The 41,044-nt window shown below is 65.2% G+C and carries 31 protein-coding genes, 1 tRNA gene and 2 pseudogenes; 14 read left to right on the top strand and 20 right to left on the bottom strand.

Going from position 1 to position 41,044, the window contains the following annotated elements; translation table 11 throughout:
* The 4 genes and pseudogenes from AP428_RS04770 to AP428_RS04755 form a co-directional block, all read left to right on the top strand.
* Positions 1 to 400: pseudogene (locus tag AP428_RS04770) on the top strand (collagen-like triple helix repeat-containing lipoprotein); the annotation flags it as partial.
* 40 nt (positions 401 to 440) lie between these two features.
* Positions 441 to 1,865, top strand: a complete 1,425-nt coding sequence (locus AP428_RS04765; protein WP_054927683.1) for a collagen-like triple helix repeat-containing protein — start codon at positions 441 to 443, stop codon at positions 1,863 to 1,865.
* Positions 1,866 to 2,009: 144 nt separating this feature from the next.
* The gene (locus AP428_RS04760) at positions 2,010 to 3,695 is read left to right on the top strand and encodes a ShlB/FhaC/HecB family hemolysin secretion/activation protein (RefSeq protein WP_006476152.1); all 1,686 of its coding nucleotides are present in this window, start codon (positions 2,010 to 2,012) and stop codon (positions 3,693 to 3,695) included.
* A gap of 174 nt (positions 3,696 to 3,869) precedes the next feature.
* A complete protein-coding gene (locus AP428_RS04755; RefSeq protein ID WP_011545269.1) occupies positions 3,870 to 4,331 on the top strand; it encodes a DUF2147 domain-containing protein in 462 nt (153 codons plus the stop codon).
* Positions 4,332 to 4,430: 99 nt separating this feature from the next.
* Here the strand turns inward: AP428_RS04755 and AP428_RS04750 are convergent, their stop codons facing one another.
* The 6 genes from AP428_RS04750 to typA form a co-directional block, all read right to left on the bottom strand.
* Entirely contained in the window at positions 4,431 to 4,841 is a 411-nt protein-coding gene (locus AP428_RS04750; RefSeq protein WP_006476154.1) for a transposase, read from the bottom strand.
* Positions 4,842 to 4,989: 148 nt separating this feature from the next.
* A complete protein-coding gene (zapE, locus tag AP428_RS04745; RefSeq protein ID WP_011545268.1) occupies positions 4,990 to 6,087 on the bottom strand; it encodes a cell division protein ZapE in 1,098 nt (365 codons plus the stop codon).
* 100 nt (positions 6,088 to 6,187) lie between these two features.
* Positions 6,188 to 7,618 carry a dihydrolipoyl dehydrogenase gene (gene lpdA, locus AP428_RS04740; protein ID WP_054927682.1) on the bottom strand — a complete coding sequence of 477 codons (1,431 nt, stop codon included), beginning with the start codon at positions 7,616 to 7,618 and terminating at the stop codon, positions 6,188 to 6,190.
* Positions 7,619 to 7,699: 81 nt separating this feature from the next.
* Positions 7,700 to 8,980 (bottom strand): 2-oxoglutarate dehydrogenase complex dihydrolipoyllysine-residue succinyltransferase, encoded by a 1,281-nt coding sequence (gene odhB / locus AP428_RS04735; protein WP_011545266.1) that lies wholly within the window; start codon positions 8,978 to 8,980, stop codon positions 7,700 to 7,702.
* 135 nt (positions 8,981 to 9,115) lie between these two features.
* A complete protein-coding gene (locus AP428_RS04730; RefSeq protein ID WP_006476158.1) occupies positions 9,116 to 11,980 on the bottom strand; it encodes a 2-oxoglutarate dehydrogenase E1 component in 2,865 nt (954 codons plus the stop codon).
* A 317-nt stretch (positions 11,981 to 12,297) separates the two neighbouring features.
* Positions 12,298 to 14,124, bottom strand: a complete 1,827-nt coding sequence (gene typA / locus AP428_RS04725) for a translational GTPase TypA (protein WP_006476159.1) — start codon at positions 14,122 to 14,124, stop codon at positions 12,298 to 12,300.
* A gap of 330 nt (positions 14,125 to 14,454) precedes the next feature.
* Here typA and AP428_RS04720 point away from each other — a divergent pair, with 330 nt between their 5' ends.
* The 4 genes from AP428_RS04720 (at position 14,455) to AP428_RS04705 (ending at position 19,385) form a co-directional block, all read left to right on the top strand.
* A complete protein-coding gene (locus AP428_RS04720) occupies positions 14,455 to 14,946 on the top strand; it encodes a MarR family winged helix-turn-helix transcriptional regulator (protein WP_011545265.1) in 492 nt (163 codons plus the stop codon).
* An 87-nt stretch (positions 14,947 to 15,033) separates the two neighbouring features.
* A complete protein-coding gene (locus tag AP428_RS04715) occupies positions 15,034 to 16,530 on the top strand; it encodes an efflux transporter outer membrane subunit (RefSeq protein ID WP_011694271.1) in 1,497 nt (498 codons plus the stop codon).
* A 52-nt stretch (positions 16,531 to 16,582) separates the two neighbouring features.
* Positions 16,583 to 17,797 (top strand): HlyD family secretion protein, encoded by a 1,215-nt coding sequence (locus AP428_RS04710; RefSeq protein ID WP_006476162.1) that lies wholly within the window; start codon positions 16,583 to 16,585, stop codon positions 17,795 to 17,797.
* A gap of 28 nt (positions 17,798 to 17,825) precedes the next feature.
* Entirely contained in the window at positions 17,826 to 19,385 is a 1,560-nt protein-coding gene (locus AP428_RS04705) for a DHA2 family efflux MFS transporter permease subunit (RefSeq protein WP_011545264.1), read from the top strand.
* Positions 19,386 to 19,481: 96 nt separating this feature from the next.
* Here AP428_RS04705 and truB read toward each other — a convergent pair whose 3' ends face one another.
* From truB to AP428_RS04660, 9 genes are all read right to left on the bottom strand, one after another.
* Positions 19,482 to 20,414: a tRNA pseudouridine(55) synthase TruB gene (gene truB, locus AP428_RS04700; protein WP_054927681.1), complete on the bottom strand. Its 933-nt coding sequence runs from the start codon at positions 20,412 to 20,414 to the stop codon at positions 19,482 to 19,484.
* 13 nt (positions 20,415 to 20,427) lie between these two features.
* Positions 20,428 to 20,826: a 30S ribosome-binding factor RbfA gene (gene rbfA / locus AP428_RS04695; RefSeq protein ID WP_011545262.1), complete on the bottom strand. Its 399-nt coding sequence runs from the start codon at positions 20,824 to 20,826 to the stop codon at positions 20,428 to 20,430.
* A 114-nt stretch (positions 20,827 to 20,940) separates the two neighbouring features.
* Complete coding sequence (infB, locus tag AP428_RS04690; protein WP_054927680.1) at positions 20,941 to 23,856, bottom strand: translation initiation factor IF-2; 2,916 nt, start codon at positions 23,854 to 23,856, stop codon at positions 20,941 to 20,943.
* A 91-nt stretch (positions 23,857 to 23,947) separates the two neighbouring features.
* The gene (gene nusA, locus AP428_RS04685; protein ID WP_006476166.1) at positions 23,948 to 25,423 is read right to left on the bottom strand and encodes a transcription termination factor NusA; all 1,476 of its coding nucleotides are present in this window, start codon (positions 25,421 to 25,423) and stop codon (positions 23,948 to 23,950) included.
* The gene (gene rimP / locus AP428_RS04680) at positions 25,423 to 25,881 is read right to left on the bottom strand and encodes a ribosome maturation factor RimP (protein WP_006476167.1); all 459 of its coding nucleotides are present in this window, start codon (positions 25,879 to 25,881) and stop codon (positions 25,423 to 25,425) included. Before rimP ends, nusA begins: the two co-directional genes overlap by 1 nt.
* 448 nt (positions 25,882 to 26,329) lie before the next feature.
* The gene (rluB, locus tag AP428_RS04675; protein ID WP_054927679.1) at positions 26,330 to 28,090 is read right to left on the bottom strand and encodes a 23S rRNA pseudouridine(2605) synthase RluB; all 1,761 of its coding nucleotides are present in this window, start codon (positions 28,088 to 28,090) and stop codon (positions 26,330 to 26,332) included.
* Positions 28,091 to 28,150: 60 nt separating this feature from the next.
* A complete protein-coding gene (gene scpB / locus AP428_RS04670) occupies positions 28,151 to 29,188 on the bottom strand; it encodes an SMC-Scp complex subunit ScpB (RefSeq protein WP_054927678.1) in 1,038 nt (345 codons plus the stop codon).
* A gap of 272 nt (positions 29,189 to 29,460) precedes the next feature.
* On the bottom strand, positions 29,461 to 30,663 hold the full coding sequence (locus AP428_RS04665) for a pyridoxal phosphate-dependent aminotransferase (protein WP_054927677.1): 1,203 nt from the start codon (positions 30,661 to 30,663) through the stop codon (positions 29,461 to 29,463).
* Positions 30,664 to 30,739: 76 nt separating this feature from the next.
* Entirely contained in the window at positions 30,740 to 31,642 is a 903-nt protein-coding gene (locus AP428_RS04660) for a LysR family transcriptional regulator (RefSeq protein WP_012328377.1), read from the bottom strand.
* Positions 31,643 to 32,072: 430 nt separating this feature from the next.
* Between AP428_RS04660 and AP428_RS04655 the strand changes: the two are divergent.
* Positions 32,073 to 32,468 (top strand): annotated as a pseudogene (locus AP428_RS04655) (transposase); the annotation flags it as partial.
* A gap of 201 nt (positions 32,469 to 32,669) precedes the next feature.
* The gene (locus AP428_RS34675) at positions 32,670 to 32,921 is read left to right on the top strand and encodes a hypothetical protein (RefSeq protein WP_027813379.1); all 252 of its coding nucleotides are present in this window, start codon (positions 32,670 to 32,672) and stop codon (positions 32,919 to 32,921) included.
* A gap of 197 nt (positions 32,922 to 33,118) precedes the next feature.
* On the opposite strand, the gene AP428_RS04650 is transcribed toward AP428_RS34675, so the two are convergent.
* Positions 33,119 to 33,436, bottom strand: coding sequence for a hypothetical protein (locus AP428_RS04650; RefSeq protein WP_011545254.1), 318 nt, complete (start codon positions 33,434 to 33,436; stop codon positions 33,119 to 33,121).
* Positions 33,437 to 33,596: 160 nt separating this feature from the next.
* Here AP428_RS04650 and AP428_RS04645 point away from each other — a divergent pair, with 160 nt between their 5' ends.
* From AP428_RS04645 to AP428_RS04635, 3 genes are all read left to right on the top strand, one after another.
* A complete protein-coding gene (locus AP428_RS04645) occupies positions 33,597 to 34,313 on the top strand; it encodes a YdcF family protein (RefSeq protein WP_027810281.1) in 717 nt (238 codons plus the stop codon).
* A gap of 221 nt (positions 34,314 to 34,534) precedes the next feature.
* Positions 34,535 to 34,810 carry a hypothetical protein gene (locus tag AP428_RS04640; RefSeq protein ID WP_006486101.1) on the top strand — a complete coding sequence of 92 codons (276 nt, stop codon included), beginning with the start codon at positions 34,535 to 34,537 and terminating at the stop codon, positions 34,808 to 34,810.
* Between the two features lie 136 nt (positions 34,811 to 34,946).
* Positions 34,947 to 35,204: a hypothetical protein gene (locus tag AP428_RS04635; RefSeq protein WP_006476176.1), complete on the top strand. Its 258-nt coding sequence runs from the start codon at positions 34,947 to 34,949 to the stop codon at positions 35,202 to 35,204.
* A 47-nt stretch (positions 35,205 to 35,251) separates the two neighbouring features.
* Here the strand turns inward: AP428_RS04635 and AP428_RS04630 are convergent, their stop codons facing one another.
* From AP428_RS04630 to AP428_RS04615, 4 genes are all read right to left on the bottom strand, one after another.
* Positions 35,252 to 35,542, bottom strand: coding sequence for a putative quinol monooxygenase (locus AP428_RS04630; RefSeq protein WP_027810280.1), 291 nt, complete (start codon positions 35,540 to 35,542; stop codon positions 35,252 to 35,254).
* A gap of 534 nt (positions 35,543 to 36,076) precedes the next feature.
* A complete protein-coding gene (gene bamC, locus AP428_RS04625) occupies positions 36,077 to 37,285 on the bottom strand; it encodes an outer membrane protein assembly factor BamC (protein WP_054927676.1) in 1,209 nt (402 codons plus the stop codon).
* A gap of 140 nt (positions 37,286 to 37,425) precedes the next feature.
* A tRNA-Pro gene (locus AP428_RS04620) sits at positions 37,426 to 37,502 on the bottom strand.
* A 131-nt stretch (positions 37,503 to 37,633) separates the two neighbouring features.
* Positions 37,634 to 38,347, bottom strand: a complete 714-nt coding sequence (locus tag AP428_RS04615) for a bifunctional 2-polyprenyl-6-hydroxyphenol methylase/3-demethylubiquinol 3-O-methyltransferase UbiG (protein ID WP_054927675.1) — start codon at positions 38,345 to 38,347, stop codon at positions 37,634 to 37,636.
* A 392-nt stretch (positions 38,348 to 38,739) separates the two neighbouring features.
* On the opposite strand from AP428_RS04615, the gene AP428_RS04610 reads away from it, so the two are divergent.
* The gene (locus AP428_RS04610) at positions 38,740 to 40,950 is read left to right on the top strand and encodes a hypothetical protein (protein WP_054927684.1); all 2,211 of its coding nucleotides are present in this window, start codon (positions 38,740 to 38,742) and stop codon (positions 40,948 to 40,950) included.
* Positions 40,951 to 41,044 lie beyond the last annotated feature (94 nt).

Genomic DNA, 41,044 nt, shown 5'->3' with positions numbered 1-41,044 from the left:
GCTCGCACCGGTCACGGGCCTCGTCTCCACGGTCACCGGCGCACTCGGCGGCGCAGCAGGCGGCGGCGGCAGCCCGCTCGCACCGGTCACGGGCCTCGTCTCCACGGTCACCGGCGCGCTCGGCGGCGCAACGGGCGGTACCAGCGGCGGCCCGCTCGCGCCGGTCACGGGTCTCCTCGGCGCAGTCACGGGCGCCCTCGGCGGCGCAACGGGTGGCGCAGGCGGCAGCAGCCCGCTCGCCCCGGTGACGAACGCCGTCTCCACGGTGACGAGCACGGTCGGCGTACCGGCACTGAGCGGCGGCACGGGTGCCGTCACGAACTCGGGCGCGTCGTCGAATCCGCTTGCGCCCGTCACGTCGCTGATCGGCGGCCTGCTCGGCGGCACGCACGGCAAGTAATCCGACATCCATTCATCGAAAAGACAGCGAGGAGTCCATCATGTCCCAGCAACGTTCCATCCCGACGGTCGCCCTGCGCCAGTGGCGCGCGCCCCTCACCGCCTTCGCCGCGGCGTGCCTGCTGGCCGCCTGCGGCGGTGGCGGCGTCAGCTCGCCGCCGACCAGCAGCAACGACAACAACAACCCGAGCACGAGCGGCACGTCCGGCACGAGCGGTACCAGCGGCTCGTCGACCGGCACCAAGGGTGTCATCAGCACGGTCGGCCAGACGGCCACCGACCTCGGCAGCACGGTCGGCAACATCAGCCTGCCGGGCCTCGGCGACGGCGTGACGAAGGGCGTCGGCAGCACGCTGTCCAGCACCGGCACGATCGTCGGCGCGGCAGCCGATGCGGTGAGCAACGGGCTGGGACAGATCGGCTCGACGAAGGACCCGGTCGGCACCACGGTTGCCGGTCTCGGCAACGTCGTCGGCGCAACCAGCAACACGGTGTCCGGCCTGAGCTCGACGATCAAGGCGCTGGGCACGGGCCCGCTGGCACCGCTCGCGCCGGTCACGACGCCGGTCGGCACCGTGCTCGACACGGTCGCCAACGGCCTGACGGCCGCCGGCACGACGATCGGCTCGACGCTGTCGTCGGGCGCCGTGCAGCAGGTCACGCAACCGATCAGCTCGGCGATCACGCCGCTCGTGATCACCGCCGGCCAGGTCACGCAGCAGGTCGGCACGACGACCGGCCTCGGCCAACCCGTCTCGGGGCTGCTCGGCCAGATCGGCGGCGCCATCAGCTCGGCCGGCAAGCAGGTCGGCGGCACGTCGAGCCAGCCGCTCGTCGGCGACGTCGGCCAGCTCGTGACCGCGGTCGGCAACACCGTGACCAACGCGGGCGGCCTCGTCAACCCGAACGGCCCGAATGGCGCGGCACCGATCCCCGGCCTGATCACGAGCCTCGTCGGCGGTTCGACGGCAACCGTCCAGAACGGCTCGTCGTCGGGCTCCGGTTCGACGAACCCGCTCGGCGGCCTGCTGTCGGGTCTCGGCTCGACGCCGCTCGGCTCGCTCACGGGCGCCCTCGGCGGCGCAACGGGCGGCTCGGGCAGCGGCCCGCTCGCGCCGGTGACCGGCCTCGTCTCCACGGTGACCGGCGCACTGGGTGGCGCGGCAGGCGGCAGCAGCGGTCCGCTGGCACCCGTCACGAATCTCGTGTCGACGGTGACGGGCACGCTCGGCGGCGCAACAGGTGGCGCAGGCAGTGCAAACCCTCTCGCGCCCGTCACCGGTTTGCTGAATACTGTCACCGGAGCTGTTGGCGGTGCAGCGGGGTCCGGGGGTTCGAGCCCGCTGGCGCCGGTCACGTCGCTGGTCGGCAGCGTGTCGGGTACGGCATCGTCGGGCAGCGGTTCGACGGGCCTGCTGGCACCGGTCACGGGGTTGCTGGGTACGCTGGGTAGCGTTGGCAAGTAAGGAGGACGGTCGCGTCATCGCAGCCGGAGCGAATGGCGCGGCCGTACAAACACAACCGGCATGGCGGCACGCGGCGCGCGACATCCAGGTGTCGCGCGCCGGCATTACAAAGAAGATGAAAAGCAAGGCCTACGAGGAAGAACAATGAAATCCAGACTCGACAGATGGATGATGCTGCTCGCCATCGCGGCGGCAGGCACGGCACAGGCACAAACGCGCGTCGGCGGTAACCCGCTCGACTCCCTTCCCCAGATCAACGCACCGAAGACGGGCCCGAACGTCACCGTTCAGGTCGCGCCGCAGGCGCCGCAATTGCAGGAGCTTCTGTCGCGGCACCTGACGCCGAAGACGTTCCAGGTCGAAGGTGTGAAGTCGGTACCGTTCGAGGAAATCACACGCCGCTTCACGCCGCTCGTCGGCAAGGACATCACGATCGGCGAGCTGATCGAAACCGCCAACGGCGTGACGAAGCTGTACCAGGAGCGCGGCTACGCGCTGTCGTTCGCGTTCGTTCCCGCGCAGACGTTCGAGGACGGCGTCGTGCGCATCACGGTGGTCGAAGGCTATGTGTCGGACGTCAAGGTCACCGGCAAACCCGGCGCGATGGAACCGAAGATTCGCGCGATTGCCGCGCACATCACGGCCGACCGACCGCTGCGCCGCGCGACGTTCGAGCGCTACGTGAACACGTTCGGCCTGCTGCCCGGCCTCACGGTGAAGGCGAATGTCCCGCCGCCGCAAACCACCGACGGCGCGACGACGCTCGAGCTCGCGGTCGATCGCAAGCCGTTCAACGTCAGCACGGGTATCGACTTCAACCACCCGGGCGTCCAGGGCCTCATCACCGCGACCGAAAACGGCCTGACGCGATTCGGCGAGCAACTGAGCATCTCGGCGCTCGCGCCGCCGGGACGCGACAAGCAAACCTACTTCGCGTTCAGCGGCGCCCTGCCCGTCGGCAGCAGCGGCCTGATCACGCGACTCGACGCCAGCACGTATCGCGGCAAGCCGACCGACAACCCGGGGTTGCCGTCGTACGTCGAGCGGACGGTCAAGAACGAAAAACTCGGTCTTTCGGCCTCCTATCCGATCCTGTTGAACAATCAGCGCAGCCTGCTCGGCACCGTATCGGGCTATGCGTCGCACAACGAGGATCGCTACCAGAACCAGATCAACGGTGCGAGCCTCGATACGCGTTCTCAGGTTCGCGTGCTGCAGATGCAGCTCGACTACACGAGCGTCCAGCCGAAACAGGTACAGAAGCTGAGCGTCAACGTCGCGAAGGGGTTCAATATCCTCGGCGCGTCGAAAGCGCAGGACATTACCGTCGGTACGACGACGACCTCGGTGGACAGCCCGATCTCGCTGACCTTCGTTCGCACCGGCGCGACCTTCACGCAGACGAACGAATGGCCGTTCCGGATCGGCACGTCGGTTTCGGTGACCGGGCAATACAGTCCCGACTCGCTGCCGACGTCCGAACAGATCTCGTTCGGCTCGACCCGTTACGCGCTCGGCTACCAGCCGGGCGAAACGTCGGGCGACTCGGGCTGGGGGATGTCGCTGGAAGTCAACCGCGGCTTCACGCCGGGCTGGACGTATCTGAAATCGATCACGCCGTACATCGCATACGACATGGCGCGCGTGTATCTGCACTCGGGCACGCCGTCACCGAATCGCATGTCGTCGGTCGGCATCGGCGTGCGGCTCACGGACAGCCGCTACTACAGTCTCGACCTGAACGTCGCCAAACCGGTAGGCGATGCACCGGTCGAAAGCGCGTCACGCAGCCCACGCATCAACGCCGCGTTCTCCTATCAGCTCAACTGATCGGTCACCAAAGCCTCGAAACAGCCCGCATCACGCGGGCTGTTTCGATTAGAGTCCCCTCTATCAAACGTGGCGCACGGTTTCACGTATTCTGGCGAAGCTCGCAACATGCCCGCCCCATGCAGACGGGCGTGCGGGCGAATCGAACCGACATGCAAAACAAGGAGGATGACAATGATTCAACTGACTCGCCCGTTGCGTGCAATCGCCATTGCCGGCGCCCTGCTCGCGTGCGCAGCGCCCACCTTCGCGCAAGCCGACAGCCCCATCGGCATGTGGCAAACGATCGACGACAACACTCATCAACCGAAGGCACTCGTGCAGATCGCCGAGGACGGCGACGGCGCGCTGACCGGCAAGGTCGTCAAGGGCCTCGGCGCGAACGATACGCCCGATCGCCGCTGCACCGCGTGCACGGACGAGCGCAAGGATCAGCTCATCAAGGGCATGACGATCATCAAGGCGATGAAGAAGGACGGCGACCACTGGGACGGCGGCAACATTCTCGACCCGGAGAACGGCAAGGTCTACAAGTGCAAGATGACGCTTGAAGACGGTGGCCAGAAGCTCGTGGTGCGCGGCTACATCGGCGTGTCGCTGCTCGGTCGCTCACAGACCTGGGTTCGCCAGCAATAACGCACCACGCGCCAAAACGCGCGGCTCAATAAAAATCGGCCTGCGACAACGTCGTCAGGCCGATTTCTTTTGGTGCGCGCACAACGAAAAGCGATGGAATCACGCTGCGTGCTTCATTGCACCCGATGCATAGCTGCCTGGTGCACGATACGCGGGTGCTGCGTTGCTACGCGCCTCCGCCGCTTTCGATTGCGTGTGCTTGCGCATCCGCGCGGAGAGTTCATTGCACAGATTCATACCGGCTTCGCCATAAAGCTCACGCATCACATTCATCAGCGTGCCCGTTTCGTGCCACACCTTGAAGCGGCGATGGCATGTTTGATACGACGGGTAACGGCGCGGCATGGCCGACCAGGTTGCGCCGCTGTAGATCACCCAGAGCACCCCGTTCAGCACGGCCCGCGTATTGGCTAACGGCCGGCCGCGCAACTCGGTGCGCGGCTGCATTTCGGGCAGAAGCGGCGCGACGCAGCGCCATTCGTGGTCGGTCAAATCGCGATACGGTGTCATGGACATCTCCAGCCTTAATAACCATGACACCACAATATCGGCTCACCTCACCGATGAATATAAGACAAATCCGAAAATACCCGTAGATCGACTTAATTTAACCGAAATTGACGTTTAAATCCCGCCAATTACCCGAGCCCGCATCCACTCAGGTCAACGACGTATCGACGATGCGGCGCGGCGTTTCGAGATACTCCTTCGACTGCATCTCGACGATGCGCGAGACCGTACGCGCGAATTCGTTGGCCATCGGGCCTTCGACGTACAGGTCCTCGGCCGGCACCGCCGCGGACATCAGCAGCTTGACCTTGTGGTCGTACAGCACGTCGATGAGCCACGTGAAGCGGCGCGCTTCGGACGCCATCCGCGGCGACATCTGCGGCACCTCGGACAGCACGATCGCATGGAAGCGGCTCGCCAGTTCGAGGTAGTCGTTCTGCGAACGCGGGCCGCCGCACAGCGTCGCGAAATCGAACCACACGACGCCGTCCGCCTTGCGCAGCGCCTTCAGTTCGCGCTTCTCGATATGCAGGATCGGGCTCTCGTCGGGCACGGCCGCGAGCTTGCCGAATGCATGACGCAGTTCGCGATCGGCATCCGCGCCGAGCGGCGTGTGATACATCTTCACCTGCGCGAGCGTGCGCTGGCGATAATCGACCCCCGCATCGACGTTGAGCACGTCGAGCTTGTCCTTGATCAGCGCGATCGCCGGCAGCATGCGGTCGCGATGCAGGCCGTCCGGATACAGATCGTCGGGATCGTAATTCGACGTCATCACGAACTGCACGCCGTTGTTGAACAGACGATCGAGCAGGCGGTACAGGATCATCGCGTCGGCGATGTCCGACACGTGGAACTCGTCGAAACAGATCAGCCGGTAACGCTTCGCGATGCGTCGCGCGAGTTCGTCGAGCGGATCGGCCTGCCCTTTCAGTTCCTCGAGTTCGCGGTGCACTTCACGCATGAATTCGTGGAAATGCAGGCGCGTCTTGCGCTGCACGGGCACGACTGCGTAGAAGCTGTCCATCAGGAAGCTCTTGCCGCGACCGACACCGCCCCACATGTAGACGCCGCGCGGCAGGTCCGGGTGATTGATGAGCTTCTTGAACGCGTTCGAGCGGCGCGCCTTGTAGTCGACCCATTCGTCGAAGCAGCGCTGCAGGCGATCGACGGCCGCGCGCTGGGCGGGATCGGACTGATAGCCGCGCGTGGTCAGTTCGCGCGTGTAGTATTCGGTGACGTTCATCGGGGCAAACCGGAAAAAACAAAGGCGAGCGGGAAAAACCCGCCCGCCTTCGTCATGAGACGGTTGCGCCAGCCGATGGCCGGCCGGCGCTATACCGCGCTCAGCTGTTCAGCGAGCGCTTGTCGACCGCGAGCGCCGCTTCGCGCATCACTTCCGACATCGACGGGTGCGGATGGCAGATGCGGGCGATGTCTTCCGACGCCGCCTTGAATTCCATCGCGACCACGGCTTCCGCGATCAGGTCCGACGCGTTCGCGGCGATCACGTGCACGCCGAGCAGCTCGTCGGTCTTCGCATCCGCGATCATCTTCACGAAGCCGTCCGGCGCGTTCATGCCGAGCGCGCGGCCGTTGATCGAGAACGGGAACTTGCCCGTCTTGATCTCGCGGCCTTCCGCCTTCAGCTGCTGCTCCGTCTTGCCGACCCATGCGATTTCCGGGTACGTGTAGATCACCCACGGAATGCAGTTGTAGTCGATGTGCGGCTTCTGGCCGTCGATCACTTCCGCGACCAGCACGCCTTCGTCTTCCGCCTTGTGCGCGAGCATCGGGCCACGCACCACGTCGCCGATCGCGTACACGTTCGGCACCGCCGTGCGGCAGTGGTCGTCCACGTCGATGAAGCCACGCTCGTTCGCCTTCAGGCCGATGGCCTCGAGGCCGAGGTTGTCGGTGTTCGGCACGCGGCCGACCGACACGATCAGGCGGTCGGCGTCGAGCGTCTGCGCGTTGCCGTCCTTGTCCGTGTAGGCGATCGACACGCCGTCGGCGGTCGTCTTCACGTCGCCGATCTTCACGCCGAGATGGATGTCGAGGCCCTGCTTCTTGAACAGCTTGGCCGCTTCCTTCGCGAGCGCTTCGTCGGCTGCGCCGAGGAAGGCCGGCAGCGCTTCGAGCACCGTCACGTCGGCACCGAGGCGACGCCACACCGAGCCGAGCTCGAGGCCGATCACGCCCGCGCCGATCACGGCGAGCTTCTTCGGCACCGAGTCGAACGTCAGCGCACCTTCGTTGTCCGACACGATCTTGTTGTCGACCGGAATGTTCGGCAGGTGACGCGCCTTCGAGCCCGTCGCGATGATCACGTTCTTCGCGGTGACGACTTCGGTTTCACCCTCGCCGCTCACTTCGATCTGCACGCCGGCATCGGTCTTGCCGGTGAACTTGCCATGGCCCTTCAGCCAGGTGATCTTGTTCTTCTTGAACAGGAACTCGATCCCGCTCGTCATCTTCTCGACGATCGCATCCTTGCGGCCGAGCATCTTCGCGACGTCGATCTTCACGCCGTCGACCGTGATGCCGTGGTCGGCCAGGTGGTGCGACGTGTTCTCGAACTCTTCCGACGACGCGAGCAGCGCCTTCGACGGGATGCAACCGACGTTCAGGCAGGTGCCGCCGAGCTTCAGCGCGCCGGCCGGGTTCTTCCACTTCTCGATACAGGCAACGGTCTTGCCGAGCTGCGCGGCGCGAATCGCGGCGATGTAGCCGCCGGGGCCGGCGCCGATCACGACGACGTCAAATTCCTTGGACATGACAATCCTTTCTACTTGTACGCCCGCAGGTTCGCACGTGGGCGCGAACCTGCGGAACGGGTCGATGCGGTGAGACTCGGCTTACAGGTCGAGCAGCAGGCGGGCCGGATCTTCCAGCGCATCCTTCATCGCGACGAGCGACAGCACGGCTTCGCGGCCGTCGATGATGCGGTGGTCGTACGACAGCGCGAGGTAGTTGATCGGGCGGATCACGATCTGGCCGTTCTCGACGACCGGGCGCTCCTTCGTCGCGTGCACGCCGAGGATGGCCGACTGCGGCGGGTTGATGATCGGGGTCGACAGCATCGAGCCGAACACGCCGCCGTTCGAGATCGAGAACGTACCGCCCGTCATTTCCTCGATCGACAGCTTGCCGTCCTTCGCCTTCTGGCCGAATTCGGCGATCTTCTTCTCGATCTCGGCGAGGCTCAGTTGATCCGCGTTGCGCAGGATCGGCACGACCAGGCCGCGCGGCGAACCGACCGCGATACCGATGTCGAAGTAGCCGTGGTAGACGATGTCGTTACCGTCGATCGACGCGTTCACGAGCGGGAACTTCTTCAGCGCATGGACGGCCGCCTTCACGAAGAACGACATGAAGCCGAGCTTCACGCCGTGTTCCTTCTCGAACTTGTCCTTGTACTTGTTGCGCAGTTCCATGACCGGAGCCATGTTCACTTCGTTGAACGTCGTCAGGATCGCGTTGGTCTGCTGCGACTCGAGCAGACGCTCGGCGATACGCGCACGCAGGCGCGACATCGGCACGCGCTGTTCCGGACGGTCGTTCAGCCAGGTCGCTGCCGACGCCGGCACCTTCACTTCCGGCAGCGCCGGCTTCGCGGCGGCGGTCTTCGCCGGTGCGGCGGCCGGAGCGGCCTTCGGTGCGCTGCCCGCGGCCAGCGCGTCGCCCTTCGTGACGCGGCCATCGCGACCCGAACCTGCGACGTCGCCCGTCGACAGGCCCTTCTCGGCCAGCAGCTTCGCTGCGGCCGGCGATGCGGCGGCCGAGCTCGATGCCGTTGCGGCTGCCGGCTGAGCGGCCGGTGCGGCGGCGGCTGCAGGCGCGGCTGCCGGCTTGACTTCGGCGGCGCCTGCCGCTGCTTCGGCGGCACCTGCCTTCGCTTCGGTGTCGATCGTCGCGATGATCTGGTCGGCCACGACCGTGTCACCGTCGTTCTGCAGCACTTGCGCGAGCACGCCCGCTGCCGGCGCCGGCACTTCGAGGACGACCTTGTCGGTCTCGAGTTCGATCAGGATTTCGTCCTGCGCGACTGCTTCGCCCGGCTTCTTCTTCCACTGCAGCATGGTGGCTTCCGACACCGACTCCGACAACTGGGGGACTTTGACTTCTACGATAGCCATGTGATTTTCCTGGATGCTTAATCTGGGGTATGACGAGGTTCGTGCGATTCCTTCGGCCGGTGCGGCGCGCGACGCGCCCGGCGGGCCAAAAGGAACGGGAAAGCGCCGCGCGCCTTCCCGTTTCGCTTCCGTCGGTTATTTCGCGATCGATGCGCTCTTCAGGCGGCCGAATGCCCCTTCGATCAGGGCCTTCTGCTGCTCGTAGTGCTTCGCGTAGTAGCCAACCGCCGGCGAGGCCGAAGCCGGACGGCCGCTGTATGCCAGCTTCTGCCCTTCCTTCATGCCTTCCTTCAGGTGGTGCTCGACGTAGAACCAGGGACCCTGGTTCTGCGGCTCGTCCTGCACCCAGACCACTTCAGTCGCGTTCTCGTACTTCTTCATTTCGGCTTCGAACTGCTTGTGCGCGAACGGATACAGCTGCTCGATACGGATGATCGCGACGTCGTTCGCCTTCGCTTCGCGGCGATGCGCGACGAGGTCGTAATACACGCGGCCCGAGCATGCCAGCACGCGCTTGACCTTCTTCGCGTCGATGCCGCCGTCGGTTTCGCCCAGCACCGGCTGGAACGAGCCCTTCGCCAGTTCCGACAGGTCCGACACCGCTTCCTTGTGACGCAGCAGCGACTTCGGCGTGGCGACGATCAGCGGCTTGCGGAACAGGCGGATCATCTGGCGACGCAGCAGGTGGAAAATCTGCGCCGGCGTCGTCGGCTGGACGACCTGCATGTTGTGGTCGGCACACAGTTGCAGGAAACGCTCGATACGCGTGGACGAGTGTTCCGGACCCTGGCCTTCGTAGCCGTGCGGCAGCAGCATCGTGAGACCCGACACGCGGCCCCACTTCACTTCGCCCGACGAGATGAACTGGTCGATCACGACCTGCGCGCCGTTGACGAAGTCGCCGAACTGCGCTTCCCACAGCACGAGCGTGTTCGGCTCGGCGGTCGAATAACCGTATTCGAAGCCCAGCACCGCTTCTTCCGACAGCACCGAGTCGATCACCGTGAACTTCGCCTGACCGTCGGCGATGTTCTGCAGCGGCACGTACGTGCCGTCGTTCCAGCGCTCGCGGTTCTGGTCGTGCAGCACCGCGTGACGGTGCGTGAACGTGCCGCGGCCCGAGTCCTGGCCCGTCAGGCGCACCGAGTAGCCCGAAGCGACGAGCGACGCGAATGCAAGGTGTTCGCCCATGCCCCAGTCGAGCGGCTGGTCGCCGCGCGCCATGTTGCGGCGGTCGTTGATCACGCGCTCGACGAGCGGGTGAACCTTGAAGTTTTCCGGGACCGTCGTGATGCGTTCGCCCAGGCGCTTCAGTTCGGCGAGCGGCACGGCCGTATCGGCTGCGTCCGTCCACTTGCGGTTCAGGAACGGAACCCAGTCGACCGCGTACTTGCTCTTGTAGTTCGACAGGACCGGATCGACGGTGTGGTGGCCGTCGTCCATCGCCTTGCGGTACGCCTTCACGTAGTTGTCGGCGTCTTCCGCGGTGATCACGCCCTGCTGCACGAGCTTCTCGGCGTACAGCGCACGGGTGCCCGGGTGCTGCGCGATCTTCTTGTACATCAGCGGCTGCGTGACTGCCGGCGTGTCCTGCTCGTTGTGACCCAGCTTGCGGAAGCAGACGATGTCGATCACGACATCCTTGTGGAACTGCATCCGGTAGTCGATCGCGATCTGGATCGCGAGCACGACGGCTTCCGGATCGTCGCCGTTCACGTGCAGCACCGGCGCCTCGATCATCTTGACGACGTCGGTACAGTACAGCGTCGAGCGCGCGTCGCGCGGGTCGGACGTCGTGAAGCCGATCTGGTTGTTGATGACGATGTGCAGCGTGCCGTGCGTGCCGTAACCGCGCGTCTGCGCGAGGTTCAGCGTTTCCATCACGACGCCCTGGCCGGCAAAGGCCGCGTCGCCGTGGATCTGCACCGGCAGCACTTGCAGGCCGTCTTCGTCGCCGCGACGGTCCATCCGCGCCTTCGCGGAACCTTCGACCACCGGGTTGACGATTTCGAGGTGCGACGGGTTGAACGCGAGCGACAGGTGGACCGGGCCGCCTTCCGTCGACACGTCCGACGAGAAGCCCTTGTGGTACTTCACGTCACCGGCCGGCAGATCATCGACGTGCTTGCCTTCGAATTCGGCGAACAGGTCGGCCGGCATCTTGCCCAGCGTGTTGACCAGCACGTTCAGACGGCCGCGGTGGGCCATGCCGATGATGATTTCCTGCACGCCGCTCTTGCCTGCGTGCTGGACGACTTCGTCCATCGCCGCGATGAAGCTTTCGCCGCCTTCGAGCGAGAAGCGCTTCTGGCCGACGTACTTGGTGTGCAGGTAACGCTCGAGGCCTTCGGCGGCCGTCAGGCGATTCAGGATGTGCTTCTTCTTCTCGATCGAGAACGACGGCGTCGCGCGGGTCGATTCCAGGCGCTCCTGCCACCAGCGCTTCTGTTCCGGGTCGCTGATGTACATGTACTCGGCGCCGATCGTGCCGCAGTACGTGTCGCGCAGACCCTTGACGATGTCGCGCAGCGAAGCCTGGTCGAAACCGAAGTACAGGTTGCTTGCGCTGTACGTCTGGTCGAGATCGCCTTCGGAGAAGTCGTAGAAAGCCGGTTCGAGTTCGGGAATGGCGGGACGTTCGCGACGCTTCAGCGGATCGAGGTTGGCCCATTGCGAGCCGAGGAAGCGGTAGGCGCTGATCAGCGACTGAACGTGCACCTGCTTGCGTGCGGTCGCGAGATTGCTGGTGCTTTCGCGGGGGATGAAGGCATTGGCCTTCGCACGCTCGGCGAACGATTCGACGATCGGGAAGTGAGCGACGTCATTGGCATTCGAGCCGTCGGTTGCAGGCACGTTCTGCAACGCGTCGAAATACTCGCGCCAGTTCTCCGGCACCGATGCCGGATTGTTGAGGTATGCATCGTACAGTTCTTCAACGTACGAAGCATTGCCGCCGAACAGATAGGAGTTCAGCTGAAACTGCTTCATTACATCTGACATTTTACGCTCACCTTTCTTCGAGCTTCTCGAGAAATAGCGGGTTACTCAACCTTCCGCGACACGGCCTGACCGTTTAGCGGATTGCGAATCAAGTCTTGCTTGGAAGGACCTAAAACTTGCGTGCGCGCAGCATATCACAGAACCGATACCGGAGTTCACGGCGAAATGTGCCTGAAAGCACCGCGCGGCGGGGTTTTGCCGGATTGCGGCGACCCGCGGGAACAGTGTTTTGCAGGCAATCCGGTTGCACGACGCGCAGATGCAAAAAAGGCTGCCCGAAGGCAGCCTTTTTCGTCGTACTCGGGAACGATTGATGCTTAGTCGACCGCGCCTTCGCGGCTCGCGCGACGACGCTCGTGCTCCTTCAGGAAGCGCTTGCGCAGGCGGATCGACTGCGGCGTCACTTCGACGAGTTCGTCGTCGTCGATGAATTCCACTGCGTATTCCAGCGACATCTGGACCGGCGGCACGAGACGCACGGCTTCGTCGGTGCCCGACGCGCGCACGTTGGTCAGCTGCTTGCCCTTGATCGGGTTCACGACGAGGTCGTTGTCGCGGCTGTGGATGCCGATGATCATGCCCTCATACAGCGCGTCGCCCGGCTTCACGAACATGCGGCCGCGATCCTGCAGCTTCCACAGGGCGTAGGCAACCGCAGCGCCGTCGTCCTGCGAGATCAGCACGCCGTTGCGGCGCTCGAAGACCGAGCCGTCCTTGACCGGTGCGTACGAGTCGAAGATGTGGCTCATCAGGCCCGTGCCGCGCGTGAGCGTCAGGAATTCGCTCTGGAAGCCGATCAGGCCACGTGCCGAGATCTTGTACTCCAGGCGCGTGCGGCCGCGGCCGTCCGACGCCATGTCGAGCATTTCGCCCTTGCGGCGGCCGAGCTCTTCCATCACGCCGCCCTGGTGCTCGTCCTCGACGTCGACCGTCAGCAGCTCGTACGGCTCGTGACGCACGCCGTCGATTTCCTGCATCACCACGCGCGGACGCGACACGGCCAGCTCGTAGCCTTCGCGACGCATGTTCTCGACAAGAATCGTCAGGTGCAGTTCGCCGCGGCCCGACACTTCGAACACGGTTTCGTCGCCGGTATCCTTCACGCGCAGCGCGACGTTGTGGTTCAGTTCCTTCATCAGACGGTCGCGAATCTGGCGGCTCGTCACGAACTTGCCTTCGCGGCCGGCGAGCGGCGACGAGTTGACGAGGAAGTTCATCGTCAGCGTCGGTTCGTCGACGGTGATCATCGGCAGCGCTTCCGGCGTGTCGACCGCGCAGATCGTCGCGCCGATGCCGACGTCTTCAATACCGTTGATCAGCACGATGTCGCCTGCTTCCGCCGATTCGACCTGCACGCGCTCCAGGCCCTTGAACGACAGCACCTGGTTGATCTTGCGGTTCAGCACGTCGCCTTCCGGGCCGAAGCGCATCACGACCGGCTGGCCCGGCTTGATGCGGCCGCGCGTGATGCGGCCGACGCCGATCCGGCCGACGTACGTCGAATAGTCGAGCGACGTGATCTGGAGCTGCAGCGGCGCTTCCGGATCGGCCGGGCGAACCGGCACGTGCTCGAGGATCGCCTCGAACAGCGGACGCATGTCGCCTTCGCGCGCGGCCGGGTCGAGCGACGCGTAGCCGTTCAGGCCCGACGCGTAGACGATCGGGAAGTCGAGCTGCTCTTCGGTCGCGCCGAGCTTGTCGAACAGGTCGAAGGTCTGGTTGATCACCCAGTCGATCCGCGCGCCCGGGCGGTCGATCTTGTTGACGACGACGATCGGCTTCAGGCCGAGCGCGAGCGCCTTCTTCGTGACGAAGCGCGTCTGCGGCATCGGGCCCTCGACCGCGTCGACGAGCAGCAGCACCGAGTCGACCATCGACAGCACGCGCTCGACTTCACCGCCGAAGTCCGCGTGCCCCGGGGTGTCGACGATGTTGACGTGCGTGCCTTCGTATTCGACCGCGCAGTTCTTCGCGAGAATCGTGATCCCGCGTTCCTTTTCGATGTCGTTCGAATCCATCACCCGCTCCGCAATCTGCTGGTTGTCGCGGAAGGTGCCGGACTGGCGGAGCAGTTGGTCGACGAGCGTGGTCTTGCCGTGGTCGACGTGGGCGATGATGGCGATATTGCGAAGGGCGCGGGTCATAGAAACCTGGAAATCCGTTTGAACGCGCAAACGCGCGCGCTCGTTTTTCACGGGCGCGCGCCGTTGCAGCTTGGTGAGCCTCAAATTATAGCACGTGCGAGTGGCGAGAGCTGGTCTACACGTTGCAACGCAACAAAACGGGCCGCCCCGCCCTCCGCTCCCGACCCGGCCGAGCCTCTTCTGCATCACGACTGGCGCGCCGAAAAACCTTATCTGGACAAGGGATTCTCGCCGGACGGAGCGCGCGTTTCGCGGTTCGATTAACATTTGCCGCGGCAAGCAATTGTGCCTATACTGCTGCCTAGTCAACTATTGCAGCTTCAGGGTTTTATGTCGGATTCTCCTACCCCACCGCCCGTTTCGCCGCTGTCTACGTATCAGATGAACGACAGCGTCGGTTATCTGATGTCGCGCGTGAAGTCGGTGATGACCAATCTCGTCACGCAGCGCACGCAGGAAGAGCTAGGCATCACGGGCACGCAAGCGAGCATGCTGTTCATGATCGCGGTCGGCAAGTGCTCGACGGCCGCCGAACTCGCACGCGAATACGGCATCGACGCAAGCGCGGTCACGCGCCTGCTCGACCGGGTCGAGAAACGCGGCCTGCTGTCGCGCGTGCGCAGCGTCGAGGATCGGCGCGTCGTGCGGCTCGAGCTCACCGACGAAGGCCGCGCGCTGGCCGAACGGCTGCCGCCCATTTTCCGCAGCGTGCTCGACCAGGTGCTGGACGGGTTTACGCCGGAAGAAGTCGGGTTCCTGAAGAGCATGCTGCGCCGCATTCTCAGCAACTATTGCGAGACGACCGGCGGTAGCATCACGTAATAGTTGCCATAACAATTACTTTTGACAGATTAATGTAAGGAAATCCTTGCAGTGTCCATCATTCATTCCGAGTCAGGGGTTAGCGCGATGAAAACCTCCCCGTTGTCCGTGCGCGCCGGGTCGTGCCGTGCCGCCGTCGCCGCCGCGGTCGCCGCGCTGGCGCTGGCGGGCTGCGCGAATTACATCGGCATCAAGAGCGACAAGCAGATCGCCCCCGCGTCGCAATTCGAATCCGCCCAGAGCCTGCCGGCCCAGGGCGGCCAGTGGCCGGCGCTCGACTGGGCCAACCAGTTCGGCGATCCGCAACTGCCGAAGCTGATCGACGAAGCGCTGCAGGGCAACCCGTCGATCGCGCAGGCCCAGGCGCGCATCGCGAAAGCCTCGTCGTACATCGAATCGTCCCGCTCGAACCTGATGCCGAAGGCCGAAGCCAGCTATTCGTGGACGCGCGAGCTGTATTCGTCGAACGCACTGTTCCCGCCCCCGTACGGCGGCCAGTGGTACAGCGAGAACAATGTGCTCGCGAGCGCCTCGTGGGAACTCGATCTGTGGGGCAAGAACCGCGAACGCCTGCACACCGCCGTATCGCAGGAAAAAGCCGCCGAAGCCGACATGCAACAGGCGCGCATCACGCTCGCGTCGTCGGTCGCGCGCACCTATAACTCGCTCGCGCAGCTCTATGCGCTGCGCGACATCGCTCAACGCGAGATCACCAACCGCGAGACGGTCGGCAAGATCACCGACGGCCGCGTATCGGCCGGCCTCGACACCAACGTCGAGCGCCAGACGGCCCGCGGCAACATCGCGACGACCCAGGCTTCGCTGTCGGACCTCGACGGCCAGATCACGACGGTGCGCTACCAGCTCGCCGCGCTACTCGGCAAGGGCCCGGATCGCGGGCTGCAGATCGCGGCGCCCGTGCTGAACCCGAGCGGCGACGTCACGCTGCCCGGCAACCTGCCGGCCGATCTCGTGTCGCGCCGCCCCGACATCGTCGCCGCGCGCTGGCAGGTCGAAGCCGCGATGCACGACGTGAAGGAAGCGAAGGCCGAGTTCTACCCCGACGTGAACCTCGCGGCCGGCTTCGGCTTCGATGCGTTCGGCTGGGGCAAATTCCTGAACTTCGCGAGCCGCCAGGCGCAGTTCGGCCCGGCGATCCACCTGCCGATCTTCGATGCCGGCGCGCTGCGCGCCCAACTCAAGGGCCGCTACGCCGACTTCGACCTGTCGGTCGCGAACTACAACCAGACGCTGATCAGCGCGCTGAACGACGTCGCGACGCAGGTCGCGTCGATCCGCGCGATCGATCGGCAGATGGGCGACGCCCAACGTGCGCTCGACGCGTCGACGCGCGCGTACGATCTCGCGGTCATCCGCTACAAGGCCGGCCTGTCGCCGCAACTGCAGGTGCTGACGGCGGACAGCAACCGCCTCGCATCGGAGCAGACGGTGACCAACCTGAAGATGCGTCGCCGCGACATGCAGCTCGCGCTGATCAAGGCGCTCGGCGGCGGGTTCGACGCAACCGGCACGCCGCTCGCCGCGCCCGATGCCGCCACGCCGACCAAACAGGCCGCCAACTGAGCCGGCGCCACCACTACGCAGACACTCGAAATAACGGACGGAGAAAATCGCCATGAGCGACCAACAAAACGCCGCCAGCGCGCAGCCGCAGAACAACGGCAAGCGCAAACGAATGATGACGCTGCTCGTCGCGGTCATCGTGATCGCGGCCATCGCATACGGCCTGTACTACTTCCTCGTCGCCCGCTTCCATGAAGACACCGACGATGCCTACGTGAACGGCAACGTCGTGCAGATCACGCCGCAGGTCACCGGCACCGTGATCGCCGTGAAGGCGGACGACACGCAAACGGTCAAGGCCGGCGATCCGCTCGTCGTGCTCGACCCGGCCGATTCGCAGGTCGCGCTGCAGCAGGCGGAAGCCAATCTCGCGCAGACGGTGCGCCAGGTGCGCGGCCTGTTCGTCAACGACGACCAGTACCGCGCGCAAGTCGCACTGCGCCAGTCCGACCTGTCGAAGGCCCAGGACGATCTGCGCCGCCGCCTGGCCGTCGCGCAGACGGGCGCCGTGTCGCAGGAAGAAATCTCGCACGCCCGCGACGCGGTGAAGGCCGCGCAGGCATCGGTCGACGCCGCGCAGCAACAGCTCGCATCGAATCGCGCATTGACCGCGAACACGACGATCGCATCGCACCCGAACGTGATGGCCGCCGCCGCGAAGGTGCGCGACGCATACCTCGCGAACGCGCGTAACGTGCTGCCGGCGCCGGTCACCGGCTACGTCGCGAAGCGCTCGGTGCAGGTCGGCCAGCGCGTGTCGCCCGGCAACCCGCTGATGTCGGTGGTGCCGCTCAATGCCGTGTGGGTCGACGCGAACTTCAAGGAAGTCCAGCTGAAGCACATGCGCATCGGCCAGCCGGTCGAGCTGACGGCCGACATCTATGGTTCGTCGGTCACGTACCACGGCAAGGTCGTCGGCTTCTCGGCCGGCACGGGCTCGGCGTTCTCGCTGCTGCCGGCGCAGAATGCGACCGGCAACTGGATCAAGGTCGTCCAGCGCCTGCCGGTGCGGATCGAGCTCGATCCGAAGGATCTCGACAAGCATCCGCTGCGTATCGGCCTGTCGATGCAGGTCGACGTGGACATCAAGGACGAACGCGGCGACCAGCTCGTCAACGCGCCGAACACCGTCTACGAGACCAACGTGTTCGCGAAATACGGCGACGAGGCCGACGCCGAAATCGCGCGCATCATCGCCGAGAACGCGGGCGGCAACGCATCGGCGCCGGTCGCGGCGAAGCAGAACACCGCCGCGAAAATGATGTAACCGTTCCGACTCCGGAAAGACAACCGACATGGCACAGGCTCCTGCCTCCTACCCGCCCTTGCAGGGCGGGCAACTCGTACTCGGGACGATCGCGGTGTCGCTCGCGGTGTTCATGAACGTGCTCGACACGTCCATCGCGAACGTCGCGATCCCGACCATCTCGGGCGACCTCGGCGTGTCGTCCGACCAGGGCACGTGGGTCATCACGTCGTTCGCGGTCGCGAACGCCATCTCGGTGCCGCTGACCGGCTGGCTGACCGACCGTTTCGGGCAGGTGCGCCTGTTCCTCGCGTCGATCATCCTGTTCGTCATCTCGTCGTGGATGTGCGGGCTGTCGCCGAACCTGCCGTTCCTGCTCGGCTCGCGCGTGCTGCAGGGCGCGGTCGCCGGCCCGATGATTCCGCTGTCGCAAGCGCTCCTGCTGTCGAGCTATCCGCGCGCGAAAGCACCGATGGCGCTCGCGCTATGGGCGATGACGACGCTGATCGCGCCAGTCGCGGGCCCGATTCTCGGCGGCTGGATCTCGGACAACTACTCGTGGCCGTGGATCTTCTACGTCAACATCCCGGTCGGCATCGCCGCCGCCGCCGCGACGTGGATGATCTATCGCAACCGGGAGTCGGCCGTGCGCCGCGCGCCGATCGACGGCGTGGGCCTCGCGCTGCTGGTCGTCTGGGTCGGCTCGCTGCAGATCATGCTCGACAAGGGCAAGGATCTCGACTGGTTCGCGTCGACGACCATCGTCGTGCTCGCGCTGACCGCCGTCATTGCGTTCGCGTTCTTCGTGATCTGGGAGCTGACCGCCGAGCACCCGGTCGTCGACCTGTCGCTGTTCCGCATCCGGAACTTCACCGGCGGCACGGTTGCGCTGTCGATCGGGTACGGCCTGTACTTCGGCAACCTCGTGCTGTTGCCGCTGTGGCTACAGACGCAGATCGGCTACACCGCGACCGACGCCGGCCTCGTGATGGCGCCGGTCGGGCTGTTCGCCATCCTGCTGTCGCCGCTCACCGGGAAGTATCTGCCGCGCACCGATCCGCGCTTCATCTCGACGGCGTCGTTCCTGACGTTTGCGCTGTGCTTCTGGATGCGTTCGCGCTACACGACGGGTGTCGACGAATGGTCGCTGACGCTGCCGACGCTCGTGCAAGGCATCGCGATGGCGGGCTTCTTCATCCCGCTCGTGTCGATCACGCTGTCCGGCCTGCCCGGCCCCCGCATTCCTGCGGCGTCCGGCCTGTCGAACTTCGTGCGGATCATGTGCGGCGGCATCGGCACGTCGATCTTCCAGACCGCGTGGGACCACCGCAACAACTTCCATCACGCGCAACTGGTCGAGCAGGCGAACCCGTACAACCCGACTTTCAACCAGGCCGTCACGCAGATGGGCAACCTCGGGCTGTCGCAGAGCCAGGCACACGGGCTCATCAACAACATGGCCACGCAACAGGCCGCGCAACTCGGCGTGAACGATCTGTTCTATATCTCGGCGGTGATCTTCGTGCTGCTGATCGCACTGATCTGGATCACCAAGCCCGAACGTGCGGGCGGCGGCGATGCCGGTGCGGCGGCGTCGGCAGCGCACTGAGCGGCCAGGTTCAAGGCAGCACACCAAATAAAAAGCCCGGTCGAAATCGACCGGGCTTTTTGCATTCTGCCACGCGCACTTGCGTGCGCTGCTGCGTCATTGAGCCGTCACGACGAGCCGTTCCGGGGCGAGCACGCCATTCGCCTTGCGCGCCACGCCGAGCAACCGGGTGGCGTCGTACACGCGCACGCGCTCGCCATCGGCCGCGACGATCGGCTCGAGCACCGACAGCGGTAAACGCTGGCCGTGCAGGAACCGCTTCGCGCTGGCTTCGTCGAGACGCACCAGCGGAAACGTCGACAGTAGCGCATCGACCGGCTGAAGCCATGCATCGCGCGCCGCTTCGGCAGCGTCCGACAGCGCATCGAGCGTCACCGCATGCTCGAGCGTCAGCGCGCCGACGCCCGTACGGCGCAGCATCGTCAGATGCGCACCGCAGCCGAGCGCTTCACCGATATCTTCCGCGAGCGTACGCACGTAGGTGCCCTTGCTGCAGGTCACGCGAAACGTCACGTCGGGCAGGTCGCAAGCGAGCAGATCGAGCGCATGGATCGTCACGTTGCGACCCTCCCGCTCGACGGTCCGACCGGCCCGCGCATATTCGTACAGCGGCTTGCCGTCGCGTTTGAGCGCCGAATACATCGGCGGTACCTGCACGATGTCGCCGGTGAAGCGCATGAGCGCGGCTTCCACCGCCGCGCGATCGCATTCGACGGGCCGCGTGTCGATCACCTCGCCTTCCGCATCACCGGTGGCCGTACGCTGGCCGAGACGCATCGTCGCTTCATACGTCTTGTCGGCGTCGAGCAAGTCCTGCGAGAACTTCGTCGCCTCGCCGAAGCACAGCGGCAGCAGGCCCGAAGCCAGCGGATCGAGCGTGCCGGTGTGACCGGCTTTCTTCGCGAGAAGCAGGCGCTTTGCGCGAATCAGCGCATCGTTGCTCGACAGGCCGATCGGCTTGTCGAGCAGGAGAACGCCGTCCAGCACGCGCCGGGGCACGCGCGGACGTGGGGGTGCTGCATTCGTCATAGGGCGGTCGAACTCAATCGTCCTTGGCAGGCGTGTCGGCCTCGTCGTCGTCCTTCGCGCGCGTCGAGTTCGCTTCCTTGATCAGGCGCGACATTTCGACGGCCTTCTCGATCGTCTGGTCGTAGTGGAAATGCAGCGTCGGCACCGTATGAATGTGCAAGCGCTTGAACAGCAGGTTGTGCAGGTGACCCGACGCATGGTTCAGCGCCTCCTGCGTCTTCTCCGGATCGCCGGTGAGCGCCGTGAAGTAGACCTTCGCGTGCGCATAGTCCGGCGTGAGTTCCACGCTCTGGATGGTCACGATGCCGATGCGCGGATCTTTGACCTCGCGCATGATGAGTTCGGACAGATCGCGCTGAATCTGGTCGGCGATCTGAACGTTGCGATTGGGGGAAGTACGTTTCCTGGACATGATCGATCCGTGATCCGTTTATCAGGATGAAGCGGCGGCCATTGTCGGCACGCCACCATGAAAATGGGCGGGACAGGCCCAAGCCTGCCCCGCCCAAGAGCCGATACGCGACGATTACAGCGTACGTGCGACTTCGGTCACTTCGAATACTTCGAACTGGTCGCCTTCGGTGACGTCGTTGAAGTTCTTCACCGACATACCGCACTCGAAGCCTTGCTTGACTTCCTTCACGTCGTCCTTGAAGCGCTTCAGCGATTCGAGTTCGCCCGTGAAGATCACGACGTTGTTGCGCAGCACGCGAACCGACGACGAGCGCTTGACGATACCGTCGGTGACCATACAGCCGGCGACCGTGCCGATCTTCGGTACCTTGAAGACCTGGCGCACCTCGACCATGCCGGTGATGACTTCACGCTTCTCCGGCGCCAGCATGCCCGACATCGCCGCCTTCACCTCGTCCACTGCGTCGTAGATGATGTTGTAGTAGCGGATATCGATGCCGTTCGCCTCGGCCAGCTTGCGTGCCTGTGCATCCGCACGCGTGTTGAAGCCGATGATGACCGCCTTCGATGCCGTCGCGAGGTTGACGTCGTTTTCGCTGATGCCACCGACCGCGCTGTGCACGATCTGCACGCGCACTTCGTCGGTCGACAGCTTGAGCAGCGACTGCACGAGCGCTTCCTGCGAACCCTGCACGTCTGCCTTGATGATGAGCGGCAGGTTCTGCACTTCGCCTTCGCCCATCTGCTCCAGCATGCTTTCCAGCTTCGCGGCCTGCTGCTTCGCGAGCTTCACGTCGCGGAACTTGCCCTGACGGAACAGCGCGATTTCACGCGCCTTGCGCTCGTCCGGCAGCACGATCACTTCCTCGCCCGCGCCCGGCACTTCCGACAGACCCTGGATCTCGACCGGGATCGACGGGCCGGCTTCCTTCGTCGGCTTGCCGTTCTCGTCGAGCATCGCACGGACGCGACCGTAGGCCGTACCGGCCAGCACGATATCGCCGCGGTTCAGCGTACCGGACTGCACCAGGATCGTCGCGACCGGGCCTTTACCCTTGTCGAGCTTCGCTTCGATCACGATACCCTTGGCCGGCGCCTCGACCGGTGCCTTCAGTTCCAGCACTTCGGCCTGCAGCAGCACGTTCTCGAGCAGATCGTCGATACCTGCGCCCGTCTTGGCCGACACCGGCACGAACGGCGAATCGCCACCGTATTCTTCCGGCACGACGCCTTCCGCGACCAGTTCCTGCTTGACGCGATCCGGGTTCGCTTCCGGTTTGTCGATCTTGTTGATCGCGACGACGATCGGCACGCCACCCGCCTTCGCGTGGGCGATGGCTTCCTTCGTCTGCGGCATCACGCCGTCGTCGGCCGCCACCACCAGCACCACGATGTCGGTCGCCTTCGCGCCGCGTGCACGCATTGCCGTGAACGCTTCGTGACCCGGCGTATCGAGGAATGTGATGACGCCACGCGGCGTGTCGACGTGATAAGCGCCGATGTGCTGCGTAATGCCGCCCGCTTCGCCCGCGGCAACCTTCGCGCGGCGGATGTGGTCGAGCAGCGAGGTCTTGCCGTGGTCGACGTGACCCATCACCGTGACGACCGGCGGACGCGGCAGCTGCTCCGCATCGGTACCGGATTCGCCTTCGACCAGCAGCGCTTCCGGATCGTCCAGCTTCGCGGCAACCGCGCGGTGGCCCAGTTCCTCGACGATGATCATCGCCGTTTCCTGGTCCAGCACCTGGTTGATCGTGACCATCTGGCCCATCTTCATCATCACCTTGATGACTTCCGAGGCCTTGATCGACATCTTGTGCGCGAGATCGGCAACCGACACGGTTTCCGGCACGTGCACTTCACGGACGATCGGTTCGGTCGGCGCCTGGAACGTCGAACTGTCCTGGTGACGGCCGCGACCCTTCGGGCCGCCGCGCCAGCCGCGGTCGACGCCGCCGCTCGAGTCGCCGCGCGTCTTGATGCCGCGACGCTTCGCCGCGTCGTCCTGCCAGCCGCCCTTGCCTGCGCCCGGCTTCTTGTTGCGGTCGCCCGCGCCTGCCGGCGCCTGCGTGGTGGCCGGAGCCGCCGCGCCAGCCGGCTTCTTCACGGCCGGACGCGCCTGCGCACCTTCCGGCTTCGCCGGCTTGTGCAGCGTGCCCTTCGCTTCGGCCGGCTTCGGCGGTTCGACCGGCTTCGGCGGCTCGACTGCCTTGACCACGGCCTTGCGCGGCGTGTTCATCATTTCGCGGATCGCGCGGGCTTCGGCTTCCGCCGCCGCGCGACGCTTGCTGATCTCTTCCTGCTCGGCGCGCGCCTTGTCGGCTGCCTCACGGGCAGCGTCCTCGGCCTTCTTCGCCGCTTCGCGCTGGGCCGCGCGTTCGGCGGCTGCGCGTGCTTCGTCCTGCGCGGACTGCGTCGGCGTCGCTTCCTGCTCGGCAGCAGCCTGCTGCGCTGCCGCCTGCTGCTGGGCTGCGACGGCTTCCGCCGCGGCACGCTTCGTCGCCGCTTCTTCCTCGGCGCGACGGCGCTCGGCCTCGGCCGCTTCCTCGCGGGCGCGACGTTCGGCTTCCTCGCGTTCGAGGCGTTCCTGACGCTCGCGCAGCTCCTGCGCCTGCTTCTCGAGCAGCTCGGCCTCGCGGCGTGCCTCTTCCTCGCGACGCTTCAGTTCCGCATCGTCGTCCGCTTCGGCGACCTGCGCCTGACCCTGATCCGCACCTTCGGCCACGTCGTCGCGCTTGACGAACGTACGCTTCTTGCGAACCTCGACCTGAATGGTGCGAGCCTTGCCCGTCGCGTCAGATTGCTTGATCTCCGACGTATGCTTGCGGGTCAGCGTGATCTTGCGCTTGTCGCCGTCAGTTGCGCCGTGCGACTTGCGCAAATGATCGAGCAGACGCGCCTTGTCCGTTTCGGACAGCGCATCGTCTTCACTCGCTTTCTGGACGCCCGCTGCCTGCAGCTGTTCGAGCAGCACACCAGCAGGCATTTTCAGTTCCGCGGCAAATTGGGCTACGTTGTTACTCGCCATTCATTCCTCTTAGTGCAAGGACCGATTCCTTGCGGTTAGCATCGGGTCAGGCCATACGGCCGCCATCAAATCAGTGCGCCATGGTCATTTCTCACTGGAACCAATGTTCACGTGCTTTCATGATCAACGCCTTAGCGGCATCCTCTTCCATTCCGGTCATGTCGACCAGTTCATCTACAGCCAGCTCGGCGAGATCGTCGCGCGTCTGCACGCCGTGTTCGGCCAGCTTCGCGAGCAGCTCCGGCGTGATGCCGTCGAGGCTCTTGAGATCCAGCGCTGCGTTCTCGACCTTTTCTTCGTTCGCGATGGCCATCGTCAACAGCGCGTCGCGTGCGCGGTTGCGCAGTTCGTGCACGGTGTCCTCGTCGAACGCTTCGATTTCGAGCATTTCGTTGAGCGGCACGTACGCGATTTCTTCGAGGCTCGTGAAGCCTTCGTCGATCAGGATGTCGGCAACTTCTTCATCGACGTCGAGACGCGCCATGAACAGCGCACGCAGCCGGTCGCGTTCTTCACCCTGCTTCAGGGCGGATTCGTCCGGCGTCATGATGTTGATCTGCCAGCCGGTCAGCTCGCCGGCAAGGCGAACGTTCTGACCGCTGCGGCCGATCGCGACAGCCAGTTCGTTCTCGTCGACGACGACGTCCATCGAATGCTTTTCTTCATCGACGACGATCGACTGGACGGCTGCCGGCGCGAGCGCGCCGATCACGAACTGGGCGGGATCCTCCGACCATAGCACGATGTCGATGTTTTCGCCACCGAGCTCGTTGCGCACGGCCTGCACGCGGGAACCGCGGATGCCGACGCAGGTGCCGATCGGATCGATCCGCTTGTCGTAGGCGATGACGCCGATCTTCGCGCGCACGCCCGGGTCGCGGGCAGCCGCTTTGATCTCGAGCAGGCCCTGCTCGATTTCCGGCACTTCCATCTCGAACAGCTTCATCAGGAATTCCGGCGCCGTGCGCGACAGCTCGATCTGCGGGCCGCGCGCGGTGCGGTCGACCTTCGCGATGTACGCACGCACGCGGTCGCCCACGCGCAGGTTTTCCTTCGGGATCAGCTGATCGCGGCGCAGCAGCGCCTCGACGCGGCCCGATTCGACGATGAAGTTGCCCTTGTCGAGGCGCTTCACCGTACCCGTCATGATCTTTTCGCCACGCTCGAGGTAGTCGTTCAGGATCTGCTCGCGCTCCGCGTCGCGCACCTTCTGCAGGATCACCTGCTTCGCGGCCTGCGCGCCGATGCGACCGAATTCGATCGACGGAACGGGTTCCTCGACATACTCGCCGACTTCGACGTCGGGCTTCTGCTCACGCGCTTCGAACAGCAGGATCTCGCGATCCGGCTCCTGCAAGCCTGCCTCGTCGGGCACGACGAGCCAGCGACGGAAGGTTTCGTGCTCGCCGCTTTCGCGATCGATATGGACGCGGATTTCGGCGCCTTCGTCGAACAGCTTCTTGGAAGCGGACGCGAGCGCAGCCTCGAGGGCGCCCAGCACCACATCCTTGTCGACGTTTTTCTCGCGCGCCAGCGCATCCACCAGCATCAACACTTCGCGACTCATTATTTGCGGCTCCTAAAGTCAACTTGCGGAATCAGGCGGGCTTTGTCGATATCGGCCAGCGTGAAATCCAGCATGGCTGCCTCGCCCTTCTTCCCCTCAAATTCCAAACCGATCGTTTCGCCATTCGGCGCGTGCAGAATGCCCCGGTACGTCTTGCGCCCGTCCAGCGGCTTTTTCAAGGTCACGGAAACTTCGCTGCCGGCGAAGCGCTCGAAGTCGGCCAGCTTCTTCAACGGGCGGTCGAGCCCCGGGGACGAGACTTCGAGCCGTTCGTAATCGATATTTTCGACCGTCAAGACGTGCTGGAGCTGACGCGTAACCTTTTCGCAATCTTCGAGCGAGATGCCGGCAGGCTGATCGATATAGATGCAAAGCATGCCGCGCCCGGTGCGCTCGAGTTCCACCAGCTCGTAGCCGAGCCCGGTGACCGTGGTTTCTATCAGTTCCGTCAGTTGCACAGTGTCCTCTCAGGTGTTCGCGCCCGCCGCTCGCGATTCACCCGCGGGCGCGCGCCTTAGCCGGCGCAGGAAGCGCTACCCGAGATGCCTAACCGTTTCAGCAAAAAAAAATGGGCGGAACGCCCATCTTCTTACTGGTGGTCGCACCTGAGCCGCACATTGAATCCGTACGCCCAGCGACTCCGCGATTATAGCGATTTTTGGCGCAAACGCCAAGCCAGCCGGTAAAAGCAGCGCGTCGGCTGCCTTTACGGACCGAAAATGCGAAATCGGGCTGCCCGATCGACCGGTACTACCCTGCCGCACCGGTGATCGTCGTTGTCGCGGCACGCGACATGGATGCAGCCGAAACCCGTCAACGCAATGCGCCGTATCGACAAAGCCGGCCGGATGCCGGCCACGCGACGTATCGGCGGCTTTGCACCGCCGCACGTCAATCGACAGACGCTTAGCGGCTGCGCGTACGACTGCGCTGCGGACGCTGACCGCCGCGCGGGCCACCGTTGCCGGCGCCATCGGCACGATTGCCGTTCGGATTGCGATTGCCGCCGCCCTTGCTGCCGCCGCGCTTGCCGCCCGCACCCTCGCGCTTGGGGCCTGCGCCGTACGATGCGCGATTGCCGTCGACATCGCGACCGCCGCCTGCACGGTTGCCGTCGCGGCCGCCGCCGGTACGATTGCCGTCACGGCCGCCGCCCGCGCGGTTGCCGTAACCCGACGGCGCAACCGGCAAGCTGCCGTAGCCACTCAGGCCCGGCAGGCCCGGCCCGCCGCGTCGGCCACCGCCGCGACGCGGCTGGTCGAGTTGACCGTGCGTCGTCAGCACCGGTTCGCGGCTGATGAAGCCCATCGACGTCTGCATCGGATCGGGCTGGCGACGCTCGGTCGGACCGGCAGCGCCGCCGCGCTTGCCCTTCTCCTCGGACGGCGCCTTCAGACCGACGGTCGCCATCAGCTTGCGCACCTGTGCGTCGTCGAGCTCTTCCCAACGACCACGCTTTAGGCCGCGCGGCAGCGGAATCGGGCCGTGACGCGTACGGATCAGCCGGCTCACCATCAGACCGACCGCCTCGAACATCCGGCGCACTTCGCGGTTGCGACCTTCGGCCAGCGCGACGTGATACCAGTGGTTCGTGCCTTCGCCGCCGCCATCGCGGATGCGCAGGAAATTCGCCGGACCGTCGTCGAGCTCGACGCCGTGCAGCAGCTTTTGCCGCATGCCTTCGGCCAACTCGCCGACGACCCGCACCGCATACTCGCGCTCGACGCTGTAACGCGGATGCATGAAGCGGTTCGCGAGATCACCGGAAGTCGTCAGCATCAGCAGACCTTCGGTATTGAAGTCGAGGCGGCCCACCGCAAGCCATTTCGCCGTCTTCATCGGCGGCAGACGGTCGAACACCGACGGACGGCCTTCCGGATCCGCGTGGCTGACGATTTCGCCGGTCGGCTTGTGATACAGCAGCACGCGCGGCGGCTTGTTCGGCAGCTTGCGCTTGACCGGCTTGCCGTTGATCCGCACCTGGTCGGTCGGCATGATCCGCTGGCCGATGTGCGCGGGCTCACCGTTCACCGACACGCGGCCGGCGACGATCAGCTCTTCCATTTCGCGGCGCGACCCCATGCCCGCTTCCGCGAGCACCTTGTGGAGCTTCGGCGCGTCGTCGTCCGGCGACAGCACGCGCTTGTTGGCCGGCTGGGCGCGGCCGCGGCGCAGCATCGGCGCACGCACGCCGCTACCGCCCGCGGAATTGTCCGCGTCGAAGGCGGGCGACGTCACGTATGCGAACAGTTCGTCCTGGGACGCATCGCCTTCCGCTACCTTCGCCGGGCCGCCTTCAGCCTTCGCTGCACCGCGACGGCCCTGGCCAGCCTGACCGCCCTTGGCTGCCGCCGCGCCTTCGCGCTTGCCGGCCGGCATGCGACCGCCCTTGGCCGCGCCTTCCTTGCGCGGCGCACGCGCCGGCTGCGCGTCGGCAGCCTCGGCCGGCTGCGCATCCGCGCCCTCGGCACCCTGCTGCTCGCCTTCGGCGCCCTTCGACTTGGCCGCCGCGCGACGCCGCGCGATCAGGCTACGCGGGCCGCGCCGCAGACCGCGGCGGGGACGCTCGTCGCCACCCGCGGCCGAAGCATCCTGCTCCGGCGCATCGTCGGCACGCGCTGCCTGCACGGCAGGCGCGGACGATTCAATATCGTGGATATCTGTCAAAACAACCTCAAAATGTCAGGTCTCGCGCCCGGCGCGGGCGCGGCAAGAAGTTGGCCGCGATCAGGCGCGACGCTGTTCGGGTTCTGCTTCGTCGTCCGGCAGCGCGTCGGCGCCGATGGGCGCACTGGCGCTTCGGACGGCATCCGCGAGACTGTCGGACGTGTCGTCCAGCGTCTCGTCGTCCGCGGGACGGGAGCGGGAGGCGTCGGCCTGATCGGCCTCGCCGGGCATGTCGCCGGCCGCTTCCGCTCCGTCTCCGGCAGCCGCTTCGGCGGCCGGCTTGCGATCTTCCTCACTCCAATCCGCACGCTGCGGCTCGGGCTGCACACCGGTCGGCACTGCTTCGGCGCCAACCTGTTCCATCTGTTCCGTTTGCCCGCGATCAACATCGAGCGTATCGCGACTCGGAATTTCCTGCGTCGACGCGACGTCGGCCGCGGCATCGCCAAGCCCTTCGGCCGACTCGTCGGCGGGCGCTTCATCCGCCAGCGCCTGCGGCACGTCGGCCGCCGCGTCGTCGGCTACCACTACGTCACCGTCGAAATCCATGGCCTGCTGCGCGAGCAGCGCGGCCTCGATGTTCGCGGCCGGCTCTTCGAGCGCCGGCAGGTCGTCGAGCGCCTTCAGGCCGAGATCGTCGAGGAACTGCTTGGTCGTCGCATACAGCGCCGGACGCCCCGGCACGTCGCGATGACCGATCACCTCGATCCAGCCGCGATCCTCGAGCTGCTTGACCACCTGCGTATTGACCGTGACGCCGCGAATCTCTTCGATGTCGCCGCGCGTGACGGGCTGCCGGTACGCGATGATCGCGAGCGTTTCGAGCACGGCACGCGAATATTTCGGCGGCTTCTCGGGATGCAGGCGATCCAGATAATGACGCATCGCCGGCTTGCTCTGAAAGCGCCACCCGGTCGCCAGCGCCACCAGTTCGACACCGCGGCCGGACCAATCCTGTTTCAGATCTTCGAGTAACGTGCGGACCGTGTCAGCCGACACGCCGTCGGCAAAGAGCTTGCGCAAATCGCCGAGCTTCAGCGGTTCCTGCGCGCAGATCAAAGCAGTCTCGAGGACGATCTTCGCCTCTTGGGTATTCATGCAGCTAGGCCAGACCCTGTGGTCAAACGAACCGGATCAACAAACAGACGAAAGGAACGGAAGACGCGCTCGCCCGATTCTGATCGGTCATATTGATGGGAGCACGAACCGGGGGCGGCGAATCAACTTCAAGCCAGGCCCAAACCGGACGGAACAGCACGGCTCAACGACGGAACCGCGTGACTGAGCGCCATATTACGCAAAATTGCCCGGTGCGTAAAGATGAGCGAAACAGGCCGCCGCCCCGGCGGCACGCCCGCTCCGTCCCCGCTTCAGCGAACGCCCGCGCCGTGCGCGAGGAACCTGCGTAGTCGCTCCACGCCCGCGTCGAGCCGCGCCGGATCGCACGCATAACACCAGCGCACGAACCCTTCTCCCTCCGGGCCGAACGCTCGACCGGGCGCCAGGCCGAGCCCCGCGTCGCGCACCAGCGTCTTGCAGAACGCCAGGCTGTCGGTCGCGCCCGGCAGCCGCAGGAACAGGTACATCGCGCCGGGCGGAGGCAGCACCTCGACGCCCGGCAGCGTCCGCAGCGCGGCGACCAGGTGATCACGCGCGTCGCGCAGCGCCGTGACGAACGATCGCACGAACGGCTCCCCGTCGCGCAACGCGACCTCACCGGCGGCCTGCACGAAGCCCGGCGCGCACGACGTGTTGTATTCGACGAGCTTCGACAGGTCGCCCATCACCGACGCCGGCCCAATCAGCCATCCGAGCCGCCAGCCCGTCATCGCCCACGCCTTCGAGAACGAATTCACGACCACGACGCGCTCCTCGCGCGACGCGATATCGAGGAACGACGGCGCGCCGCCCTCGTCGAACGCAAGCCGCTCGTACACCTCGTCGGCGACCAGCCAGATACCGTGACGACGGCAATGGGCGAGCACGGCCCGCTGATCGTCGCGCGACATCGTCCAGCCGGTCGGGTTGTTCGGCGAGTTGATCAGCAGCATCCGCGTATCGGGCGTCAGCGCCGCGAGCAGCCGACCGACGTCGAGCTGCCAGCCCGCGTCGCCGTAACCGAGCGGCACGCAGTCGACCTGCGCGCCGAGGATTTTCGGAATCTCGACGAGATTCGGCCAGAGCGGCGTGACCGCGACGACACGTTCGCCCGGCCCGACCAGCATCTGCGCAGCCAGCATCAGCGCACTCACGCCCGAACTCGTTACGGCGACCGTGTCGGCCGCCGTCGCACCGTGACGCGCGCTGACATAGGCGGCGATCGCGTCGCGCAGCGCCGCCGTCCCGAGATTGTGCGTGTAGAAGGTCGCGCCATCGCGCAGCGCCGCGGCCGCGGCGTCGCGGATGAAGTCCGGCGTCACGCGATCGGATTCGCCGAACCAGAACGGCAGCATGTCCGGCACGCCGAAGCCGGCGTTTGCGACCTCGCGGATCAGCGACGGCCGCAGCGCGTGCACCGCGGCGCGCGCCGCCGGTTCGTCGCTCGCCGGGAAAAAACCTGCGGAATGCGTCATCGAAAGCCACCGCCGAGGAACACGATCCGCGTAGTGTACCGGCCGGCAAGCCAGACCGGACGCACGCCAATACGCGTCAGTCGAGATCTTCGGCCCGCGCCGGCATCTGCCGCACGAGCTCCCAGATCGCCTGCGCGGCGGGCGACAACGACCGGTCGCGGCGGCGCACCAGTTCGACGGTGCGCTCGGTGCGCGGCGTGAGCGGCCGCGCAACCAGCGTCGAACCGGCAGGCAGCGGCAGCGACAGCCACGGCTGCACGCTCACGCCAACGCCGGCCTCGACCAGCCCGAACACGGTCGCCGAATGCCCGAGCTCCTGCATGACCGTCGCGTTGACGCGATGCGTGGCCAGCGCGGCATCGATCAGCGGCCGGCTGCCCGACGCATGATCAAGCAGCACGAGGCGCTCGCCGTCCAGCGCCGTCCATGGCACCTCGGCCCGTGCCGCGAGCGGATGGTCGGCGCGCGCGACGAGGCAGAACGAATCCGTCATCAGCGGCTCGCAGACCAGATCGGCGACCGTCAGCGGGCCGATCACGACGCCGAAGTCGACTTCGCTCGACTTCACCTTGCGCAACACGTCGCTCTGCACGTCATCGCGCAGGCCGAGCGTCACGAACGGGAACTGGCGCTCGCACGACGCCACCACCCGCGGCATCAGCCTGCATGCGATCGTCGGGCTTGCCGCGACGATCACGCGCCCGCGACGCTGCTCTCCGATCTCGCGAATCTCGCGCAACGTATCGTCGAGATCGTCGAGCAGACGCGACACGCTCGCGATCAGGTTCGCACCGACGTCGGTCAGCTGCACGTCGCGCGTCGTGCGGTCGATCAGCTTCAGCCCCAGTTCGGCCTCGAGCTCGCGCACGCAGCGGCTGACCGCGGACTGCGTGAGCCCGATCTCGTCACCCGCCCGACTGAAGCTCTTGAGCCGCGCGACTTCGATGAATACGCGGAGCTGGCGCAGCGTAACGTTCATGTCCCGGCCTCATCAATCGTCGATATCGATGCACGATTTTAATGCGCGAAACGACTTCGATGAATGAATGCGGCACCGGTCGCACATGTTTCGCTGCGGTGCAATACGTTCGCAAACGCACGTGGCATGGGCGGATTGCACAAGATTGGTGATTGTCCCGATTTGCTCACGGGTTATTTTGGCGTCTTATACGCCCCTAGCTGACTTAGCCGTTAGCTCGCTGCCAAGCGGCTCTCGAGGGATTTACCTCTGACATGGCACGCTTCGTGCATTACCTTGCGCACAGGGTGCAGGTTTCGTCGGACGGAAGAGTAGAAACGCCGCTGCCGGCCAACCGGACGCCCCCACCCGGCACTCGACGATCGAGTGCTTGAAGAGTGCGCGGCGCAGGGCAGCGCACCGGAGTTAGCTTCGCTGAGGTGAGGACATGATGCTGTTCGACGATTTGAGAGATAACGAATGGGCGCTGGTCGAGGGTCTGTTTTGCTCGGAGCCCGCACGGAGTGAGCGGCGTGGCCGCCCCCGCGTGGAAGCCCGATCGGTAGTCAACGCCGTGCTGTGGGTGCTGTCGACGGGTGAAGGCTGGTCGAAACTGCCGGGCCGCTATCCGTCCCCGCCGACCTGCCGCCGCCGCTTCGACGAATGGCAGGCGGACGGTACGCTCGCCGAAATCGTGAAACGACTCGGCACGAGCGGCCGTCAGATCTCGCTGCGCGGACGCATCGGCGCAAGCGCGGCGAAGCCGCCCGCGCCGCCGAGCCGCGACCGGCTGCGCGGCGCGTTCTGGACCAATCCGGAATCCTGGCGCGCGCCCGTCAAGATGGCGTAACGAATGCTCGATCGGGCGGCTTCGGCCGCCCGGTTTCTTTTTGCGACGCGACTTCGTTGCGACGCATGCCTTGCCGTCGATTACCGTTGTCGTGCCGCGAAACATCTATTTACTAATATTTACAGCAAGCCTGCACTCCCACGCTTACCTTAGCGTCATATCAACAGGCCGCACTGACGGCTTGAAGGGAGCCCCGCCATGAAAACAATGTCACTGCTCGTTGCATGCGGCATTGTCGTTTCCGTGGCGCTGACCGCTCCCGTCCATGCCGACGATCGGGTGAAACCGCCGCATCGCCAGCAGGATCACCGCAACACCCTCCGCCAGCCGCCGTCCGCCAACCCGCCCAGCCGGCAAACCGTGCCACGCGGCGACTTGCGCGGCGACATCGCCAGCAACGCGCGAGCACGGATTGGCTCACAGCCACCGGGCATGTCGCGTCATCCGTAGTCCTGCCGATTTCGAGATTTCGCCAAAGAAAATGCCGGTATCCGGGAACTGCGCCCCATGCGGCGGGTCACATCGTTGCCATGAGCACAGCGTGGCAGCAGCAAAAGTATCCGGTACGCCCGTATCCTTGTGATACGGGCTTTTTTTTGCATCGCCGGCCTGCGCGGCGATGCGCGGGGCGGGATGAAGATCGACCGCTACAGGCGGCTTTCGAGAATCGCCACGGCGCTCGCTTCGCTCAATGCGTAGTCGTCCATGCGGCGATCAGTCCAGGAAAGTAATTTCTCGGCGCGCTCGAGGCGCGAGAATTCGGCTCGACCGCTGTCGGTCAATACGGCAATGTCGACCGGTGCATGGAAGCCCGGCGCGGGGGCAACGGTCTTCTGCCTGACCGTGTCCATCAGCCCGAGCGAACGGAGATACTCGAACACGCCCGGGCGGCGTGCCCACGGTACCTGGCGGTACTGCACTCGTCTCAATGCGTCGAGCACCGCTTCGTTGGAATACGTGGCCATCTCGATTCTTTCTTAAAGTGCAGCGACAATGCGAAGCGGCGCGCCGGGCGGGGTCTCCGCCCGCCGAAACCGCCACCGATTCTGGAGGCCAACGTTGTTCGGCGTCGCGTCAGGGCCGTATCGTCAGCCGTCCATAAAAAGACACCATACCCCAATCAAATTGATTCTGTTCGATTCATTTGTACTTCTCTTCATCGGTTTCATGCTCTGCCGCAAGCAGCGTCGAACCATTTCGATCGTCGCCGCCGCGCTGTTCTGGCTGCTGGCGACGGGCTGGCTCGCAGCGCCGCTGATCGCCTGGAGCGAGGCCGGCGTCACGCCGGTCGAGCATCCCGACATGCACGGGCGAACCACGCTGATCCTCATAGGCGCCGGCACGCACCGCACCGACACCGGAGTGCAGCCACCGCCCGACGGCGTCGCGCGCATCCACAAGGTTGCGGCGCTCTATCGCACGTGCCGGCAGCAGGCCGAACGCTGCACCGTGGTGATGTCGGGCGGCGACCCGCAGCATCACGGCGACACCGAGGCAGCCGTCTACGGGCGCCAACTTGTCGCTCAAGGCGTGGCGCCGGCCGACCTCGTGCTCGAACCGAACAGCCGCACAACCTACGAAAACGCGAAATTCACTGCATCTATACTACGCTCACAGTATGACGATGCGCGCGTTCTCGTCACGTCGTCGTACCAGATGCGCCGGGCGTTGCTCGATTTCCGCCGTTTCGGCATCGATCCGCAGCCCGTTTATGCGAATCTCCGACGCGCGCAGACGGGCTGGCTGCCGCGCTGGCGCAATGTGGCCAATGCCGAGCAGGCGCTGCACGAGCTGGTCGGGATCGCACAATTCCACGTGTATCGTTGGCTCGGCTGGTTTTGACGACGGCGCGCAAACCTGCGCGAAAATCGCTGCACCACCCTGGATGGCAGACGCGTGACGAAGTGCGCGAAGTGTTGCGCGACTTCAACGGGGCCTTGCGTCGTGCGACGATCCGGTGCACATTGATCCGTCACTTTTGTTACACTCGACACGCACTCGATTGCAGTCGCCAGACGAAACGGCAACACTCGGGTTCATCACCACTTAGCGGAGGTAAAGCAATGAAGAAGACGTCCCTGGCTATCCTGGTAGCGATGTCGGCGCTGACTGGCGCAGCGTATGCGCAAGAGAGCACGCAGATTCAGACCATCACCGATCCGGCCAAGATCGCCGAGATCGAGCAGCGTGCACAAGCGCTGCAACAGCAGCAAGCGGCCGAAGCGGCTCAGCCGGCGGCGCAGGAAGAGCATCACCACGGCAAGAAGGCTGCGCATCACAAGGCAGCAGCGAAGAAGGCCGGCAAGAAGGCGAAGGCTGCAGACGCTGCCAGCCAGTAAGTTCGGCGGCACCGCTCCAGTAAAAAGCCGAATCCGGGTAACCGGGTTCGGCTTTTTTGGTTGCGGCGCCCGCGCGCTGTGCTAAAGTCGCGCACCGAAATTTTCCACCCGTGCGCACCCCGGTGCGGAGGACAGCATGAGCAACATTCAACTCGACATCGAGTGGACCGAAGCCGCCACTCGCCAGATCAAGCAACTGATGCCCCGCGGCTCGGACGACGCGTTTCTCGCGCTGCCGCCGATCGAATGCCTGCCGATGGAGGGCGACGTGCTGTTCCTCGGCCCGCAAGGCAAGCAGCAACCGTTCATCGTTGCCGAGCGTCAGTATCACCATGACGGCGATGCCGACTGGACGATCATCCTGATCCTCGACGTACCCAGCGCATCGCACTGACGCGCCGCCGCGACCGGACACGTCCGGTCGCCCTACCCGGCTCGGACTCAGACGAGCTTCGACAGCACGCGGATTTCGGAACGCTCGATCCAGTCCGCGGCCGCTTCGCGATAAGCGAGAATATGCGCGGAACGCGCATGGGCGGCCAGCGCCTCCTCGCTCTCCCAACGCTCGACGAATACGAACCGCGCGGGCTCCTTCAGATCCCGGTGCAGGTCGTACTGCAATGCGCCCGCTTCGTTGCGGGTCGGCTCGACGATTCCCTCAAGCACGGTGCGCAGTTTCTCCTCCGCGCCCGGCTTCGCCACGATCAGCGCCACGACTGCAATTTCCGCCATTCCCGCCTCCTTCATCCGAAAAAGTCCGAGAATACGCGAATCCCGCACCACGCATCGGCTATGCCGATACGACAGGGCGATGGCACCAAAAAAATAGCCCGCGCTTCAGAGAAGCGCGGGCGAAACCGTCGCCCTACGAGGATAGGCGACGGGGCCATCGAGATCCGCACGCTGGCGCGGATCGTCATCTGTTGCGCCGACGCTTGGCGCGTCGGCATGTGAGGGTGTCGATGCCGTTGTTCAGGCGCTCGCGGCGCATTCCCGGCCTCTGACACCGTCCTCCCTGCTCTAACGATTCCAACCTATAAAGCAGGTTGCGTGCCAGGCATGACGTGATCAACATTCCATTGATTTATAAGGACATTTTTTTAGATCGGCGACAATGTGACACGTGTTCTGTCCTCGTAACGCTCGAATGTTACGTAACGTCACGAGAAGGGACGGGCCCCACCGAACAGGCGTACGCGTCGGCGAGCGGCCATGAAAAAAGCCCGCCGGATGGCGGGCTTTTCAAGGGGGCGGAAAACGCCGGGATCAGCGGAGCTGATTCACGAGCAACCCCATGATCTGGCGAGCCGGCGACGACGTATCGATCGCGCCCGCATCGTCGACGACCGCGACACGCGTCTGATCGGCCGTGAGCGCCTTCACGTTGACGCGATACTGCTTCGCCTGCTTTTCCTTCTTGCCGTGGAACAGCTGGCTCCAGAAGCCCTGCTCGGCCGCACTCAGATCCTTCGGATCGACGTAGCGCACGAAGTACAGACCCTTCGAGCGATCGCGATCGTCGACCGTGAAGTTCGCGCGATCGAGCGCGAGACCGACGTGCAGCCACGACCGGTCGTACGGCTCGCCGAGCGTGACTTCGGACGGCACGGCCGCTTCAGCCGCGTCATTGCCTTGCGCCGACGTGCGCGAGACGTTCTGGGCAGCAATCGCCGCGGCAGCCTTCGACGACGCGTCGCCATCGGCCTTCTTGTCCTTCGGTACCGCGTTGTCCTTGATGTTCGCGATCGGCGGCTCGCCGTTCTTCGCGCGCTGCTCGTTCTGCGCGAGCACGGCCATCAGCCGCTTCAGGTATTCTGTCTCGAGCGCCGGATCGTTCGGCTTCGGTTCCCACTTGCTCGAATCGTTGTTCGCACCGGTGATCGCCTCGCGCATGCCCTTCTGGCTGATGAACACGTAGGTGCCGCCATTTGGCGCCGAATCGAGACGCGTGCGGTACTTGTTGCGCTCGGCCGTCACGTACGAATTGCCCATCGCCTTCGAGATCACGCTGCGGATCAGGCCGTCGTTGATCTGCGGATGGGTTTCGTTCCAGTCGGTTTCCATCACGCCCTTGTCGCGCTGGTCGACGACGAGCAGGAAGCCCTGCTCCTGCCAGAAACGGCGCACCTGCGGCCAGATCGCGGCGGGCTGCTTGCCGTCGATCACGAGCCAACTTTCGGTGCCGTCGCGCTGGATATGCATGCCGGCCACGGCCGGCGCGACGGTGTCCAGCGCAGGCGCGGCCTGCTGGACCTGCTGGAGCGCGGACAGGGAAGTCGCGCCGCCCTGGGGCGGCAGCGAACGCTGATCGGCCGTCTCGTCGAGCATGTTGGGCGGCACTGCGAGCGACGCTTCCTTCGATTTCGAATCGCTCTTGTAGTCCACTTTCGTGGGCGACGACGTACCGCAACCGGCGACGAGCGCGCCGGTGGCGAGCACTGCAGCGAACCGCATGGTAAGACGAAGATCAGTCATGTTCGGGGAATCCTCTTCCGCTAAATCACGGCGCTTTCCGTGGATCAACCTTGCATTTTACCGGGGCCGCGCTGCGATGTGCAAAAAAGCGACGGCCAAGAAAAAACCCGCGCCAGCCTGAGCTGACGCGGGTTCTTGTCTGGTCGGGGCGAGAGGATTTGAACCTCCGACCACCTGCACCCCATGCAGGTACGCTACCAGGCTGCGCTACGCCCCGAAAGAAAAAAATTATAACAGACAGTTTCCCGGTTTAGAACGGGTCGCATGCATTTTGTGAATGTTCTCGTGAAATTTTTTTGCGTGACGACGCCAATGCAGGCAACCTGCGGCACCGATCCCGCATCGCCGTCATCGCTTGCGCGCGACGCAGATGACCGTCAAGCCGGCGACGCGATTGAAGCGGAACATCGGCAGCTCGATACGACAGATCGTCTTGAGCAAGCCGTTGACGAACGGATGATGGCGGCGCAATTGCGACTCGGGCTCGCGCGGATGCGAACGCGCCCGCTCGCCGAGCCGCAATGCGGCCGCGAGCGGAAACGTGAGGCCGAAATAATAGGCGCCGTGCTCGACGTCGAGCCCCGCACGCCGGACCACGTCCTCGAGGCCGCCGAGCGTGTATCTGCGCTTGTGCTCGAGGAAATCGTCGTGGCCGCTCCACAGGAACTGGAACGCGGGAACCGTGATCAGGAACCGGCTACCCGAGGGCGCGCCCTTCACGTACTGCGTCAGCAGTCCGACGTCGTCGTCGACATGTTCGAGCACGTCCATCAGCAACACGAGATCGGCATCGAAGCGATCGACGGCGCGCCGAAAGTGGATCGGCTTGCCGGCCGCCTCGCCGTCGCTGTCGTCGGCGTAGCTCGTATCGACGCACCATGCTTCCGTCGCCTGCGTGCGCTCGAGCAGATGCTTCGAGAAAAAACCGGAGCCCGCGCCGACGTCGAGTATCCGGTTCGCGCCCGATGCGCCGAGGAACCGGCGAATCGCGCTCGCCTTCGACGCGTAGTACCAGTGATCGCCCACCCCCGCACCGAGTACGTCGACTTCCTTCAGGTCCATGGTGCTTCCCCGTGATGGCTGCCGTGTTGTGATGTCGAATCCGCCACTGATGCCGATCTTACCTCGCCGCTGCCGCCGATCGTATCCGTCGATGCCCGGGGCCGCGGCGCTTCGGCATCCGGTGAAACCCGCGCCGGCCAAGGCCGGCCGCGGATTTTCAGGGCCGCTTCGAAACACGCCTGGCGACGGCCCGGACAAACCAAACGACCGTTTGATTCAGCAGCTCGTCGACCGCGAATCCATTGTCCGGCAGTCCGCCGGCGCATCGCGTCCGGGCGCCCGTTGTTTGGTAACGCCGCTCTAGCACGCTATGACACACTGCACGGCATCGACGCTCGCGCCGTGCAGTGGCGCGCGCCGCCGTCGATCAAGACAAGACATGGAGACAGACGATGCGGAATACGGTCCGGCGCGGCCATCGCTCGCCTTTGGCAATTTTCGACTGGTTTTCCGGCCTGCGACGCACGGTCGCCCCAAGATCGCATACGACATTCCGCATGTTCGGCTGCGGCGCGCTGGCGCTCGCCCTGCTCTGCGCCGGCTGCGCCGAATCGGCCGCGCAGCGCGACAGCAACACGTCCATCGCATCGACGAAGATCGAGCGCACCAAGGCCGAGCGGCTCGCGCGCGAGCAGCAGATCGCGCGCACCGTGCCGTCGCTCGCATCGATCAGCCTCACGCAGCCGCGGCCGTTCACGCTGCGCGACTCGGGCCAGAACGGCGCGATGACGTTCCTGCGCGACGTCGATTTCCGCATCGTCAACAACCTCGGCTTCTTCATTCATCAGCTGTCGGCCACGCTCGTGCCGACGCAGGCCGGCGCACCGATCGTCTTCGACGATCCGACGAGCTTCGAGATCGACGTGCACGAAGGCACGGTCACGCTCGACAACGCGAAGCTGACCGCCCTCTTCAACACCTACATCTTCGGCTATCGCAACGCGCCGCTGCGCAAGCTCGCGGTGTCGGCCGGCGACGGCGTGATCCATCTGCAAGGCGAGATGCAGCGCGACGGCTGGGTACCGTTCTCGCTGACCGGCACGCTCGCGATCCGCGACGGCAGCCAGCTCGTGTTCCACCCGACCGGTGTGCGCGTGTCGGGCCTCAACGCACAGCCGGTGATGCGCGCGGCCAACGTGAAAATGGCCGACCTGCTGAAGGTGCAGACCCCGATCGCGCAACTCGCCGGCGACGATCTCGTGATGGCGGTCGACAAGCTGATGCCGCCGCCGCGCCTGAAACTCACGATCACCGCCGTGCGCGTGACGCCGGCGGGCCTCGACCTGAAGCTCGACGACGGCTCGCGTGCCGGCTTCGCGATGCCCGCGAACGCACCGCAGCAAGCGATGTATATCCGCGGTGGCGACGTGAAATTCATGCGCTCGATGCCGATGAACGCGGACATCCTGATCGGCCCGCTCGACGCGTCGAAGCGCGGCCAGACGTTCGTGTTCGACCTGTATCACTATCGCGACCAGGTGTCGGCCGGCTACTTCAACTTCGACGAAAGCGGCGCGATGGCGATCCGGATGCCTTCGTATGCAGGCCCGGCCAGCGGCGCACTGCTCGGCAACGCGGCCGCGCGCCTGAACGACAGCTTCCTCGCCGCGCAGCAGAATGCGCTGCGCGACGTGCGCCAGCACTGGGAAGCGTACGCGCTCGCCGCAGACGCCGCGCGACCCGGCATGCAGAAGGTCGCGATGCGGCGCACGTCGACGACGCCGTTCAACGAGCGGCACGTGTCGAACCGCAACCCGACGATCCATCTGCGCAACGTCGACTTCAACCTGTCCGGCGATATCGGCTTTCACGTCGAGGATCTCGACGTGGAACTCGTGTCGAAGCGCCCGGGCGAACCCGTCGATCTCGACGATCCGAACCAGTACGACATCCGCATTCTCGGCGGCACGGTCGTCGAGTCGTGGAAGGCGATGTCGGCGCTCTTCAACAACTACCTGCTCGACTATTCGCCGCGTTCGCTGAACGACCTGCAATTGAGCGCGGACGGCCAGAACCTGCGCGTCCAGGGCGGCATCAAGCTGTGGAATCACGTACCGGGCGTCTGGTTGCCGACCGACATGAAGGGCTCGCTGACGGTGCTCGATGATCGGCACCTCGCCTTCAAGCCGTCGCAGGTGTCGGTGCTCGGCATCCCGCAGGCGACGCTGCTGCGCTCGCTCGGTATCGAGCTCGCGTCGCTGACGCCGTTGCAGCGGCGCGGCGCGGAACTGCGCGGCGACACGCTCGTGCTCGACCAGTACACCGTGTTTCCGCCGCCCGTGCTGAACGGCAAGCTCGCCCAGGCGACGGTCGAGCCCGACGGATTGCGGCTCATGTTCCGGCGCGCAGCGGGCGCGCCCGCACCGAAGCGGCCGCAGATCGACGCACCGAGCTACATGTGGATGGAAGGCGGCGACATGAAGATGTTCAACGTGCTCGAACTCAACGTGCGCGCGCTGATCCGGAATTCGGCCGAGGCCGGCCCGATGCGGTTCGACCTGTACGGGTATCGCAGCCAGGTCGCGCAGGGCTCGGTGCGGATGCTGCCGGACGGCACGCTGGTCGTCGACATGGGGCGCAAGAATCCGCTCGCGTCACGCTGATTCCGTCGTGCTGCCCCCTGATGCGCGACCCGCATGAAAAAAGCCCGATGGCAGGTCGCCAACCGGGCTTTTCGAGGCATCCTGTGCGCCGTGC

This window comes from Burkholderia sp. E168m22, assembly GCF_001319805.1.
Taxonomy (GTDB): Bacteria; Pseudomonadota; Gammaproteobacteria; order Burkholderiales; family Burkholderiaceae; genus Burkholderia; species Burkholderia orbicola.
The sequence above is the reverse complement of the archived record's forward strand: the minus strand, read 5'-3'. Positions and strand labels throughout refer to the sequence as shown.

Coding starts and splice junctions, on each gene's coding strand:
- AP428_RS04765 (WP_054927683.1), top strand. CDS start 441: ATGTCCCAGCAACGTTCCATCCCGACGGTCGCCCTGCGCCAGTGGCGC.
- AP428_RS04760 (WP_006476152.1), top strand. CDS start 2,010: ATGAAATCCAGACTCGACAGATGGATGATGCTGCTCGCCATCGCGGCG.
- AP428_RS04755 (WP_011545269.1), top strand. CDS start 3,870: ATGATTCAACTGACTCGCCCGTTGCGTGCAATCGCCATTGCCGGCGCC.
- AP428_RS04750 (WP_006476154.1), bottom strand. CDS start 4,841: ATGACACCGTATCGCGATTTGACCGACCACGAATGGCGCTGCGTCGCG.
- zapE (WP_011545268.1), bottom strand. CDS start 6,087: ATGAACGTCACCGAATACTACACGCGCGAACTGACCACGCGCGGCTAT.
- lpdA (WP_054927682.1), bottom strand. CDS start 7,618: ATGTCCAAGGAATTTGACGTCGTCGTGATCGGCGCCGGCCCCGGCGGC.
- odhB (WP_011545266.1), bottom strand. CDS start 8,980: ATGGCTATCGTAGAAGTCAAAGTCCCCCAGTTGTCGGAGTCGGTGTCG.
- AP428_RS04730 (WP_006476158.1), bottom strand. CDS start 11,980: ATGTCAGATGTAATGAAGCAGTTTCAGCTGAACTCCTATCTGTTCGGC.
- typA (WP_006476159.1), bottom strand. CDS start 14,124: ATGACCCGCGCCCTTCGCAATATCGCCATCATCGCCCACGTCGACCAC.
- AP428_RS04720 (WP_011545265.1), top strand. CDS start 14,455: ATGTCGGATTCTCCTACCCCACCGCCCGTTTCGCCGCTGTCTACGTAT.
- AP428_RS04715 (WP_011694271.1), top strand. CDS start 15,034: ATGAAAACCTCCCCGTTGTCCGTGCGCGCCGGGTCGTGCCGTGCCGCC.
- AP428_RS04710 (WP_006476162.1), top strand. CDS start 16,583: ATGAGCGACCAACAAAACGCCGCCAGCGCGCAGCCGCAGAACAACGGC.
- AP428_RS04705 (WP_011545264.1), top strand. CDS start 17,826: ATGGCACAGGCTCCTGCCTCCTACCCGCCCTTGCAGGGCGGGCAACTC.
- truB (WP_054927681.1), bottom strand. CDS start 20,414: ATGACGAATGCAGCACCCCCACGTCCGCGCGTGCCCCGGCGCGTGCTG.
- rbfA (WP_011545262.1), bottom strand. CDS start 20,826: ATGTCCAGGAAACGTACTTCCCCCAATCGCAACGTTCAGATCGCCGAC.
- infB (WP_054927680.1), bottom strand. CDS start 23,856: ATGGCGAGTAACAACGTAGCCCAATTTGCCGCGGAACTGAAAATGCCT.
- nusA (WP_006476166.1), bottom strand. CDS start 25,423: ATGAGTCGCGAAGTGTTGATGCTGGTGGATGCGCTGGCGCGCGAGAAA.
- scpB (WP_054927678.1), bottom strand. CDS start 29,188: ATGAATACCCAAGAGGCGAAGATCGTCCTCGAGACTGCTTTGATCTGC.
- AP428_RS04665 (WP_054927677.1), bottom strand. CDS start 30,663: ATGACGCATTCCGCAGGTTTTTTCCCGGCGAGCGACGAACCGGCGGCG.
- AP428_RS04660 (WP_012328377.1), bottom strand. CDS start 31,642: ATGAACGTTACGCTGCGCCAGCTCCGCGTATTCATCGAAGTCGCGCGG.
- AP428_RS34675 (WP_027813379.1), top strand. CDS start 32,670: ATGAAAACAATGTCACTGCTCGTTGCATGCGGCATTGTCGTTTCCGTG.
- AP428_RS04650 (WP_011545254.1), bottom strand. CDS start 33,436: ATGGCCACGTATTCCAACGAAGCGGTGCTCGACGCATTGAGACGAGTG.
- AP428_RS04640 (WP_006486101.1), top strand. CDS start 34,535: ATGAAGAAGACGTCCCTGGCTATCCTGGTAGCGATGTCGGCGCTGACT.
- AP428_RS04635 (WP_006476176.1), top strand. CDS start 34,947: ATGAGCAACATTCAACTCGACATCGAGTGGACCGAAGCCGCCACTCGC.
- AP428_RS04630 (WP_027810280.1), bottom strand. CDS start 35,542: ATGGCGGAAATTGCAGTCGTGGCGCTGATCGTGGCGAAGCCGGGCGCG.
- bamC (WP_054927676.1), bottom strand. CDS start 37,285: ATGACTGATCTTCGTCTTACCATGCGGTTCGCTGCAGTGCTCGCCACC.
- AP428_RS04615 (WP_054927675.1), bottom strand. CDS start 38,347: ATGGACCTGAAGGAAGTCGACGTACTCGGTGCGGGGGTGGGCGATCAC.
- AP428_RS04610 (WP_054927684.1), top strand. CDS start 38,740: ATGCGGAATACGGTCCGGCGCGGCCATCGCTCGCCTTTGGCAATTTTC.